This is a genomic window from Massilia agri, from assembly GCF_024753255.1.
Lineage (GTDB): Bacteria > Pseudomonadota > Gammaproteobacteria > Burkholderiales > Burkholderiaceae_D > Telluria > Telluria agri.
The window spans coordinates 56413-113811 of the sequence record NZ_JANUHA010000008.1 but is presented as its reverse complement, the minus strand read 5'-3'; the positions used below and the strand labels follow the sequence as shown (position 1 = coordinate 113811).

Annotated in this window: 49 protein-coding genes (2 of these 49 cut by a window edge); 20 read left to right on the top strand and 29 right to left on the bottom strand. The window is 64.6% G+C overall.

Features of this window, described 5'->3' with window-relative positions; translation table 11 throughout:
• The 4 genes in view from NX780_RS13175 to NX780_RS13160 are tightly spaced (at most 33 nt apart) and all read right to left on the bottom strand, a layout consistent with a single transcriptional unit that may run on beyond the window.
• A protein-coding gene (locus NX780_RS13175) for a Crp/Fnr family transcriptional regulator (RefSeq protein ID WP_258828327.1) crosses the window boundary here: on the bottom strand, positions 1–116 show its 5' end (the start). The gene continues 679 nt to the left of window position 1, outside the view; only the first 116 of its 795 coding nucleotides appear in the window; the start codon lies at positions 114–116; its stop codon lies beyond the left edge, outside the window.
• 5 nt (positions 117–121) lie between these two features.
• Positions 122–448, bottom strand: a complete 327-nt coding sequence (locus NX780_RS13170) for a VanZ family protein (RefSeq protein WP_258828326.1) — start codon at positions 446–448, stop codon at positions 122–124.
• A 33-nt stretch (positions 449–481) separates the two neighbouring features.
• Positions 482–1735, bottom strand: a complete 1254-nt coding sequence (locus NX780_RS13165) for a tetratricopeptide repeat protein (RefSeq protein WP_258828325.1) — start codon at positions 1733–1735, stop codon at positions 482–484.
• A complete protein-coding gene (locus tag NX780_RS13160; protein ID WP_258828324.1) occupies positions 1732–3486 on the bottom strand; it encodes a CHASE2 domain-containing protein in 1755 nt (584 codons plus the stop codon). Before NX780_RS13160 ends, NX780_RS13165 begins: the two co-directional genes overlap by 4 nt.
• 244 nt (positions 3487–3730) lie before the next feature.
• Here NX780_RS13160 and NX780_RS13155 point away from each other — a divergent pair, with 244 nt between their 5' ends.
• From NX780_RS13155 to NX780_RS13125, 7 genes are all read left to right on the top strand, one after another.
• Positions 3731–5038: a FecR family protein gene (locus tag NX780_RS13155; protein ID WP_258828323.1), complete on the top strand. Its 1308-nt coding sequence runs from the start codon at positions 3731–3733 to the stop codon at positions 5036–5038.
• A 240-nt stretch (positions 5039–5278) separates the two neighbouring features.
• Positions 5279–8074 carry a DUF4214 domain-containing protein gene (locus NX780_RS13150; protein ID WP_258828322.1) on the top strand — a complete coding sequence of 932 codons (2796 nt, stop codon included), beginning with the start codon at positions 5279–5281 and terminating at the stop codon, positions 8072–8074.
• Between the two features lie 192 nt (positions 8075–8266).
• A complete protein-coding gene (locus NX780_RS13145) occupies positions 8267–10069 on the top strand; it encodes a type I secretion system permease/ATPase (protein ID WP_258828321.1) in 1803 nt (600 codons plus the stop codon).
• A complete protein-coding gene (locus NX780_RS13140; RefSeq protein WP_258828320.1) occupies positions 10069–11433 on the top strand; it encodes an HlyD family type I secretion periplasmic adaptor subunit in 1365 nt (454 codons plus the stop codon). The genes NX780_RS13145 and NX780_RS13140 overlap by 1 nt, the downstream gene beginning before the upstream one ends.
• A 2-nt stretch (positions 11434–11435) precedes the next feature.
• On the top strand, positions 11436–12764 hold the full coding sequence (locus NX780_RS13135; protein WP_258828319.1) for a TolC family outer membrane protein: 1329 nt from the start codon (positions 11436–11438) through the stop codon (positions 12762–12764).
• 185 nt (positions 12765–12949) lie between these two features.
• Positions 12950–14461 (top strand): methyltransferase regulatory domain-containing protein, encoded by a 1512-nt coding sequence (locus tag NX780_RS13130; protein WP_258828318.1) that lies wholly within the window; start codon positions 12950–12952, stop codon positions 14459–14461.
• Between the two features lie 321 nt (positions 14462–14782).
• A complete protein-coding gene (locus NX780_RS13125; protein ID WP_258828317.1) occupies positions 14783–15355 on the top strand; it encodes a DUF4214 domain-containing protein in 573 nt (190 codons plus the stop codon).
• Between the two features lie 133 nt (positions 15356–15488).
• Here NX780_RS13125 and NX780_RS13120 read toward each other — a convergent pair whose 3' ends face one another.
• Positions 15489–16385, bottom strand: a complete 897-nt coding sequence (locus NX780_RS13120; RefSeq protein ID WP_370663610.1) for a sulfurtransferase — start codon at positions 16383–16385, stop codon at positions 15489–15491.
• A gap of 229 nt (positions 16386–16614) precedes the next feature.
• Here NX780_RS13120 and NX780_RS13115 point away from each other — a divergent pair, with 229 nt between their 5' ends.
• Together NX780_RS13115 and dnaE are read left to right on the top strand one after the other, a co-directional pair.
• On the top strand, positions 16615–17292 hold the full coding sequence (locus NX780_RS13115) for a PEP-CTERM sorting domain-containing protein (protein WP_258828315.1): 678 nt from the start codon (positions 16615–16617) through the stop codon (positions 17290–17292).
• A 266-nt stretch (positions 17293–17558) separates the two neighbouring features.
• Positions 17559–21056: a DNA polymerase III subunit alpha gene (dnaE, locus tag NX780_RS13110; protein ID WP_258828314.1), complete on the top strand. Its 3498-nt coding sequence runs from the start codon at positions 17559–17561 to the stop codon at positions 21054–21056.
• Positions 21057–21224: 168 nt separating this feature from the next.
• On the opposite strand, the gene NX780_RS13105 is transcribed toward dnaE, so the two are convergent.
• Together NX780_RS13105 and NX780_RS13100 are read right to left on the bottom strand one after the other, a co-directional pair.
• Positions 21225–22289, bottom strand: a complete 1065-nt coding sequence (locus NX780_RS13105) for a DUF5694 domain-containing protein (RefSeq protein WP_258828313.1) — start codon at positions 22287–22289, stop codon at positions 21225–21227.
• 106 nt (positions 22290–22395) lie between these two features.
• On the bottom strand, positions 22396–23244 hold the full coding sequence (locus NX780_RS13100) for a glycosyltransferase family 2 protein (protein WP_258828312.1): 849 nt from the start codon (positions 23242–23244) through the stop codon (positions 22396–22398).
• A 56-nt stretch (positions 23245–23300) separates the two neighbouring features.
• On the opposite strand from NX780_RS13100, the gene NX780_RS13095 reads away from it, so the two are divergent.
• Together NX780_RS13095 and msbA are read left to right on the top strand one after the other, a co-directional pair.
• Complete coding sequence (locus NX780_RS13095; RefSeq protein WP_258828311.1) at positions 23301–24599, top strand: O-antigen ligase family protein; 1299 nt, start codon at positions 23301–23303, stop codon at positions 24597–24599.
• Positions 24589–26328: a lipid A export permease/ATP-binding protein MsbA gene (msbA, locus tag NX780_RS13090; RefSeq protein ID WP_258828310.1), complete on the top strand. Its 1740-nt coding sequence runs from the start codon at positions 24589–24591 to the stop codon at positions 26326–26328. The genes NX780_RS13095 and msbA overlap by 11 nt, the downstream gene beginning before the upstream one ends.
• Before the next feature lie 114 nt (positions 26329–26442).
• On the opposite strand, the gene NX780_RS13085 is transcribed toward msbA, so the two are convergent.
• Together NX780_RS13085 and rfbD are read right to left on the bottom strand one after the other, a co-directional pair.
• Positions 26443–27300 (bottom strand): D-glucuronyl C5-epimerase family protein, encoded by an 858-nt coding sequence (locus NX780_RS13085; protein WP_258828309.1) that lies wholly within the window; start codon positions 27298–27300, stop codon positions 26443–26445.
• 131 nt (positions 27301–27431) lie between these two features.
• On the bottom strand, positions 27432–29708 hold the full coding sequence (rfbD, locus tag NX780_RS13080) for a dTDP-4-dehydrorhamnose reductase (RefSeq protein ID WP_258828308.1): 2277 nt from the start codon (positions 29706–29708) through the stop codon (positions 27432–27434).
• A 232-nt stretch (positions 29709–29940) separates the two neighbouring features.
• On the opposite strand from rfbD, the gene NX780_RS13075 reads away from it, so the two are divergent.
• Positions 29941–30177: a hypothetical protein gene (locus tag NX780_RS13075; RefSeq protein WP_258828307.1), complete on the top strand. Its 237-nt coding sequence runs from the start codon at positions 29941–29943 to the stop codon at positions 30175–30177.
• Between the two features lie 86 nt (positions 30178–30263).
• Here NX780_RS13075 and NX780_RS13070 read toward each other — a convergent pair whose 3' ends face one another.
• Both NX780_RS13070 and NX780_RS13065 read right to left on the bottom strand, forming a co-directional pair.
• Positions 30264–31664: a class I adenylate-forming enzyme family protein gene (locus NX780_RS13070; RefSeq protein ID WP_258828306.1), complete on the bottom strand. Its 1401-nt coding sequence runs from the start codon at positions 31662–31664 to the stop codon at positions 30264–30266.
• Positions 31665–31706: 42 nt separating this feature from the next.
• A complete protein-coding gene (locus tag NX780_RS13065) occupies positions 31707–32777 on the bottom strand; it encodes a substrate-binding domain-containing protein (RefSeq protein ID WP_258828305.1) in 1071 nt (356 codons plus the stop codon).
• A 128-nt stretch (positions 32778–32905) separates the two neighbouring features.
• Between NX780_RS13065 and NX780_RS13060 the strand changes: the two genes are divergently transcribed.
• The 6 genes from NX780_RS13060 to NX780_RS13035 are packed head-to-tail and all read left to right on the top strand — an operon-like array spanning position 32906 to position 40465.
• Positions 32906–34609, top strand: coding sequence for an NAD(P)H-dependent oxidoreductase subunit E (locus tag NX780_RS13060; RefSeq protein WP_258828304.1), 1704 nt, complete (start codon positions 32906–32908; stop codon positions 34607–34609).
• On the top strand, positions 34606–37407 hold the full coding sequence (gene fdhF / locus NX780_RS13055; RefSeq protein ID WP_258828303.1) for a formate dehydrogenase subunit alpha: 2802 nt from the start codon (positions 34606–34608) through the stop codon (positions 37405–37407). The genes NX780_RS13060 and fdhF overlap by 4 nt, the downstream gene beginning before the upstream one ends.
• On the top strand, positions 37404–38282 hold the full coding sequence (locus NX780_RS13050; protein WP_258828302.1) for a formate dehydrogenase accessory sulfurtransferase FdhD: 879 nt from the start codon (positions 37404–37406) through the stop codon (positions 38280–38282). Before fdhF ends, NX780_RS13050 begins: the two co-directional genes overlap by 4 nt.
• Entirely contained in the window at positions 38282–38989 is a 708-nt protein-coding gene (locus NX780_RS13045) for an ABC transporter permease (RefSeq protein ID WP_258828301.1), read from the top strand. Before NX780_RS13050 ends, NX780_RS13045 begins: the two co-directional genes overlap by 1 nt.
• A 20-nt stretch (positions 38990–39009) precedes the next feature.
• A complete protein-coding gene (locus tag NX780_RS13040) occupies positions 39010–39636 on the top strand; it encodes an energy-coupling factor ABC transporter ATP-binding protein (RefSeq protein ID WP_258828429.1) in 627 nt (208 codons plus the stop codon).
• A gap of 22 nt (positions 39637–39658) precedes the next feature.
• A complete protein-coding gene (locus NX780_RS13035; RefSeq protein ID WP_258828300.1) occupies positions 39659–40465 on the top strand; it encodes an ABC transporter substrate-binding protein in 807 nt (268 codons plus the stop codon).
• Here the strand turns inward: NX780_RS13035 and NX780_RS13030 are convergent.
• Entirely contained in the window at positions 40419–41576 is a 1158-nt protein-coding gene (locus NX780_RS13030; protein ID WP_258828299.1) for an MFS transporter, read from the bottom strand. The two genes, NX780_RS13035 and NX780_RS13030, sit on opposite strands and share 47 nt — an antisense overlap.
• 90 nt (positions 41577–41666) lie before the next feature.
• Between NX780_RS13030 and NX780_RS13025 the strand changes: the two genes are divergently transcribed.
• A complete protein-coding gene (locus NX780_RS13025; protein ID WP_258828298.1) occupies positions 41667–42554 on the top strand; it encodes a LysR family transcriptional regulator in 888 nt (295 codons plus the stop codon).
• Between the two features lie 140 nt (positions 42555–42694).
• Here the strand turns inward: NX780_RS13025 and NX780_RS13020 are convergent, their stop codons facing one another.
• The 16 genes from NX780_RS13020 to ccmA form a co-directional block, all read right to left on the bottom strand.
• A complete protein-coding gene (locus NX780_RS13020) occupies positions 42695–43321 on the bottom strand; it encodes an HD domain-containing protein (RefSeq protein WP_258828297.1) in 627 nt (208 codons plus the stop codon).
• Positions 43318–44829 (bottom strand): CYTH and CHAD domain-containing protein, encoded by a 1512-nt coding sequence (locus NX780_RS13015; protein ID WP_258828296.1) that lies wholly within the window; start codon positions 44827–44829, stop codon positions 43318–43320. The genes NX780_RS13020 and NX780_RS13015 overlap by 4 nt, the downstream gene beginning before the upstream one ends.
• A gap of 209 nt (positions 44830–45038) precedes the next feature.
• The gene (locus NX780_RS13010) at positions 45039–45620 is read right to left on the bottom strand and encodes a NapC/NirT family cytochrome c (RefSeq protein ID WP_258828295.1); all 582 of its coding nucleotides are present in this window, start codon (positions 45618–45620) and stop codon (positions 45039–45041) included.
• Between the two features lie 9 nt (positions 45621–45629).
• Positions 45630–46106, bottom strand: coding sequence for a nitrate reductase cytochrome c-type subunit (locus tag NX780_RS13005; protein WP_258828294.1), 477 nt, complete (start codon positions 46104–46106; stop codon positions 45630–45632).
• Between the two features lie 10 nt (positions 46107–46116).
• Complete coding sequence (gene napA, locus NX780_RS13000; protein ID WP_258828293.1) at positions 46117–48612, bottom strand: nitrate reductase catalytic subunit NapA; 2496 nt, start codon at positions 48610–48612, stop codon at positions 46117–46119.
• Complete coding sequence (locus NX780_RS12995; protein WP_258828292.1) at positions 48609–48878, bottom strand: chaperone NapD; 270 nt, start codon at positions 48876–48878, stop codon at positions 48609–48611. Before NX780_RS12995 ends, napA begins: the two co-directional genes overlap by 4 nt.
• Before the next feature lie 22 nt (positions 48879–48900).
• On the bottom strand, positions 48901–49077 hold the full coding sequence (locus NX780_RS12990) for a periplasmic nitrate reductase, NapE protein (RefSeq protein WP_258828291.1): 177 nt from the start codon (positions 49075–49077) through the stop codon (positions 48901–48903).
• Between the two features lie 89 nt (positions 49078–49166).
• Positions 49167–50393 carry a c-type cytochrome biogenesis protein CcmI gene (gene ccmI, locus NX780_RS12985; RefSeq protein WP_258828290.1) on the bottom strand — a complete coding sequence of 409 codons (1227 nt, stop codon included), beginning with the start codon at positions 50391–50393 and terminating at the stop codon, positions 49167–49169.
• On the bottom strand, positions 50390–50839 hold the full coding sequence (locus NX780_RS12980) for a cytochrome c-type biogenesis protein (RefSeq protein ID WP_258828289.1): 450 nt from the start codon (positions 50837–50839) through the stop codon (positions 50390–50392). The genes ccmI and NX780_RS12980 overlap by 4 nt, the downstream gene beginning before the upstream one ends.
• Positions 50829–51362, bottom strand: a complete 534-nt coding sequence (locus tag NX780_RS12975; RefSeq protein WP_258828288.1) for a DsbE family thiol:disulfide interchange protein — start codon at positions 51360–51362, stop codon at positions 50829–50831. The genes NX780_RS12980 and NX780_RS12975 overlap by 11 nt, the downstream gene beginning before the upstream one ends.
• Positions 51359–53341 carry a heme lyase CcmF/NrfE family subunit gene (locus NX780_RS12970; RefSeq protein ID WP_258828287.1) on the bottom strand — a complete coding sequence of 661 codons (1983 nt, stop codon included), beginning with the start codon at positions 53339–53341 and terminating at the stop codon, positions 51359–51361. Before NX780_RS12970 ends, NX780_RS12975 begins: the two co-directional genes overlap by 4 nt.
• Positions 53322–53777: a cytochrome c maturation protein CcmE gene (ccmE, locus tag NX780_RS12965; RefSeq protein ID WP_258828286.1), complete on the bottom strand. Its 456-nt coding sequence runs from the start codon at positions 53775–53777 to the stop codon at positions 53322–53324. The genes NX780_RS12970 and ccmE overlap by 20 nt, the downstream gene beginning before the upstream one ends.
• Complete coding sequence (ccmD, locus tag NX780_RS12960; protein ID WP_258828285.1) at positions 53774–53941, bottom strand: heme exporter protein CcmD; 168 nt, start codon at positions 53939–53941, stop codon at positions 53774–53776. The genes ccmE and ccmD overlap by 4 nt, the downstream gene beginning before the upstream one ends.
• The gene (gene ccmC, locus NX780_RS12955) at positions 53938–54711 is read right to left on the bottom strand and encodes a heme ABC transporter permease CcmC (protein WP_258828284.1); all 774 of its coding nucleotides are present in this window, start codon (positions 54709–54711) and stop codon (positions 53938–53940) included. Before ccmC ends, ccmD begins: the two co-directional genes overlap by 4 nt.
• A gap of 21 nt (positions 54712–54732) precedes the next feature.
• Positions 54733–55401, bottom strand: a complete 669-nt coding sequence (ccmB, locus tag NX780_RS12950; RefSeq protein ID WP_258828283.1) for a heme exporter protein CcmB — start codon at positions 55399–55401, stop codon at positions 54733–54735.
• Positions 55401–56069 (bottom strand): cytochrome c biogenesis heme-transporting ATPase CcmA, encoded by a 669-nt coding sequence (gene ccmA, locus NX780_RS12945; protein WP_258828282.1) that lies wholly within the window; start codon positions 56067–56069, stop codon positions 55401–55403. The genes ccmB and ccmA overlap by 1 nt, the downstream gene beginning before the upstream one ends.
• Positions 56070–56128: 59 nt before the next feature.
• Here ccmA and NX780_RS12940 point away from each other — a divergent pair, with 59 nt between their 5' ends.
• Entirely contained in the window at positions 56129–56695 is a 567-nt protein-coding gene (locus NX780_RS12940) for a nitroreductase family protein (protein WP_258828281.1), read from the top strand.
• Between the two features lie 19 nt (positions 56696–56714).
• Here the strand turns inward: NX780_RS12940 and rng are convergent, their stop codons facing one another.
• Positions 56715–57399, bottom strand: the 3' end of a protein-coding gene (gene rng, locus NX780_RS12935) for a ribonuclease G (RefSeq protein ID WP_258828280.1). It continues 779 nt past the right edge of the window; only the last 685 of its 1464 coding nucleotides appear in the window; the start codon falls outside the window, past its right edge; the stop codon is at positions 56715–56717.

The window sequence follows — 57399 nt, the reverse complement described above, 5'->3', positions numbered from 1 at the left end:
TGCGGTGCGGCTTCGTTCGCCGCCTGGTCCGCCGCCACAGTCGCCGGATTGGGCGTCACCTCGCTCGGAGCGAGGTCGGTGCCAGTGTCGGATTTGCGTTTGTTCGTGGATGTCATGCGTATCAGATCACTTGTAACAGTCCGAAGACCAAGGTGGCGCAGCCGATGCCCGCCGTGTTGGCAGCCATATCCTTCCAGCAAAAATTACGGCCTGGGACGAGTTTTTGCAAGATTTCGATCGCCAGTCCGGCCAGCAGCAGGCCGCCCAGCCAGCACAGCCGCAACAGCCAGTCCGGTTCGATGCGCAGCGCAAGCACACTCAATCCGGCAAATGCGATGAAATGCAGGAACTTGTCGTGTGGAAGCAACGGAAGCCAGCGCGCCGGCAAGAGGCAGCCAAGGGCGACCGCGCCGGAAGCGGCTAGAAAAACAATGAATTCCCAGGACATACCTAGCGAATGACCTTTACACCCGATCCTGGGTTAGAAGTTATCCCAGCGCAAGCTCAGCTGCAGGGCACGGCTATTATATTGGAACAAGGAGATATTTTCGCGGTTGATGGTGCCGCGCCACTCTAGTACCACGCTGGTATGCGGGCGCAGCGCCCACTGCGCTGCGCCGCGCAACGTCGTCGTATTCTGCAGCCGGCGGATTTCGATCAGACCGGGAGAGTAGATGCGGTCGCTGCGCCAGTGCTGGTGCGACAGGCCGGCCTCGAGAGTGAGCCGTTCGGCTGTCTCCCCGTACCACTGCAGGCTGCCGAACCATCCGCCACGATCGCCACCCGGGCGCAGTTCGCGGCTGTTGTCGTGCAGCCGCGTCAGCACGGCCTGGGTCAGGCTGCGCTTGCCGCGGTAGTTGGCGATGCCGCCGAGTTCGATGGTCGTGCCGTTGTAATTGGGCCGCGTCGGATAGTCGGCCCGGCTCAGGTTGGCCGACAGCGCCAGGTCGAGTTCCGGCAACGGCTTCTGGCGTGGCGAGAGGCGCGCTTGCAGTTGTTGCTGGCGCTGGTACAAGGCCCCGTCCAGCGTCACGTAGCCGAGTGCTGCCGTGCCGCGCAGTCGCCAGCTGCGTACATCCCAGGTATGTTCCAGCGCCCCCAGGACCGAGCCGGTGTCTTGCTGGTGTTCGCGGTCGTGCCGGCGCCCATAGGCCTGGGCAATGAACTGGGTGCCCTTGCCGTTGAGCTGGCGCAGGTAGGAGGCGGATAGCTGGTTGAAGCCGTCGGACCTGGGCAGGTAGGACGGGTCGAGTTCGTAGTCGACACGTTCGCTGCCGGTGCCGACCGCGAAGCGCGGGTCGCGCGCCCCCTGGTTGACGTTGTCGTCATGGCCACGCGTGGCGGACAGCAGCCATGCCGCCTGGCGGGGAGCCTGCTTGCCGCAGCCCGTTGCGCGATAGCGTGCGATCGCTTCGAGGATGCCGGCAGGCGGCGCGAAACGCAGTTCGACTTCACGGAACAGGCGTTCGGCCTCGGCGGCGTTCCCCAGTTCGCACTGGCTGATCGCCAGGTCGAGCCAGGCGCCGGCATGGCGCGGTTCCTTGTCGATGAAGCGTTGCAGCATGGCCACCGCGTCGGTCGACCTGCCTTCGGACATGGCCTGCAGCGCCTCCCGGTACAGCAGGTCCTGTTCCGTGGGCGTGCCGGCCGGGGTCTGGCTGCCGGCGTCTTGCGCCAGCAGCGGCAATGGGTTGAGTGCCAGCAGGGCGGTTGCCAGGATGAAGGGCAGCTTCATGCGCCGGCCTCCAGCGTGTACACCTGGATCGAGCGTTCCTTGCCGCGCAATTGACGTTCCCCCAGCGGAAGCAGGCGGTGACGGCGCGCCAGCGCGGCCGTGCCTTCCCCGATGATCACATCATGCGGATAATCGCGCGCAGCCTGCTCCAGCCGGGCCGCCGTGTTCACGCTGTCGCCCACCGCGGTGTAGATGCTGCGTGCTTCGGTGCCGTAGTCCCCGGCCATGGCGGCGCCGCTTTCAATGCCGATGCGCACCCGTAGCGGCGGCTTGCCGTCGGCGCTGCGTGCGGCCGAGAACCGGGCGACTTCGCGCAGGATGTCGGCGGCGGCGTCCAGCGCCAGGTCGGCGTGCGCCGCGTTGGGCAGAGGCGCCCCCCAAAAGGCGACGAGGCCATCGCCGGTGTACTTGTCCAGCGTGCCGCGACTGGCCAGCACCGGACGCGTCAGACACTCCAGGAAATCGGTGGTGAGCCGCGCAGCCTCTTCCAGCGACAGCGACTCCACCTGGCTGGTGTATCCCTGCATGTCCGCCACCAGCGTGGTGACCTCGAGCAGGCGCGGAGCGAGCGGATCTTCCAGGTCGCTGCGCAGCAACTCGTCGACGACGTCACCGGCGACATACTGGCGCAGCGTACCGAGCAGCTTGCGTGAGCGGCGTTGGGTCAGCTCCCAATGGAAGGGGACGGCGATGGCAAGAAGGTAGAGGCAGCAGAACAGGGGAGCCGCCGCTGCGAAGCCAGGATCGCGCGGCGCCAGCAGCCAGGCGAGCGCCAGCCAGAGGAGGGCGCTGGCGCCCAGCAGGAGGCCGTTTGCGGCTGCCGATAGGCGCGGCAGGGTGAAAGCGGTCGCCAGCACCACCGCGAACACAAAAGCAAGGCCGATTGCCTTTCCGGGCAGGGGCGCGGGGGCCAAGCCCTGCTGCCGGTCCAGGAGAGTGCTCAGCATTGCCGCATGCACCAGCAGGCCGGCGCTCGATGCCCCCAGGGGGGTGGCCAGGCGATCGCCGATACTCAGGGACGAAGAGCCGATCAGGACCAGCCTGTCGCGCGCCATGCCGGCCGGCATGCGGCCGGCCAGCAGGTCGCCGGCCTTGACGACCTCGTAGGCGGACCAGTCACGCGAGTAGGGGATGCGTTCGATGGCGGCGACGTGCGGCAACGGCCCCTGGGTGCTGGCGCAGCATTGCAACAGCGCCAGCGACAGGGTGGGATAGGTACGGCCCTGGAACTCGGTCAGCATCGGCAGGCGCCGCAGGGTGCCGTCGGGATCCGGCAGCACGCCGATGTTGCCGGCATGGCGCGCCGAGGCGAAGCTGACATGATTGGCAAGGTAGCCGTACGTCGGCAGGCCGGCGCCGGCGCCGCCCGGCATTCCGCCGATCAGCTTGCCGCCAGCCAGCGGCGACATCGAGTGTACGTAGTCGAACATCTGAGCCAGCACGACCGGGCCGTGGCTGGCGAGCATGGCAAGGCGCGCATCGCCGGCGGCGTCCGCCGGCTTTTCGAACAGGATGTCGAGGCCCACCCCGCGCGCTCCATCAGCCAGCACCAGTTCCACCAGGTCAGCCACGCGCGCGCGCGGCCAGGGCCATGGCAACTCCGCCACGCTGCTTTCATCGATATCGACGACCAGCACGCGACGTTCCGGCGCCACACTCGCCTGCAACTGGATGAAGCTGTCGCGCAGCCGCTCATCCGCGGCGCGCGAGAGTGCGAAGCCGTCGCCCCACTGCAGCCACGTTCCAAGCACGAGCGCGCCAAGCGCGATCATGCCGCGCAAGGCTCGGGTCGCTGTCGGAGCGGTGCGCAAAAAGCCGGAGAGTCTCATCAATAAGGGAATGGGAGGGCGGGCCAGGTTGAGGGCGAGAGTATATCGTTTTGTAGCTCGAGAGAAAAACTACCTGGGGTTGGATAGCTGTAACAATTGTAATTTGTGACGACAATCACAGACTTTACCAGCTGGTTACGGACAATGCTAGGTTACGGAGGAATTTATGCTGCATAAATATGCGCTTGTCGCTTTACTGTTGTGTGCCACCAGCGGCACGGCCATGGCTGCCGAAGCCGGTCGTGTCGTGTTTGTTGCCGGGAAGGCCGACATCGGGCGTCACGCCGCATCGCAGGATGCAGTCGTGGAAGAGGGCGACGAGCTGAGCACCGGCGCCGACGGGTATATCTACGTGAAGACTGTCGACAACGGTTTTCTTATCCTGCGTCCGAACAGCACTGCTCGCATCGTCGCGTATGCAATCGACAAGCAAGACCCTTCCAAAACCCAGGTCAAGCTGGAACTGACGCAGGGCGTCGCGCGGACGATCTCGGGGCAGGGCGTGAAGCAGGCGCGACAGAATTTCCGCTTCAATACCCCCGTTGCTGCCATTGGGGTGCGGGGCACTGATTTCACCGTATATACCGACCAGCAGACCACGCGCGTCACGGTGCTCTCGGGCGGCGTGGTCATGAGCGGCTTCGGCACTGGCTGTTCGGCAGCAGGCACGGGGCCGTGCGAAGGGCGAGATGCAAGGGAGCTGTTTGCGGGCCAGTCGGGCTTGCTCTTGCAGGTTGAGCGGGGTGGGCAAGTGCCGCAGCTGATACAGAATCCGGCCCTGTCGCCTGACCAGGCCCAGAAGCCGCGCAGCGACGAGCCGGCTGTCACGCCAGGCGCCCCGTCGGCGCCGATTGCGCAGGTTAACCTCGATCCCAGGCGCTCCGACTCGCTGAACAATGCTCGTCCTGCGCCAGCTCCAGTTCCTCCTCCGGTCGACACGCGTCCGCCCGTGGTAATTGTCGAACCCGAGCCCCCGGTGGAACAGTCGGAACCCGAGATTTTCTGGGGCCGGTGGCAAGCAGTCGCCAGCAAACCCGCAAAACCTGGACGTATTGAAGACCCGGAAATGGATATTCCTTTCTATAATTCTCAATACGCCATTGCGCGCATAAAGAATTCCTCCTTGGTCATGCCGAAGGAAGGGACTGCGGCCTTTAGGCTGGAGGGCGGCGAGGCAGTCATGACCACGGGTAGCTATGAGCGGGTTGCCAGTGTTGAGTCGGGGCAGCTGAACATGGATTTTTCGAAGCGGACTTTTGTTACGAGCCTGGTCGTTGCCGCGGGCAGTCAACGCGCGAATGTGGTTGGTAGCGGCGTCGTCTCCGACAATGGCATGCTGTATGAGGACAGCCGCTCTGACACGATGATCCGCGGTTTCCTCGGCGGCCCTAAGGCCGAGCAGGCCGGGTATATCTTCAAGAATTCCGCCAATCCTGGTGTAACCGTCAGCGGCGCGACACTGTGGGGGCGGTGATTATTTGTGAATATTCAAGCTTTTATGTGATTCATATGCATTTTTACTGAAGTTTTTTAAGGAAATTTGTAAGAAAAGTGTCGCCAGACAGTAAAAAACCGTCGATATGTGACCGCTGTCACAACGCCGCTTCGTGAATCTGGCAATATACTTCGCAGTTCTGCAAATAGGCGCAAGGAAACTTTCACCTGGCCGCAGACTTGGTTATAACCACATCATCAATTAAGAGGATTTCAAATCATGGCAGCACAAGACTACTTTGGCGTAGTGCAGCAACTGTACATCTCGTACTTCGGCCGCCCGGCTGATCCGAACGGTCTGCAGAACTTCGCATCCCAGCTGGATGAGATCGGCGCACCGAAGGACTTCAACGCCCTGCAGGCTGCTGTGCAAGCTGACAAGGCTGGCACCACCCCGCTGGGTCGCCTGGTCAACACCTTCAACAGCTCGGCCGAGTCGGCTACCCTGTACGGCACCGACAACAGCCTGATCGGCATCCAGAAATTCGTCGCTGCCATCTACCAGAACGTACTGGGCCGTGAAGCGGACATCTCGGGCTTTAACTTCTGGGTTGGCGAAATCACCTCGGGCCGTCTGACCAAAGCCTACGCCGCTGCTTCGATCACCCAGGCCGCACTGGTCAACACCACCGAGCAGGGCAAGCTGGATGCGCAAACCGTGCAGAACAAGCTGGCCGTCGCTACTGCGTTCACCGACGCACTGGATACCCCGACCGAACTGATCGCTTACTCGGGCGACGCTGCCGCTGCTGCTGCACGTTCGCTGCTGTCGGGCGTGAAGAGCTCCACCAGCGTCACTGCTTACCAAGCTAACATCAACGCCACCATCGACCAGATCGTGAACGTTGCTGTTCCTGGCCAGACCTTCACCCTGACCGCTGGCGTCGACACCCCGGTCGCAACCGCCGGCAACGACACCTTCAACGCCCTGAGCGTGAAGGCTGACGGTAGCCCAGGTTCGACCCTGAACAACTTCGACTCGATCGACGGCGGCGCAGGCAAGGACACCCTGAACATCTACACCGATGTGACCAACAGCTACAACACTACGCTGGGTGCCAACACCACCATCACCAATGTTGAAACCATCAACATCTACAACGCCAACGGCGCTGCGACCAACCTGACCGACGCATCGAAGTACGTCGGCGCGACCGCCCTGTGGCAAATCGGCACGGCTGGCAACGTCACCAACCTGTCGTCGACCACCGCTGCCGGCTTCCGTTCGTCGGTTGCTGCTACCAGCGTGACCGTCGGTGTCGTGGATGCAGCAACCAGCGCGACCATCGCCCTGGACAAAGTGCAGGAAGGCGCGACCTTCGCCGTCAATGCCACCGCCACCGGCAAGCTGGCTACCGTGACCGTCGCTGGCAACGCCGTTGACGCTGACGCTGACGGCTCGGTAGCGCCGATCGGCCTGGATGTGACCGGCGGCCTGGACGTCCAGACCCTGGTGATCAACTCGGCTGTCGCTATCGACCTGGGCATCACCGACAACGGCGATGCAGTCACCACCATCAACGCATCGGGCAGCACCGGCGCGATCACCTACGCCGACAGCGAAACCACCGTGGCTAACATCACCACCGGTAGCGGCGACGACAACGTGACCATCGTTGCAGCAACCCTCAAGGATGACACCGCGACCACCGCCAATGAGACCCTGAACGCGACCGTCAACACCGGCGCTGGCGACGACACGATCGACATCCAGGTGACCGGCACCGGCCTGACCACCATCATCGCTGGCGAAGGCGACGACACCGTGACCCTGACCAGCCGTGGCGCCGGCGGCACCCTGGACATCCAGCTGGGCGCAGGCGATGACACCTTCACCGCAGCTGTTGCCATCGGCGCAAACGACAAGGTCGATGCCGGCGCCGGCACCGACACCCTGCTGCTGAACCTGGTGGGTTCGGCCAACGTGGGCGCGTTCAGCAACTTCGACGTGTTCGACGCAGCTGGCCTGAACAAGGCCCTGGATCTGGACATCCTGACCCAGAAGAACACCGTCACCGAAATCGTTGCCAGCGGGGACGTCTTGGGCACCGCTTCGCTGACCAACGTCGGCGCAGGCGTGGGCGTCCGTGTCACCGCTGACATCGGCACGACCAACACCCTGACCCTGACCCAGAAGACCGCCGGCGCGATGACCGTGACCGTCGATGCCGACGAAACCGGCACCGGCGACACCGCCATCGACACCGTTGGCGCGAAAGTGGCTGTCACCAATGCCACCTCGCTGAAAGCAGTGTTCGACACCTCGTACCTGGATGATGTCACCGGCGAAACCACCACCGGCGACAACGTCACGACCCTGCAACTGTCGGGCGGCGCAGCTACCTCGGTTACCGTTGAATCGGGCGGCGAGAACGCGAACAACGTGCTGGCCTACGCCGACGCCTCGACCGGCACCACCGGCAAACTGGCGACCATCACCGTCACCGGTTCGCAAGCGCTGACGCTGTCGAACACCTTCGCTGCTACCAACTCGGGTCTGACCACCGTGGATTCGAGCGCCCTGACCGGCGGCCTGGACTTCTCGCTGGCAAACCTGGCAAATGGCGGCAAGGTCATCCTGGGTTCGGGCGCTGACACCATCACCGTCACCACCGCGTCGACCGTGGCTGGCGCTGAAGTGATCCAGGGCTTCGAGAAGGCAGCCGCTGCTGCAGTGGCCGCTGATGCAAGCGCAACCGCGAAAGCAGCCGCAATCGCTGACGCAGACGTTCTGTCCTTCGCAGGTGCTGTGGCTAACGCCGCTACCTTCGCAGGCGGCACTCTGGAAAACGGCGTCGTGACCTTCACCGGTTCGGGTCCGGGCAACCTGACCGCAGCCGCGGACATCGCTGCCCTGGCCGCTGAATCCGATGGCGAAGCAGTCGTGTTCGAATACCTGGGCAACTCCTACGTGTTCGTCCAGGGCGCGACCGACATCCTGGTCCAGCTGGCTGGCGTTACCGGTGTGAAGAACCTGGTCGAGAACGGCACCACCGACGAGTTCTTCATCGTGTAATACCCCTCTGTCTCCACCTGCTTCGGCAGGTCGAGCTAGACAAAGGCCAGGCGCAAGCCTGGCCTTTTTTATTCCCGCAACACAATCTGGATTTCTCTGGCAAAGCACTATTGGCTGTGCTAATCTTGCGATGTTTTGTGATCCACATCACACATTTGCTGTCCTTAACGTTGGAACCCAAGCCAGCTTTTCATGAAGAATATCCTCAAACAAAATAACGAAATCGCGCTGGTTCTTGCGTCGTTCAAGAGCGCATTCACGACAGTCGGTGCGTTCTCGGCAGTGAGCAACCTGCTGATGCTGGCGCCATCCTTGTACATGCTGCAGGTGTACGACCGCGTGCTCCAGAGCCGTAACGAGCTGACGCTCCTGATGCTAACCATCATGATGCTGTTGGCTTACCTGATGGTTGCCGGGCTCGAAGTGGCGCGCAGCTTCGTACTGGTGCGCGTCAGCGCGCACTTCGATCTCAAGCTCAATCGCCGTATCTATACGGCCGCCTTCGAGCAGAACCTCAAGCGCTCGGGCAGCAATGCGGGTCAAGCCTTGTCGGACCTTACGACCGTGCGCCAGTTTTTGACCGGTAATGCGCTGTTTGCCTTTTTCGATGCGCCATGGTTCCCGATCTACCTTGCGGTGATTTTCCTGTTCGACGTCAAGCTCGGTGTCTTTGCCCTGGTCGGTACCGTCATTCTGGTCGCCCTTGCTTACCTGAACGAGCGCGTGACCCACAAGCCGCTGGCCGAGGCGAACACCACGATGATCACGGCGAACACGATCGCTACGAATAATCTGCGCAACGCAGAGGTCATCGAGTCGATGGGCATGCTGCCCAGCCTGATGGCGCGCTGGTACAAGCTGCATGCGCGTTTTCTGAACCTGCAGGCCGAAGCCAGCGAAAAGGCAGGGAAGGTCAATGCCGCGACCAAATTCGTGCAGACCTCGCTCCAGTCGCTGGTTCTGGGCCTTGGCGCATTGTTGGTCATCGAAGGCGAGATTTCACCGGGTATGATGATTGCCGCCTCGATCCTGCTCGGCAAGGCGCTGACCCCGGTCCAGCAGGTGATCGGCGTCTGGAAAAGCTTCGCATCGACCCGCAGCGCCTACGAGCGGCTGGTCAAGCTGCTGGAAGCGACGCCCGAACGCGCGGCCGGCATGGAACTGCCGAAACCGACCGGTCTCCTGACCGTGGAGTCGGTGACCGCGGCGCCGCCCGGCACCAATGCCGCGATACTGCGTGGCGTCAGCTTCGGCATCCAGCCGGGCGACGTACTCGGCATCATCGGACCCAGCGGATCGGGCAAGTCCACGCTGGCGCGTCTGCTGGTCGGCATCTGGCCGGCGGCGGTGGGCAAGGTGCGCCTCGACGGCGCCGACATCTACCAGTGGAACAAGGGCGAGCTGGGGCCGCACGTTGGCTACCTGCCGCAGGATATCGAACTGTTCGGCGGCACCGTCAGCGAGAACATCGCCCGTTTCGGCGATGTCGATCCCGAGAAGGTGGTCCTGGCTGCCAAGCGCGCCGGTGTGCACGACATGATCCTGCACCTGCCGAAGGGGTACGACACGGTCCTGGGCGACGGTGGCGGAGGACTGTCGGGCGGCCAGAAGCAGCGCCTCGGCCTAGCGCGCGCCATGTATGGCGATCCGGCGCTCCTGGTGCTGGACGAACCGAACTCGAATCTCGATGATGTCGGCGAGAAGGCGCTCGTGGATGCGGTCGCCGACCTGCGCCAGCGTGGCAAGACGATTGTCATGATCACGCATCGCACCGCAGCGATCGGCGCAACCACAAAGCTTCTGCTGCTGCGTGATGGCGCGGTCGCCATGTTTGGCCCGACCCGCGATGTGATGCAGGCCCTGCAGGAGCAGGCGCAGAAGCAAATCCAGGCTCAAGCTCAAGCCCAGGCCCAGGCCCAGGCGGCTCAGCAAGCACAGGCCGCTCGCGCAGCAGAGGCAGCGCAGCAGGCAGGCACGCGTACGGAACAGGAATAATGAACATCACCCAACTGAAGAAGAAAAACGAAGTCGCCGAGGTAATTTCGCACGAAGTATCTCCGGTCGAGGTCAAGACCGATCCGGCTGGCTATAGCCGTTTCGGCTGGCTGGTCGTGGCGGTCGGATTCGGTGGCTTCCTGCTTTGGGCAACCACTGCGCCGCTCGACCGCGGCGTTCCAATGCCTGCGACCGTGGTCAAGGAAGGCAACCGCAAGACGGTCCAGCATCTGACGGGCGGCATGGTGCAGGACATCCTAGTCAAGGATGGCGACGTGGTGCGCAAGGACCAAGTGCTGGTTCGCATGAACAATGTGCAGGCTTCCGCCCAAGTGGAAGCAACGCGCGCGCAGTTCATCGCGGCGCGCGCTACCGAGGCCCGCCTGCAGGCCGAACGTGATGGTGCGAAGAGCATCACTTTTCCAGCGGCGCTGGCGCCCTACAAGAACGATGCGGACGTCGTCGCGGCGATGGCGCTGCAGAATCAGCTGTTCAGCTCGCGCCGGATGTCGCTCGAGAGCGAGCTGACTGCCATCGACGAGAACATTGCTGGTCTGCAAATGCAGATCAAGGGTCTGCAAGAGTCGCGCGAGAGCAAGCGCCAGCAGACCGAACTCCTGAAGGAGCAGCTGGTCGGCATGCGCGACCTGGCCAAGGATGGCTACGTGGCGCGCAACCGCCTTCTCGACCTGGAGCGCACTTACGCGCAGCTGTCGGGCGAGGTGTCGGAAGATATCGGCAACATCGGCCGTGCCCAGCGCCAGGTAATGGAGCTCAGGTTGCGTAAGGTGCAGCGGATCCAGGACTTCCAGAAGGAAGTGCGTGGCCAGCTGGCCGAGATCCAGCGCGAAGCGGAAGCGCAGGGCGCGCGGCTGCAGGCCCAGAATTATGATCTGGCCAACACTGAGGTCAGGGCCCCGGCTGACGGCGTCGTGGTTGGCAGCACGGTGTTTACCCGCGGTGGCATTGTCGGCCCAGGTGCGCGCATGATGGACATCGTGCCGACCGACGACGCGCTGGTCGCGGAGGGACACCTGGAGGTGAATTTGATCGACAAAGTGCACGTAGGTTTGCCAGTCGAGATGATCTTCTCGGCGTTCAACACGAACCGTACGCCGCACATCCCGGGCGAAGTGGTGCAGGTCTCCGCTGACCGTGCGGTGGACGAGCGCACCGGGCAGCCGTACTACAAGGTGCGCGCACGGGTGACCGCGGAAGGCGCACGTATCATCGCGGCCAAGAAACTGGACATCCAGCCTGGCATGCCGGTCGAGATCTTCGTGAAGACTGGCGAGCGCTCGATGATGAGCTATCTGCTCAAGCCGATCGTCGACCGCGCTAAGACGTCGATGTCGGAGGACTAATCATGCGAACCCCTTCGATGAAGCTGCTTCCTGCGGTGCTCGGCATGGCGCTCGCTGCAGTCTGCAGCCAGGCTTCGGCTATCGGGCTGCTGGAAGCATATGACCTCGCGCTCAAGAACGACCCCGCGTTCCGTTCGGCCGTGTATGCGAACGAGGCGGGCAAGGAAAACCGCATCCTCGGCCGCAGCAACCTGTTACCGAGCGCCAGCGCGAGCTATGGCGTCAACAAAGCCAAAACGGTAAGGGAAATCAACGAGCGCCGGGCTCCGGACGAGGACTACATCTCGCGATCGACCGTTGTCCAGGTGCGCCAGCCCCTGGTGAACTTTGATGCCCTGGCGCGCTATCGTCAGGGGGTGGCGCAAAGTAACTATGCTGCGGCGCAGTTCGAAAGCCAGGAGCAGAACATCATCCTGCGGGTGGCCGAGGCCTATTTCGACGCCTTGTTCCAGGCTGACCAGGTAGCCCTGGCGCGCGCCGAGCGCGATGTCTATTCCGAGCAGCGCAACGTCAACAACAGGCTGTTCAAGAATGGTGAAGGCACCCGCACCGACATGCTCGAGACGCAATCGCGCCTGGACGTTGCCGAAGCCGCGCTGATCGAAGCACAGAACAATCGCGATAGCGCCCTGGACGTCCTGGCGGGCATCATTGGCGGGCACGTCGACGGCCTGGACCAGCTGCGCCCCGGGCTCCGTGCCGAAAGCCGGGATGTGCCTGACTTCGAGGAGTGGAAGAAAACCGCGATGCGCAATAATCCGGACATCCAGACACTGCAGTATGGTGTCCAGGTGGCGACGGAAGAAATCAGGAAGCAGCGGGCGGGGCACCTGCCTCGACTGGACGTCGTAGCCTCTTACAACAACGGCGTGTCCGATACGACCAGCACTATCAACCAGGACCTGAAGACGCGCAGCATCGGCCTGCAACTCAACGTGCCGATCTATTCGGGCGGCGGCATCAGCGCGGCGACGCGCCAGGCTGCGGCCAACAAAGGCAGGGCAGTGGCTGATCTCGAAACACAGATTAACCAAGTGCTGGTCGAACTGCGGCGTCAGTACAAGCTGACAGAAAGCAGCGTACCTCGCATCGATGCGTTGATCAAGGCGGTGGATTCTGCCGAATTGCTGGTCAAGGCAACCGAGCAGAGCATCAAGGGCGGTGTACGCATCAATCTCGACGTGCTGAACGCGCAGCGCCAGCTGTCGCTTGCCCGGCGCGATCTGGCCCAAGCCAGGTATGGTTATTTACTGGCCCAGCTTCGTCTGAAGGCTGCAGCCGGCACCTTGGGGCGCGAAGATGTCAGGATGATTGCAGGGTATTTCGAGTAGTTACTCGTCCGGCCCCGTCACTCGCAACGCCGTTCGGTGAAAAACGGGCGGCGTTGTCGCTTGAGGCAGGAGATGAGCTGTTCAGTGGCGCTCAAACGATGATAAAGTCTTAAGCCGCTTTGTCGTTTGTTTGTCAATCTACTTACTGGACAGGAATCGCTATGCAAGCTTGGTCTGATGGTTACATGACGGAGGTTGAATATACCTACGGGTATTACACGGAACTCAATCCGCTTCGGACACGGCTGGCGCTGCTCAACGCCGGCTACGCCTATCCGGAAGTACACACCGCATGCGAACTTGGATTCGGACAAGGATTAAGCGTAAATATCCATGGGGCGGCGTCGAATGCCGAATGGTTTGGCACGGACTTCAATCCTACCCAGGCGAATTTTGCAAAGGATTTGTCAGGGTCGCCCGAGCGGGCCGCACGGCTTTTCGATGAATCATTCGATGCTTTCTGCAGCCGCGTCGATCTGCCGGACTTCGACTTCATCGGCCTGCATGGCATCTGGAGCTGGGTGTCGGATGCCAACCGCGCAGTCATTGCCGATTTCATCAAGCGCAAGTTGAAAGTCGGCGGTGTGCTCTACATCAGCTACAACACGCAGCCGGGGTGGGCAGCGCTGGCACCGATGCGCGACCTGTTGACGGGGTTTTGCGACGCGCTTGCCGCGTCAGGGCTGCATACTGCCCAGAGAATCGGCGCGTCACTAGACTTTGCCGAGAAAGTGCTTGACAGCGGCGCCCTGTACGGCAAGGCCAACCCAACCGTCGCAGTCCAGTTGAAGCGCCTCCGTTCGCAACCAACTAATTACCTGGCCCACGAATATTTTAATCGCGACTGGGTGCCGATGGCGTTCTCGCGCATGGGCGACTGGATGGAGTCGCTCAAATTGCAGTTCGCCGGTTCAGCGCATTACCTCGACCAGATCAACGGCATCAATCTGAGTGCCGACCAGGCACGCCTGCTTGAAGAAATTCCGGACTGGCGTTTCCGCGAGTCCGTGAAGGATTTCATGGTCAACCAGCGTTTCCGCCGCGATTATTGGATCAAAGGCGGGCGCCGTCTTTCGCCTTTCGAGCGAACCGATCGTTTGCGCGTCCAGCGGGTGATTCTCGTAACTCCGCCGGACCAGGTCAAACTGCAGGCCAATGGCCCGCTCGGCTCCGCTACCTTGAAGGAAGAAATCTATTGCCCGATTCTGGATGTTCTGACCGATCATCAGCCGCACAGTCTGTCAGATATCGAGAAAGCGGTTGCCGGCAAAGGTCTCCAACTTGCACACGTCGTCGAAGCAATCATGGTGTTGGCCGGGAATGGCAATATTTACTCGGTACAAGATGACGAAGTGATCCGTAAAGCGAAACCGGCTACGGATGCTTTCAATGCGCGTTTGTACGAGAAGGCCAGGTATTCGGCGGATATCGCTTACCTGGCCTCGCCGGTCACCGGCGGGGCATTGTCTGCCAACCGATTTGAACAATTGGCTCTGCTGGCACGGCGCTCGGGAATGAAGCAGCCATCCGAATGGACACGGTATATTGCGGACCTCATGGTTGCGCAGAACCAGCGAATCGTCAAGGACGGCAAACCGATCGAATCGGCGGCAGAGCAGTTCGAGGAAATCGGCAACCGTGCAGCCGAATTTGCACGTGTTCGCGAGCCGATATTCAGAGCGCTTGGAATCGAGTGATGAAACAGGGTGCAGTCAGCATAGCGTTCTAGCGTCCACTTTCTGGCGCTGTGTTTCTTGTTACCTGCACCCGAGTGAAATTCCTAGAAGAATCAAAATAAGGTAATTCTTGAATACCTGGAACCTATTTCCATAGGCGCTGAACGAAAGGCATGCTTAAAATTAATTTCTATAATTCAAAATTCGGAATGGAGACGTAAGTGGTTACTGTTGTAAAGAAATAGTATCCTAGAGGAATCCAATATCATATTGCCGCGTTTCGCGCGCCGTACCCTTATCGAATTGTGTAATATTTTTTATACATTCATATAGGAGGCTGCGATGGCAGATAATGTGTACAACGTTCAACAAATGTATGTTCAGTTCTTTGGCCGCCCTGCAGATCCGGAAGGCCTGAAGTTCTGGGTAGACGCGTTGAACGCCGATCCGAACGTATTGCAACAAATCTCGCGCGACTTCTCGGGGTCGCCTGAATACCGCGCGAACTACGCCAACATGAACAACGAAGGCATCGTCCGCGAAGTCTACGAAAACATGTTTGGCCGCCAGGGGGAAGCCGATGGCGTCAAGTTCTGGACCGATGCCATGAACAACGGCACCCTGAACATCAATACCCTCGTCACGGCAATGGTTAGAGACGCATCCCTGCCTGACAAGCAGATTTTCAATGCCAAAGTTGCCGTGGCCACCGAATTCACCAATCACCTCGACCTTCCGGCTGAAGTCTCCGCTTACCTGCGTCCGGTGGGCTTCGACCTGGCGGAAGATTATGTGGGCAAGGTGACGGATGCGCTGTCGGCTTCCATGGCCATGCAGCCTGACCAGATCGATGCCAAGATCGCGGAGATCGTCGGTACCCCAAGCGGCATGGCGCCGGTCGAATTCCTGGCGTAAGCATGCCGTTCGGGACGCATGACGCGTCGTCGGCTCTCAAGCACGTAATAAAAAGCCTCTGCCACATGTATGTGGAAGAGGCTGTTTAATTTGGCAGTCACGGCCGGGACATCGCGGCCATCAAGCGTTACGGTCAGGATGCCGCCGCATGTCCGGCCTGCTGGCCGTGTTCATCGCCGGATGAGCCTTCCTTGCCCATGCAATGCGGGCACGACTGGCCGACCACATAATCCGGCGACAGTTGCTGGCGCGGCGTCACCACCGCGCGGCAGGCGAAGCATTGCACGGTCTCGGTCGGTTCCAGTTTCGGGTTCAGCGCGGTGCGGTAGTCGAACACGAAGCAGTCGCCCTTGTAATGATCGCCGCCGACTTCCTCGAAGTATTTCAGGATGCCGCCGTCGAGCTGGTAGACGCGCTCGTAGCCGATGTTCTTCATGTGGATCGCCGCCTTCTCGCAGCGGATGCCGCCGGTGCAGAAGGTGACGACCGTCTTCCCTTGCAGCTCGTCCTTGTGCTGCGCCGCCACTTCGGGAAACTCGGTGAACTTCTCGATGCGGTAGTCAAGGGTGTTCTCGAAGGTGCCGACGTCGACCTCGAAGGCATTGCGGGTTTCCATCATCACCACCGGCACGCCGTCGTTGTCGTGGCCCTGGTCGAGCCAGCGCTTGAGCGTCTTCGCGTCGACCGACGGCGCGCGGCCCAGTTCCGGCTTGATCAGCGGCATGCGCATGGTGATGATCTCCTTCTTGATCTTCACCAGCATGCGCTTGTGCGACTGTTCGGCGGACAGGCTTTCCTTCCATTCCAGGTCAGCCAGGCGTGCGTCGCTGCGCACCCACGCCAGGTAGTCGTCGATCTGCGCGCGCAGGCCGGACACGAACATATTGATGCCTTCCGGCGTCAGTAGCACGGTCCCCTTCAAGCCCAGCTCGTTGCACTTGTCCTGGTACTGCGGGCGCAGTTCTTCGAGATTGTCGAGGGTGACGAATTTGTAGGCGGCGATATTGACGTACATGGCTGCGGAAGGCATTGAAGAAGGAGCAGGGACGGGACAGCCGGCTATTATAAGTCAGCTGGCGGCGCCTGCGTCGATCCACGCGGTGGCGATGCTGTCAGAAAATTCCTAACGATGTCGGAGTTCTTTACAGGTTCATGCAGTAAGCATGGACAAAAATCCTTGGTTTCATTCTGTGACTCTTGGTATGGCATGGTGTTTGCTTACTCTCGGTAGCCGTGCCGCCATAACCAAGGGGATTTCCATGAAAAAACTTCATTCCGCACTCGCAGTTGTCGCGTTCAGCCTGCTCACCCACTCGGCGCAAGCCGGCGTCATGACCTTGCCGAACCAATCCTTCACCGGCAACGCCAATCCGGCTGCCACCTTCAACATGGGCTATGCGGCCCAGAACGATATCCTGATCGAATTCACGGTCAGTTATGATGGAACGCTCGGCAACAACGATTTTGCGGTCTTCTATTTTGGTAACAACAGCTCCGGACCGAACATCGGGCTCAAGGCCAACTGCGACACTTCCTGCACCAACGACCTGTTCGTGCGCATGAGCGGGACGGGCTGGGCTCCGCAAAACTATGTCAATCCTTCCGACATCGCGCCGTTGCCGGCTACCTATACCCTGTTCGGGCGCCTGTCAAAAGCCGGCTCGAGCGCCAACTACAACAGTTTCCAGCTGTGGCTGAACCCGACGGCACAGGAAAAGGCCAGCCTGACCGGTTGGGATGCTTCCGCAAGCGGCAACAGCGGTTTCGGCTCCTTCTCGAATATCGGCATCCGCACCGCCAACCTCAACGATATCACCGTCAATTTCACCGATATCACGATCACCGATGTCCCGGAGCCGGGAACCGTTTCGCTGCTCGGTCTCGCCGCTGTCGGCTTCGTCGCCATGCGCCGTCGCGGCATACGTAAGGCAGCTTGAGTAAGTTTTGTAGGGTGGGCGGTCCTCCGCCCACGCGTTCAATTCACGCATGCATCCAGGCGGCGCCCCTGCCATTTGAACGCGTGGGCAAAGGATTGTCCACCCTACGACTGCGCAACGCAAAGCCTGGCAGCGCCAGGCTTTTTTCATCCTGCCCGGCACCTGTTGAATATCGCTCTCACCCATATTGGCGAAATCGCCACGCAAGCATGTTGGCAGGCAATTCCAAGATGCCTGACCGGCACCGGTCGCGGTAAAATGCAAGGATGACTTCCCCGATCTTCACCCACCTCCGCGTCCATTCCGAATACTCCATCGTCGACGGCCTCGTGCGCATCGACGACCTCGTGGCGGCCGCCGCGAAGGACGGGCAGCCCGCGCTCGCGGTGACCGACCTGGCGAACATGTTCTGCCTGGTGCGCTTCTACAAGGCGGCGCGCGGCAAGGGGATCAAGCCGATCGTGGGCGTCGACGCCTGGATCACCAACGACGACAACCGTGACAAGCCTTCGCGCCTGCTGATCCTGGCGAAGAACCGCACCGGCTACCTGCAGCTGTGCGAGCTGCTGTCGAAAGCCTGGCTCACCAACCAGTACAAGGGCCGCGCCGAGATCCGCGTCGAGTGGCTGGAGGCGCTCGCCACCTCGACCTCGACCCTGGAACCAGGCGTCGACCAGGCCAATGCCCTGATCGTGCTCTCGGGCGCGTCTTTTGGCGACGTCGGCCAGGCCCTCGAGCAGGGCGACATCGAACGCGCCGAGCGCGCGGCGGAACGCTGGTCGCGCATCTTCCCGGGCCACTTCTACATCGAGATCCAGCGCGCCGGCCAGGCCAACCAGGAACAGGTCGTGCGCCAGTCGGTGGCCCTCGCTGCGCGCCAGGGGCTGCCGGTGGTGGCCACCCATCCGGTGCAGTTCATCAGCAAGGACGAATTCATCGCCCACGAGGCGCGCACCTGTATCGCCGAAGGCGAAATGCTGGCCAACGCCAAGCGCGTGCGCCGCTTCAACGAAGAGATGTGCTTCAAGTCGCAGCAGGAGATGGCCGAGCTGTTCGCCGACCTGCCGGGCGCGCTCGCCAACTCGGTGGAAATCGCCAAGCGCTGCAACGTCACCCTCACGCTGGGCAAGCCCCAGCTGCCGGACTTCCCGACCCCGGATGGCATGACCATCGACGACTTCCTCGTCTCGGAGACGAAGAAAGGACTGGAAGAGCGCCTGGTGCAGCTGTACCCGAACGAAGAGCAGCGCGAGAAGGAGCGGCCGCGCTACGAGGCGCGCCTGGAGTTCGAGAACCAGACCATCATCAAGATGAAGTTCCCGGGCTACTTCCTGATCGTGGCGGAGTTCATCCAGTGGGGCAAGAACAACGGCGTGCCGATCGGCCCGGGCCGCGGCTCGGGTGCGGGTTCCCTTGTCGCTTATGCGTTAAAAATCACCGACCTCGACCCGCTGAAATACAACCTGCTGTTCGAGCGCTTCCTGAACCCGGAACGCGTCTCGATGCCCGACTTCGACATCGACTTCTGCCAGGAGAAGCGCGAACTCGTGATCCAGCACGTAAAAGATTTGTATGGACGTGATGCAGTATCGCAGATCGCCACCTTCGGCACCATGGCGGCCAAGGGCGCGATCCGCGACGTCGGCCGCGTGCTCGACTTCGGCTACAACTTCTGCGACGGCATCTCCAAGCTGATTCCCTTCAAGCCGGGCAAGCAGGTCTCGATCGCGGAAGCCATCGAAGAGGAACCGCTGCTCAAGGAGCGCCTCGAGAACGAGGAAGAGGTCAAGCAGTTGCTCGACCTCGCCCAGCAGGTCGAGGGCATCACCCGCGGCATCGGCATGCACGCCGGGGGCGTCTTGATCGCGCCGGGCAAGCTCACCGACTTCTGCCCGCTGTACACCCAGGGCGGCGACGCCGGCGTGGTCTCGCAGTACGACAAGGACGACGTGGAGGCCGTCGGCCTGGTGAAGTTCGACTTCCTGGGCCTGACCACGCTCACCATCCTCGACCGCGCGGTGAACTACATCCGTGCGCTCGATCCGGCCGACGCCGACTTCAACCTCGAGTCGCTGCCGCTGACCGACCGGCCTTCGTACAAGCTGCTGTCCGACGCCAAGACCGTCGCGATCTTCCAGCTTGAATCGCGCGGCATGCAGGGCATGCTGAAGGATGCGCGTCCCGACCGCTTCGAGGACATCATCGCGCTGGTGGCGCTCTACCGCCCGGGTCCGATGGACCTGATCCCCGACTTCTGCAAACGCAAGCACGGCGAGAAGTTCGACTACCCGGACCCGCGTACCGAGTCCATCCTGTCCGAGACCTACGGCATCATGGTCTACCAGGAGCAGGTCATGCAGATGGCGCAGATCGTCGGCGGCTACTCGCTGGGCGGCGCGGACATGCTGCGCCGCGCGATGGGTAAAAAGAAGGCCGAGGAAATGGCCGAGCACCGCGAGATCTTCCGCGCGGGCGCCGCGAAAGACGGCCTGTCGACCGAAAAGGCCGACGAGATCTTCGACCTGATGGAGAAGTTCGCGGGCTACGGCTTCAACAAGTCGCACGCGGCCGCCTATGCGCTGCTGTCCTACCACACGGCGTACCTGAAGGTGCACCACACCGCCGCGTTCATGGCAGCCAACATGTCGCTGGCGATGGAAGACACCGAGAAGATCAAGATCCTGGTCGAGGATGCGATCGACGTCTGTAAACTCACCATCCTGCCGCCCGACGTCAACGAATCGCAGTTCCGCTTCACCCCGGAAGGCCCGCCGCGTTCCGTCACCGGCAAGCAGGTGGCGAACATCCGCTACGGCCTGGGCGGCGTGAAGGGCGCCGGCCAGGGCGCGATCGAGGCCATCATCGCCGCGCGCACGGAAGGCGGCAAGTTCAAGGACCTGTTCGACTTCTGCATGCGCGTCGACCGCAAGCAGATCAACCGCCGCACCATCGAGTCGCTCATCCGCGCCGGCGCCATGGACTGCTTCGGCGTCGACCGCGCCGTGCTGCTGGCTTCCGTCGGCTTCGCGATGGAAGCGGCCGGCCAGGCCGCCGCCAGCGCGAACCAGGTGAGCCTGTTCGGCGGTGACGATTCCGACCTGGTGGCCCCGCCGGAATACGTGAAGGCGACCCCCTGGACCGACCGCCAGAAGCTGGCCGAAGAGAAGATCGCGCTCGGCTACTACCTGTCGGGCCATATGTTCGACTCGTATGCGGCCGAGGTGCGGCGCTTCGCCAAGACCAAGCTGAAGGACCTGGAGCCCTCGCGCGACCCGCGCATGCTGTGCGGCGTGATCACCGGCGTGCGCACCCAGATGACCCAGCGCGGCAAGATCCTGATCGTCTCGCTGGACGACAAGACCGGCGTGGTCGAGGTGACGATCTACAGCGAGCTGATGGAGCAGAACAAGAACATCTTCAAGGAAGACGAGTTCCTGCTGGTGGTCGGCAAGGTGTCGGAAGACCGCTTCAACGGCGGCCTGCGCATCACGGCCGAAAAGGCCTTCGACATCGCCGCGGCGCGCATCCAGTACGGCTTCAAGCTGGAGATGGACGTGTCCTGCGACCTCAACCCGGCCAAGCTGGCCGAGGTCTTGCAGCCGCACCGCCTGGAGAACGGCATGCCGGTCAGCCTGCGCATCAAGCCGCAGGGTGTCGAGGCCACGCTGCAGCTGGGCGACGAGTGGCGCGTGGCGCCGTCGGATACGCTCAAGCAGCAGCTTGAGTTGGTGATCGGGGCGAAGGATGTGGCGGTGGAGTACTGATTCGGATTGTCGTAGGGTGGGCGGCTATACCCCGGATACCAATTTTCCTGCGCGCTGGAGCCGCCCACGCGTTCAATTCACGGATGCGCCGTGGCGACGTTTCCGCCGGCTGAACGCGTGGGCAAGGAACTTGCCCACCCTACGAAAACTTCGCACGCCGCTAACGCATCACTTCAGCATCGGCGCCGTGTCTACCACCCGTACATCATGCATCTGGTGCAGATACGCCTCCAGATAACCCTTGTGCGACGCCCCCACCACCACCAGCATCCTGCTGCCCGGCCGCGGCGTCATCGCATCGCGAATATTCCCCGCCATGCGCAGGTTGCGCGTCTCCCAGTAGCCCACGTACTGGCGGCCAAAGCGCTGCGGTGACAGCTCTTCCAGCGCGGCGCCCCAGTCGCCCTGGTGGGCAAGCCGCATCTCTTCCGGCGAGTTGTAGACGCGGTACGCCGCCAGTACATCTTCCGGCGTTCCCAGTTTCTCCTGCACTGCCTTGCCGGCCGCGCGGCGCTTGTTGGCCGCCGGATTGTCCCAGGCCTTCTTGATCGCGGCGCCCCAGCCCGCTTCATCCGCGACCATGCGGTCGGCCGTGTGGTCGTCCATCGCGTAAACCTGCTCGTGGCCCAGGCGCGCGGCCAGGCGGGCGGCGATGAGAATGCTTTCGTCGCGCCGGTCCTTCAGCTTGTTCAGCATCTCTACCAGTTTGTCGTCGAGACCGTCGCCGGCGCGCCGCTCGGCCTCCGGCAGGCGCAGCCACTGCACCGTGGCCGAGGCGCGTTCGCCGCCGGCCAGGAAGAGGGCGGCCAGGCGGCGGCGCTGGCTGGCGGACGGGTTCGCGGGCCAGGATGCCAGCATCTCCTCGGCCTGCGCGGTGGCGGCCGGGACGTCCAGCCCGGTTGCGGCGCGGGCCGGCGCCGGGTCCCAGCAGTAGGTCTCGATGGTGTCCTTGTAGCGGCCCGGATAGCGGCGCACGTGGTCGCACTGCGCCCCCGACAGCGCCTCGATGCTGATCATGTCCGGCTTCCAAGCGGCCAGCCGGTCCTCGAGGCCGCGCAGGGTGGCGGGGTCGAAGGTCTTCGGGAAGTAGGACAGGTGGGGCGAGCCGAGCACCATCACTTCGTTGGCGGGACCCCTGGCCGGGCCTTTCAGTTTGCCGGGGTCGAAATCGGGCTGGTAGGCCTGTGCGGCGGCAGTGCCGGAAACCGCTGTTGCAAGGAGAAATGCATACATTTGACGCACGTTGACCTACCTTTCGGGACAGTTGGCTGATCAATCGATGATTGCATGCCCCTGTCCGAATGGTCAATCTATGCATGCCAGGAACATGCGCGCTGCATCAGCCGGGGAAGGTGAAGGGCCCTTCGTTCGCATGTTCGCGCAGTCCGCGCACGGCCTGGATGGTCTTGTTCGCGGCACGTTCGAGGACCACCTTGCGGTTGCTGGATTCCTCGTCGCGCCTGGCCTCGCGGTGCCACAGGTGCAGCACCTCGGTGGCCAGGGCGCCGTCCTTGCGCTGCACGCCGGCGTGGAACAGGCGCAGGACCAGGTCGGAATCCTCGTGGCCCCAGCCGACGAAGCTCTCGTCGAAGCCGTTGACCTTGTCCAGGTCCGCGCGCCAGACAGCCAGGTTGCAGCTCTTGATGCGGCGCCAGCTGAAGCTGCGGCGCACGCGGCCGAGGTCGGGCCAGCGCAGCATCGTCTGCAGCACCTTGTTCATGTCGCCGCGCAGACGGTGGCGCACGCGGGCGAATACGCTCATGCCGGCGACGTCGATGTGCTCGCGCAGCACGCGTTCGGTCAGGGCCTGGCTCAGGAGGATGCGGCTGCCGGAAACGAGGAAGCCCGGGCGGGCAAGTCGCCGGTGGCGGGCGATGAAGTCGCGCTGCGGCACGCAGTCGCCGTCCAGGAAAATGATATAGTCGCCGGTTGCCGCGAGCGTGCCGCGGTTGCGCGCCATCGCGGCGCGGAAGCCCTCGTCCGGCTGCCAGACGTGTTTCACGGGCACCGGCGCGCCTGCGGCCAGCCGTGCGACGGTATCCCGCGTGTTGGCAGTCGAGCCGTCATCAGCGATAATGATTTCAAAATTCTTGTCGTCCTGCATGAAACAGGCTTCCACCACCGCCGCAAGGGCGTCGGGGCGGTTGTACGTGGTGATCACGACAGAAATGGTCGGGGATTGCTGCATGGGGGTCCAATAAACACGCGCTACAAGGCAGGCAAGAATATCCTACAAGAACATGAATGAACAATAATCCGATGGCAATCGGGACGCCGATGCAGCGTTTGATCGGCGTGCTGGTTTTCCTGTTCCCTTTCCTCAGCCTCATCACCCCGTCCGGCATCGGCTTCAGCAGCATCGTTTTCGTGCTTGCCGCACTGATCGTGCCGCGCAAGGCGTGGCAGGCGCTTCGCCCGCACTGGCCGGACATCCGCTGGGTGGTGGCCGCATTCGCCTTCAACCTCCTGCTCGCCCTGGCCTGCGTGCTGCTGCGCCCGGAAACCGACCTGCGCTACCTCGACAAGCCCGCGCGCATGCTGATGGGCCTGAGCGCGGCCGCCCTGGTGCTGCTGGCGCAGCCGCAGCGTGCCACCTTGTGGTGGGGCGTGACTGCCGGCGCGGTGGCCGCGCTGCCTTTCGTGGCCTGGCAACGCATTGTGCAGGAGATTCCGCGTCCCGGCGGCTGGCTCAATCCGATCACCTTCGGCGACCTCGCGCTGTGCCTGTGCCTGGTGGCGCTGGCCGCCGCCATCGACTACCGTCACAGCACCCGCAAGGCGATCCTGCCCGCCATCGGCGCCGTCGCCGGGCTGGCGGCCATGATCGCCACCGGCACCCGCGGCGGCTGGGTCGCGCTGGCGCTGGCCGCCATCCTGTTCCTGACCTATGCGCGCCTGCTCAAGAGCCGTCGCGTGCGCCTGCTTGTGGTGGGCAGCTTCGCGCTGTTCGCCTCGACCTTCTTCATTCCGGCCACCGGCATGGCGCAGCGGGTCGAGCAGGGCATCTACGACGTGCAGACCTGGATGGATGGCGGCAGCGCCTTCAGCAACGTCGGCATCCGCCTCGAATTGTGGACGGGCGCGCGCTACCTGATCGAGGAACAGCCGCTGTTCGGGCGCGACCCCTCGACCGTGCGGCAGGAACTGCGCCGCCTGGTCGACGAGGGCAAGCTGCAGGACGTGGTGCTGGCGCCCGACCACCTGCACAACGACGCGCTGCAGGCCATGGCCACCGGGGGCGTCTTCGGCCTGGCGGCCTGGATCGGCATCCTGGCCGCACCCTTCGCCTTCTTCGCGCGCGCCCTGGGGCGCGGCGCCTACCGCGGAGAATCACCCCTGAGCCCCCAGGCCGCGCAGATGTTCGCGCCGGCGCTGGCCGGCATGCTGGTGGTGCTCAGCTATTTCAGCTTCGGCCTGACCGAGGTCATTTTCTGGTCCCTGAAGGGCAGCATGTTCTACGCGCTCATGGTGTTCCTGCTCATGGGCTTCTGCCTGAATGCGAAGGCTGCGAAGTTAAACCTAGACAACAAGCATGGACAATAAGTTAGACAACAAGACGATCGTCAAGCGCCTGCTGGCGGTCGTCAAGCCCTACCAGACCCGGGCCTGGCTCGCGCTGCTGTCGATGGCGCTCACCGCCGCCACCCAGCCGCTGCTGGGCAAGGCGCTGCAACTGCTGATCGACCTCGGCTTCAAGGAAAAGGTGCCCTTCAGCCTGTGGTGGATCCCCGGCGTGCTGGTCTCGATCTTCATCCTGCGCGGCATCGGCACCTTCTCGACCGCCTACCTGAACAACTGGGTCACCAGCCGCGTGCTCAACGACCTGCGCGCGCAGGTCTTCGACCGCATCCTGCGGCTGCCGGTGGCGCGCTTCCACGAAGAGTCGACCGGCAAGATCATCAACGTCGTGGTGAACGAGGTGCGCCAGGTAGTCGACATGCTGCAGTCGGTGTTCGTCGCCTGCGTGCGCGACACCCTGGTCGTGATCGGCCTGCTCGGCACCTTGCTCTACCTGAACTGGAAGCTGACCCTGGTCGCCATCGTCGTGGTCCCGCTCACCGCCGTGATCGTGCGCACCACCACCGGCCGCCTGCGCCGCCTGAACCGCGAGAACCTGCGCGTGACGGCCGAGATGACGCAAGTGGTCGAGGAAGCCACGCGCGGCCACCAGGTGATCCGCGTGTTCTCGGGCGAGCGCTACGAGCGTGCCCGTTTCCACAAGCGCAGCCAGGCCCTGCTCGGCTTCTCCCAGCGCATGACGGTGGCGTTTGCGGCCACCACGCCGATCACCCAGATCGCCACCGCGATGGCGCTGTCGCTGGTGGTCGTGCTGGCGATCCAGGCGAACATGACGCAAGGCGAATTCGTGCAGTTCGTGACGATGATGCTGATGCTGCTCACGCCACTCAAATCCCTGGCCGAGGTGAACGGCCCGATGCAGCGCGGGATCGCCGCGGCCGAGACGGTGTTCAACCTGATCGACTCGCCGCCGGAAGTCGACACCGGCACCCGCGAGCTTGGCCGCGCCCAGGGCCACCTGCGCCTGGAGAACGTCACCTTCCGCTATCCGAACGCGATGAACCCTGCCTTGAGCGAAGTGACGCTCGACGTGCAGCCCGGCCAGACCGTGGCGCTGGTAGGCGTGTCGGGCGGCGGCAAGTCCACGTTCGTCAACCTCGTCACCCGCTTCTACGATCCGGAAGGCGGCCGCCTGCTGCTCGACGGCGTGCCCTACCAGGACATCAAGCTGGCCAGCCTGCGTTCGCAGCTGGCGATGGTGAGCCAGAACGTGGTGCTGTTCGACGACACCCTGGCCGCCAACATCGCCTACGGCTTCGAGTCCATCGACTACGAGCGCCTGGCGGCGGCGGTCAAGGCCGCGCACCTGCTTGATGTCGTGGCCAAGCTGGAAGAGGGCGTCGAGACCCGCATCGGCGAGAACGGCATGCGCCTGTCGGGCGGCCAGCGCCAGCGCGTGGCGATCGCGCGCGCGATCTACAAGGACGCGCCGATCCTGATCCTCGACGAAGCCACTTCGGCGCTCGACAACGAGTCCGAACGCGCGGTGCAGGCGGCGCTCGAGACCCTCATGGCCGGCCGCACCACCATCGTGATCGCGCATCGCCTGTCGACCATCGAGCGTGCCGACCGCATCGTGGTGATGGAGCATGGCCGCATCGTCGAGCAGGGCACGCATGCCGAGCTGCTCGACGCGAACGGCATGTACGCGAACCTGTACCGCCTGCAGTTCGTCGCCGCCGACGAACGGTAGGGTGGTCGGCTCTGCCGACCGCGCGTTCAGCTCACGGACGCGCAGTAGCAGCGCAAGAGAAATTTGAACGCGCGGTCGGCGAAGCGTGATCTGGTCCACCGGACCAGATCACCCCTACGCCAGCTGCTGGTTGAGCCAGGTGCGCCCGCGCGACACCAGGTAAGTCGCGTGGAAGCGCGGGCCCTTGCGGTAGCCCTGCCACTTCAGGGTGGTGCGCTTGAAGGCCTCGCGGCCCGTCATCTCGTACAGGGCCCAGAGCTGCATGATGTGGTAGAGGTGGTAGTTGGAACTCGCCACATAGCCCGTCAGGTCGTAGGCGCTCCAGTAAGCCAGGTCGTAGCGGTGCAGGTTGGCCTCCAGGCTCAGGACACCCTGGCGGAACAGTTCGCAGGCACGCGGCGCCTTCCCCGTTTCGCCCAGGTCGTAGAGGCCGGCCAGCGCCGTGATCAGGCCGTTGAGGACCAGGTTCGGCTCCACGCCGGGATACTCCTCGAAGCCGATTCCGCCGTCGGGAAAGCGCGCCTGCACGCCGCACTGGCTGGACGGCAGCTCGAAGGGCCGCATCGCCTTGCGCGCCACGCGCAGGAATTCCTCCTTCCCCGTGATCGCATGGGCCCTCGATAGCACCGACAGCATGCGGCCCTGTCCCAGCGCCGAGATCCACGGCGGCGACAGGTGCGCATGCGGGCAGCTATAGGGGAAGGTGTAGGGAAAGATGAAGCTGTCCGCGCTTTCCTCGCCGTGCAGGACGATCCATTCGCTGACCCGCAGGAACAGCAGCAGGTCTTCGAGCCGCCCGAACTTGAGCCAGCGCGAATGGTGGTAGAGCGCGAAGTGGCAGATGAAAGTGATGTTGTAGTAGAGCCCCGTCGGGTAGCGGTAGCGCGGGATGCCGTCCTGGTCGAAATCCAGGCGGTCGTACATGCCGATGCGGACGTCCTTGTACCCGAGATCGATGTAATACGCGTTCATGGTTCACCTCGCTCTGTGCATTGGTCAATTAAGTACCTGCAAGGCAAAGTTGACATTGTGATATCTCACAAGAGCAAAAAAAACGCGCACCGACAGGTGCGCGTTATCCAGCAGGGGTAAGTCCCCGGGGCTCAGCTCGCGTAGTGCGCCGCCTCTCCGGGCTGCTCCGCATCGCGGCCGTGGGCCCGGTCCTGGACCGCTTCCACGTAGCGGCGCAGCGCGTCGTCCAGCGAGGGCAGCATCAGTGCGCGTTCGCTCGAGAGCGCGCTGAATTCCGGCCGGCGCGCCGCATGGCCACAGCTTTCGCTCGACACCACCTCCAGCCTGGACGAATCCACGCCCGCCGCATCGCAGGCGCGCCGCGCCAGCTCGGCCCAGGTCACGGCTTCGGCGTTGGTGAGGTGCCAGACGCCCCGCTCGCGGTCGATCAGGAGGTCGAGCGAGACGTTGACCAGGTCCGGCACATAGGTGGGCGAGACCACCATGTCGCCCGCCGCCTGGAAGGGCTGGCCAGCTTCGAGGCTATTGAGGGCCTGGGTCACGAAGTTGTGGCGGTCCCAGGGGCCGAAGAAGGCGCTGGTGCGGATCACCAGGGCCTGCGGATCGGCATCCAGCACGCGCTGCTCGGCTTCCATCTTGCTGCGGCCGTAGACGCCCAGCGGGTTCAGGGCGTCCGACTCGACGTAGGGCGCGCCCTTGGTGCCGTCGAACACCAGGTCGGTCGAATAGGTCATGAAGCGCAGCTGGTGGCGGATGCAGGCCAGGGCCAGCACCGTGGGCCCGAGGGTGTTCTCGCGCATGCAGCGCTCGGCATCGCTTTCCGCCTCGTCCACGCGGACGTAGCCGCCGGCATTGATGATGGCCCAGGGCTTGTAGCGCTGGATGGCGCTCTCCACCGAAGCGGGGTCGGTGATGTCCATCTCCTGGCGGTTCAGGACCTGGTAGGCCAGGTTGCGCTTCTCGCAGATGTGCGCGAACGCCGACCCGAGCGTCCCGGTGGCGCCGGTGATCAGGATCGGCTGCACCACATTCGACTTGAACTGGCTGCGGATCGCGATGTCCGCCACCGCGGTGCGGGTCGCCACCGGCTTGCACAGGAAGCGTCCCGGACGGCGCCACCAGCCTTCGCCCTGCAGCACGGGGCTGGACAGCGGGCGTCCGGTGGCGAGCTCGCGCATCAGGGTGGCCACCGCGGTCGGGCGCGGTTCGCCGCCGCGCACGTCGAAGGGGCCCGGCTCGTAGTAGCCGCGGCATTCGGTGACCAGGCAATTCCAGTCGTAGGAGCCCAGCAGGGCCCAGACCGTCACGGCGCGCACGTCGGCGCCCTGCTGGCGCGCCTTGCGGGCGGCGTTCCAGATCTCCACCAGCCAGCGCAGCTGGTCTTCGCGGTTGGCGTCGATGTGGGCCTCGGTGATGGCGATCGGCAGGCGGTAGCGCTCCCAGGTCTCCATCAGCAGGGGCGCGATGCCGGGCGTCGGCGTGGCCAGCGCGCGCGGGGTCTCGATGTCGGCATGGGGGACGCCGCGGTAGACGTGGCGGCGCGATTCCGGATAGCGCTCCGGACGGTGATCCAGCCAGCGCTCGCTGGTCGCGTAGTAGTTGACGCCGATGACGTCCGGCGGGCAGGGATTGTCGCGGAACCAGCGCAGTTCTTCCGGCGTCGCCTTCGACTCCATCAGGTAGTTCCACAAGGGGTGCTGTTCGTCGATCGTCCCGCACAGCAGGTCCCAGCTCAGCCAGCGGCGGTCGTTGAAGAAGGTGGTGATCTCTTCCATTTCCGGCGTGCCGTAGGTCTTCGACAGGTCGTCGGTCTGGACCAGCTTGGCGTCCGGGTTGACGGCGCGGATCGCGCGCATCGACAGCACCACCGCGCGGCACTGGTTGATGAGGGCGCGGACAAAGGTTGCCTCGTCGCTGCCGTGCGGGTACCACACGCCTGCCAGGCCGGAGAAGCGCGCCGTGGTCAACGGTTCGTTGACCGGGGTGTAGTACTCGACCCAGGGGTAGCGTGCGGCTACCGCGCCGGCGTACTCGGCGAGCTTTTCGGGGAAGGCGGGATCGACCAGGCTGGTATGGCGCGGGCCGCTGCCATGGTGGATCAGGCCGACGATCGGGTTGACGCCCAGGTCGCGCAGCGCGGGCAGTCGCTCGTCGGACCAGGTCCAGTCGGCCGATTCGATGCCATCGGGCGCGGTGCGCTCCCACAGCACCGGATAGCGGACCGCCTTGATGCCGAGCGAAGCGAAACGTTCGATGTCCTGCAGGCGCTCGGCATGGCCGTTGCGGTCCATCTGGCTGAAGTAATTGTCGCGTACACGGTTGACCGTGCATTCTAGTCCGCCCCACAGCGCCAGTTCAGGGGCGTCATTCGAGAGGAAAGTGGTCTGGGAATCCATCGGAGTGTTCATGTTCTGACCCGCTTTTATGAAGACAGGCTCCAGCCTAATTGCCACGTGCGACGGGTTGTGTGAAGTAGCCCACATAAAAAGGCTTTTTCGGACAAGTCCTACGTTTTGTAATCATGTTCTTCATTTCTGCGCTTAACTTCTGCTAACTGGAAATTCTTGAGGATCGACAGGAAACAATCGGTGCGCCGGGCGGACTCCGTTCGGGCGACAATGCGGCAAACAGGAGAGTGTGATGTACATGGTGTATTGGACGATCGTCGACGAAGACAGGTGCACGCCGCACGAGAAGCTGTTCGAGACGACGGAGATGGTGGGGGCGATGCAGTTCATGGAAGAGCTGCGCAAGCGCCAGCGCGAAGGCGAGGGGGTGCGCTTCGTGACGATGTGTTCGGAGCATCCCGACCTCGTCGGGAACCCGGGTGTCGACGTGACGGGGCCCGATTACAACTGGAAGAAGCGCCGCCGGTAGGGTGGTCGGGTCTCCCGACCACCCTACCGGCCATCGAGTCACAACGCACGGGTGATTTGAACGCGCGTTCGGCGAAGCCGAACACCCTACAACAGCCGGTGCTTCAGCACCTTGCCGCTGGGCGCAGCCGGCAACGCATCCATGAAGACGATCCGCGAGGGCCGCTTGTAGGGCGCCAGGCGCGGCACGAGCCAGTCCTGCAGCGCCTGCGCATCGACCGCTTCGCGGGTCTCGACAAAAGCGAGCACTTCCTCGTCCCCGTCCGCGGCAGGCCGTCCCACCACCGCCGACTGCAGCACACCCGGGTGGCTACCCAGCGCCGCCTCGACCTCCGGCGGGTAGACATTGAAGCCGGAGCGGATGATGAGCTCCTTCAGCCGTCCCTGTATGAACAGGGCGCCGTCCTCGCCCATGCTGGCCAGGTCGCCGGTCGCGAGCCATCCGTCGGGCTTGAGTGCCGCCTTTGTTGCCGTCGCGTCCCGGTAGTAGCCGGCCATGACGTTCGGCCCGCGCACCCACAGCTCTCCCGACTGCTCGATGCGCACCTCGACCCCGGGGATCGGATGGCCGACCGAGGTGTCCGCGCGTGGCGCGTCGAGGCGGGTCTGGCACACGGTGGGTGCGCTCTCGGTGAGACCGTAGCCGTTGTGCAGCGGCAGCCCGAACAGGTCTTCGACCGAGCGCTTGAGCCGTGGGTCGAGCGGCGAGCCACCGGCGTAGCAGAAGCGCAATGTCGATGCGACCGGGCCCGGCCCGGCCAGCGCCAGCAGGCGCGCATACATGGCCGGCACGCCCTGCACGATGGTGAGTCCGTTTGCGCGGATCTGCGCCAGCAGCGCCGCGGCGTCGAAGCGCGCAAGCAGGTGCAGGCAGGCGCCGGCGTACAGGGTGCCCAGCATCACCGAGGTGAGGCCGTAGACGTGCGAGATCGGCAGCACGCCCGCCGCCCGGTCGCTCCGAACCAGGCCGCGCAGGCCGCTGGATGTGGCGGCGACAAACAGCAGGTTCGCGTGGCTCAGCATCACGCCCTTGGGGTTGCCGGTGGTGCCGGTGGTGTAGACCAGGGCGGCGATCTGTGCGCCATCCGCGCGCCTTGGCTCCGGTGCCGTGTCCGCATCGAGCGGGCCAGCCGCCACGCCATCGCTGGTGGCATGGATCACGCGGCGCGGCGTGCAATGTGCGCGGATCGCGGCCAGCTCGCCTTCGCTGAGGCGGACGTTGACGTTGACGCTCCAGGCGTCGATGCGCGCGATGGCGAACAGCAGTGCGACCTGTGCGGCGCAGTTTTCGGAGACCAGCATGACGCGGTCGCCCGCCCGCACGCCGAGCTGGCGCAGCCAGTCCGCCTGGCGTTCTACCTCGTGCTGTAGTTCGCCGTACGACCAGGTGCGCGCGCCATCGACGAGCGCGGGCGCGAGCGGCGCGCGCTGCGCATTGATGCGCACGATGTCGTCGATGCGCGCGGGAAGAGTAGCCAGGTCGATCATGAGGGCCTGCTTTATACCCGCATGCTCGCCAGCCTGCAAGGCCTACAGCGAAAACGCTTCCCGTATCGACAGCACCGCACCGGTCCCCGTGGGGTCGTAGCCCGGCAGCGCCGCCACCAGCTTGTGGTACGCGGGCTGGCGCATCAGCTCCAGCAGCTGGCTCATGGCCGCTCCCTCGAGGGCGTCGCGGCGCAGTGCGAAATAATAGGTTTCGCGCAGCAGGGGAATGAAGTCGAGCTTGAACTGCGCGCTCGCCGCGCGCATGCCCATGCCGGCATCGGCCATGCCGCTGGCGATGTAGGCGGCCACTGCGGAGTGGGTGAACTCGGCGCTGTTGAAGCCATTGATGGACTCGAACGCCAGGCCTTCCGCCGCCAGCATCATCTCGAGCAGCATGCGGGTGCCCGAGCCGGCCTGGCGGTTCACGAAGCGCACGTCCGCGCGGGCGAGGTCGTGCAGGCCGCGCAGGCCGAGCGGGTTGCCGCGCGCCGTGATCAGGCCCTGCTCGCGGCCCGCGACCCGCACCAGGCAGTGCTGCTCCGGATCGAGCCAGCGCAGGTACCAGGCCACGGTCGGCGCCTGGAAGCGCCCGATCGGGACGTGAAAGCCCGCCAGGTCGCAGTCGCGCCGCGCCAACGCCATCACGGCGTCGGTGCTGGTCCGGTAGCGCGAATCGATGGGTAGCGTGTCGCGGTCGACGCAGCCCATCAGCGCGGCCACCGCGAAACCGTGGCTGGCGTCCAGGCGCAGCGGCCGCGTGCGGCCGGCCGTGATGCGTCCCAGTTCCACTTCGAGTTCGGAGGCCAGGCTTTGCAGGGTGGGCGAAAGGCGCGCGGCGATGCGGCGGTCGGCCCAGACGAGCTTCTGCGCCAGCGGCGTGAGCTGGGTGCCGCGTCCGCGCCCGGTGTGCAGCAGCTGTTCGCCGAACAGTTCCTCGGCCGCGCGCAGCAGGCCCCAGGCGTAGCGGTAGGACAGCTTCACCGATTTCGCGGCCTGGGCGATCGAGCCGGTGTCCTGGATGGACAGCAGCAGGCCGAGCAGGTCGGCGGTATCGAGGGGCGCTTCGCCCCTGACGCTGATCTCCCAGTGTGGACGGATGTGGATGGTAAACATATGCTAAAAATAGCCTATTTTTATCAGAAAAACAGCGTGTTACGCTGCCGGGACATGGAAACATTCGGCGACATAATAGGCTTTTTAAAGCATATTTCGGATTAATTTAACACCAGCAGGGACGGACCATGAACCACCCCATCATTCCGATCGCACCCGCCGGCCCCAGCCGCCAGCGCAAGCGCGAAGCCCCGAAAGGCCGCCACGTTGAGCCGCAAGCCCTCCTCGAAGTTCAGGGGCTGCTCGGCACCGCATCGCGCCAGCGCGACCTCCTGATCGAGCACCTGCACAAGATCCAGGACCATTTCGGCTGCCTGAGCAGCCAGCACCTGGCCGCGCTCGCACAAGAGATGCGCCTGGCCCAGGCCGAGGTCTACGAGGTCGCCACCTTCTACCACCATTTCGACGTGGTGAAGGAGGGCGAAGCCGCCACCGCCGCGCTCACGGTGCGCGTATGCGCCGGCCTGTCCTGCGAGATGGCGGGCGCGCGCACGCTGCTGGAGAAGCTGCCTGCGCTGCTGGGCCGCGAGGTGCGCGTGCTCGAGGCTCCCTGTGTCGGCCGCTGCGAACAGGCGCCCGCGGCGGTGGTGGGGCAGCATGCCGTGCCGCAGGCGACGCTCGAGACCGTGCTCGCCAAGGTCGCCACCAGGCAGGTGAGCGACGCCGTCACCACCCACATCGACTACGCCGCCTACCGTGCCGCCGGCGGCTACGCGCTGCTGCGCGACTGCATCGAGGGCCGCCGCGACGTCGAAAGCGTGATCGCCACGATGGACAGCTCCGGCCTGCGCGGCCTGGGCGGCGCAGGCTTCCCGCTCGGTCGCAAATGGCGCATCGTGCGGGCGGAAGCAGGCCCGCGCCTCATGGCCGTCAACATCGACGAAGGCGAACCGGGCACCTTCAAGGACCGCTTCTACCTCGAGCGCGACCCGCACCGCTTCCTGGAGGGCATGCTGATCGCCGCCTGGGCGGTCGGCATCGAGGCCATCTACATCTACCTGCGCGACGAATACCATGGCTGCCGCGCGATGCTGGAAGCGGAACTGGACAAGCTGCGCCTTGACCCTCCGGTGCCCGGCATGCCGCCGATCTACCTTCGCCGCGGCGCCGGCGCCTATCTCTGCGGCGAAGAGTCGGCCATGATCGAGTCGATCGAGGGCAAGCGCGGCATGCCGCGCCTGCGTCCGCCCTATGTGGCCCAGGTCGGCCTGTTCGGCCGCCCCACGCTGGAACACAACTTCGAATCGCTGTACTGGGTGCGCGAGATCCTGGAGCGGGGAGGCGAGTGGTTCGCCAGCCACGGGCGCAACGGCCGGCGCGGCCTGCGCTCCTTCTCGGTCTCGGGCCGGGTGCGCGAGCCGGGCGTGAAGCTGGCGCCCGCCGGTATCACGATCCGCGAACTGATCGACGAATACTGCGGCGGCATGCTGGACGGCCACGACTTCTATGCCTACCTGCCGGGCGGCGCCTCGGGCGGCATCCTGCCTGCCTCCATGGGCGACATCCCGCTCGACTTCGACACCCTGCAGCCCCATGGCTGCTTCATCGGCTCGGCCGCCGTGGTGGTGCTGTCGAACCACGACAGCGCGGTGGACGCCGCGCGCAACACGATGGCCTTCTTCAAGGATGAGTCCTGCGGCCAGTGCACGCCCTGCCGCAACGGCACCGCCAAGGCGCTCGACCTGATCCGCCGGCCGCAATGGGACACGCTGCTCCTGGGCGAGCTGTCGCAGGTGATGCGCGACGCGTCGATCTGCGGCCTTGGACAGGCTGCGCCGAACCCGGTCGATTGCGTGATCAAATACTTTCCACATGAGTTAGTGCAGCCATGAACGCTCCTACCCCAGTCGTCACTTTCGAACTGAACGGCCGCGAAGTCCAGGCCCTGGCGCATGAAACCCTGATCGAAGTCGCCGCGCGCGAAGGCATCGAGGTGCCGCGCCTGTGCTACAAGGAGGGTTTCGAGGCGGTCGGCAACTGCCGCTCCTGCATGGTGGAGATCGATGGCGAGCGCGTGCTGGCGCCTTCGTGCTGCCGCCACCCGAGTGCAGGAATGAAGGTCAAGACCGACAGCCCGCGCGCAGTCGCGGCCCAGAAGATGGTGCTGGAACTGCTGCTGGCTGACATGCCCGAAGCGGAATACACCCGCAAGAACGAGGTCGACCTGTGGGCGGATAAACTTGGCGTCGGCAAGCCGCGCTTCGCCGCCACCCGCGCCCAGCCGCAGTTGGACGCGACCCACGCCGCCATCACCGTCAACCTGGACGCCTGCATCCAGTGCACCCGCTGCGTGCGCGCCTGCCGCGACGAGCAGGTCAATGACGTCATCGGCCTGGCCTTCCGTGGCGAAGGCGCGAAGATCGTTTTCGACCAGGACGACCCGATGGGCGCCTCCACCTGCGTGGCCTGCGGCGAATGCGTGCAGGCCTGCCCGACCGGCGCCCTGATGCCGGCGCGTGGGGTGGCGCTGAACATCCCGGACAAGCAGGTCGATTCGGTCTGTCCCTATTGCGGCGTCGGCTGCCAGCTGACCTACAACGTCAAGGACAACAAGATCCTCTACGTGGAGGGCCGCCAGGGCCCGGCCAACCTGGGCCGCCTGTGCGTGAAAGGGCGTTACGGCTTCGACTACGCCCACCACCCGCATCGCCTGACGAAGCCGCTGATCCGCCGCGAAGGCGCAGCAAAAAGCGGCGACTTCACCATGGACCCCGACCGCGTGCTGGAAGTGTTCCGCGAAGCGAGCTGGGAAGAGGCCCTCGAACTGGCCGGCGGCAAGCTGGCGCAGATCCGCGACCAGCACGGCGGCGCGGCCCTGGCCGGCTTCGGCTCGGCCAAGGGCAGCAACGAGGAAGCCTACCTGTTCCAGAAACTGGTGCGCACGGGCTTCCGCACGAATAACGTCGACCATTGCACGCGCCTGTGCCACGCCTCCTCGGTGTCGGCCCTGCTGGAAGGGATCGGCTCGGGCGCGGTGTCGAACCCGGTCATGGACGTGACGCGCGCCGAGGTGATCGTGATCATCGGCGCCAACCCGACCGTCAACCATCCGGTGGCGGCGACCTGGATCAAGAACGCCGTCAAGACCGGCGCGAAGCTGATCGTGATGGACCCGCGCCGCTCCGAGCTGGCGCGCCACGCCCACCGCTTCCTCCAGTTCAAGCCGGACACCGACGTCGCCCTGCTCAACGCGATGATGCACGTGATCGTCACCGAAAAACTGGTGGACGAAGCCTTCATCGCCAGCCGCACCATCGGCTACGCCGAGCTGCAAGCCAATGTGGCCGACTACAGCCCCGAAGCGATGGCGCCGATCTGCGGCATCGATGCGGAGACCATCCGCTACGTCGCGCGCCTGTATGCGACGTCGCAAGGATCGATGATCCTGTGGGGCATGGGGGTGTCGCAGCACGTGCACGGCACCGATAACGCGCGCTGCCTGATCGCACTCAGCCTGATGACGGGGCAGATCGGCCGCCCCGGCACCGGCCTGCATCCGCTGCGCGGACAGAACAATGTGCAGGGCGCCTCGGACGCCGGCCTGATCCCGATGATGCTGCCGGACTACCAGCGCGTCGACAATCCGGCCGCGCGGGCACGCTTCGAGCAGGCCTGGGGCGCCACCCTCGATCCGAAGCCGGGCCTGACCGTGGTCGAGATCATGGACGCGATCGATGCCGGCCAGGTGCGCGGCATGTACATCATGGGCGAGAACCCGGCCATGTCCGACCCCGACGCCAACCATGCGCGCGCCGCGCTGGCCGTACTGGAGCACCTGGTGGTGCAGGACATCTTCCTCACCGAGACGGCCTACCTGGCCGATGTGATCCTGCCCGCATCCGCCTTCCCGGAGAAGACCGGCACCTTCACCAACACCGACCGCCTGGTGCAACTGGGCCGCCAGGCCATCGATCCGCCGGGCGAGGCGAAGCAGGACCTGTGGATCATCCAGCAAATGGCGAACCGCCTCGGCCTGCCCTGGAACTACGGCCACGTATCGGAAGTGTTCGACGAGATGCGCCGCACCATGGCCAGCATCGGCGGCATCACCTGGGAGCGCCTGGAAAGAAACGGTGCGGTCGTTTACCCCTGCATGAACGAGGGCGACGTCGGCCAGCCGGTCGTGTTCACCGAGCTGTTCCCGCGCGAAGGCGGCAGGGCGCGCTTCGTCCCGGCCGACATCATCCCCGCCGACGAGCGGCCCGACGGCGAGTATCCGATGGTCCTGATCACGGGGCGCCAGCTGGAGCACTGGCATACGGGCAGCATGACGCGCCGCGCCACGGTGCTGGATGCGATCGAACCCGATCCGGTGGCGCTGGTCCATCCGCTCGACATGGAGCGCATGGGCATCAGGCCGGGCGAAGCCATCACCATCGCCTCGCGCCGTGGTGAGGTGGTGCTGTATGCACGCGCGGACGACAGCTCGCCCGTGGGCGCGATCTTCGTGCCCTTCTGCTATTACGAAGCGGCCATCAACCGCCTCACCAATGCGGCGCTCGACCCCTTCGGCAAGATCCCGGAATTCAAGTATTGCGCGATCAAGGTGACGCCGGGCGGGGAGGTCGCACCGCAGGGCAGCTACGGTGGCGGCCAAATCCTGGCCGGCATGGCACAATTGGCAACATGAACCACCAGGAACCGCCACGCTACCGCCCTGAACTGTCCCAGGCCAGCGCCCGCCTTACGCACGAGGTGAGCGCGCTGGACGAGCGTGGCCGTCCGTCCCGCATTGCCATTCCCGCCGAGCGCCCGCTCACGGTCTACGTGGACAAGCGCGAGATCGTCACCCTGATGACCCTGGGCGGAGCGCCGGAAGCCCTGGTGCTGGGCTACCTGCGCAACCAGCGCCTGGTGCGCACCTTGGAAGACATCGTGTCGATCCAGGTCGACTGGTCGGTCGACGCGGTGGCGGTAGTGACCCGCAACGGCATCCTCGACGTCGAGGAACGCACCGCCAGGAAGGTAGTCACCACGGGCTGCGGCCAGGGCTCGGTGTTCGGCGGGCTGATGGACGAGGTCGACCAGATCGCGCTGCCCAAGGAAGCTCGCCTGCAGCAATCGGTGGTCTACCGCATCGTCGAGACCATCCGCACCCAGCAGTCGATCTACAAGCAGGCCGGCTCGGTGCACGGCTGCGCGCTGTTCTCGCATGATGGCGAGCTGCTGTATTTCGTCGAGGACGTCGGCCGCCACAATGCGGTGGACGCCATCGCCGGCCTGATGTGGCTGGACGCCGTGGAAGGCGCCGACAAGGTCTTCTATACCACCGGACGGCTGACCTCGGAAATGGTGATCAAGGGCGCGCAGATGGGGATTCCCTTCCTGCTCTCGCGTTCCGGCACCACGCAGATGGGCCATATGGTGGCCGAAAAGGTCGGCATGTCGCTGCTGGCGCGCTGCTCGGGCAAGCATTTCCTGCTGCTGGCCGGGCATGAGCGCCTGGTGTTCGACCCCGATCTGCTGGAACCCCTGAACGCGCCCCGGGCAGCACGGCTGGCCTGATGTCCCTGTTCGACGCCATCACGCACGCTTTCTGGCTGCTGTTCTCGGGCGACGCCGCGCTGTGGCACATCGTCTGGGTCTCGCTCAAGACCAGCATCCTGGGCCTGGTGCTGGCCGCGCCGCCGGCGGTCTTCCTCGGCTACGTGATCGCCATGCATCGCTTCCCGGGCCGGCGCATCGCCGTCTGGATCGCCCAGGCCGCGCTGTCCTTGCCGACGGTGCTCATCGGCCTCCTGCTCTACCTGCTGCTGTCGCGCCGCGGTCCCATGGGTGGCCTCGAATGGCTGTTCTCGCAGCAGGGCGTGATCCTCGGCCAGATGGTGATCGGCCTGCCGGTCCTGCTGGCGTTTACCCTGGCCGCCGTGCAGGCGCTCGATCCGCGTTACGCGGAGACGGCGGTCGCGCACGGGGCCTCGCGCTGGCGCGTGATGACCACCGTGCTGCACGAGGCGCGCTATGGCGTGATGGCCGCCGTGATCAGCGGCTTCGGGCGCGTGATCTCGGAAGTCGGCTGTGCGCTGATGGTGGGCGGGAATATCGAAGGACAGACCCGCACCATCACCACGGCGATCGCGCTGGAAACCAGCAAGGGCGAGTTCGCGCAAGGCATTGCGCTCGGCATCGTGCTGGTGACGCTGGCGCTCGTGATGAACGGCGTGCTGGTGCTGCTGCAGGGCGAGGCGAATACGGCGGGGGGACGGATGTGAGCCTCCTGAGCATCCACGGCATGCGCAAGCGCCACGGAGAGCGCCTGCTGTTCGATATCGACCTGTTGTCCATTGAGGCCGCCACCGGCTACGTCCTGACCGGCGTCAACGGCGCCGGCAAGTCCACCTTGCTGCGCATGCTCGCGGGCCTGGAACGTTGCGAGGCCTGCACGGTCGAATTCGATGGGCAAAGCATGCCGCTGCACCCGTATCCGGCCGCCCTGCGGCGCGCCATCGTCTTCGTGCACCAGCATCCGATCATGTTCTCGACCAGCGTGTTTCACAACATCGCCTATGGCCTGCTGGCACGTGGAGAAAGCCGTAGCACGGTGGCGCCCGTGGTCGAGGAGGCGATGCGCTGGGCCGGCGTCGAGCACCTGCGCGACACCGATCCATCTCGCCTGTCGGGCGGCGAGAAGCAGCGCGTGGCGCTGGCCCGGGCGCGCGTGCTGCAACCGCGCCTGCTCCTGCTCGACGAGCCGACCGCCAACCTGGACGGCCCTGCGCGCGAGCAGGTGATGTCCCTGATTCCGACCCTGCTCGATGCAGGCGGCAGCGTGGTGATGGCCTGCCACGACCGCGACCTGATCGGGCTTCCCGGCATCCACCGCCTGAAGCTGCGCGATGGGCGCCTCGAGTACCGTTGACTGCCAAACCAGGAGAACAACCATGCAACGCCGACCCTTCATCACCCTGCTGCTCAGCCTTGCCCTGGCGGCCCCGCTGGCGCAGGCGCAAGAGACGCTGCGCCTGTCCACCACCACCAGCACCGAGAACTCGGGCCTGCTCAAGTACCTGCTGCCGACTTTCGAAGCCAGGACCGGCATGAAGGTCAGCGTGATCTCGGTCGGCACCGGCAAGGCGCTCGAGCTGGGCAAGAACGGCGACGTCGATGTCACCCTGGTGCATGCGCGCCAGTTGGAGGACAAGTTCGTGGCCGAGGGATGGGGTGTGGACCGTCGCGACGTGATGTACAACGACTTCATCGTCGTCGGCCCGGCGAACGACCCGGCCGGCATCAAGGGCAGCAAGGATGTGATCGCGGCCTTCCGGAAGATCGCTTCGAGCGGCAACAGGTTCATCTCGCGCGGCGACAATTCCGGCACGGACGTGATGGAGAAGGGCTACTGGCAGCAGGCCGGCACCAAGCCGGCGGGCGCGAGCTACGTGTCGGCGGGCCTGGGCATGGGCGAGGTGCTGAACATGGCGGCCGAGATGCGCGCCTACACCCTGACCGACCGCGCCACCTACGGCGCCTACAAGGCCAGGACGGGCCTGGCCATCCTGGTCGAAGGCGACAAGCGCATGTACAACCCCTACGGCATCATCGCGGTCAACCCGGCCAAACACAAGGGCGTGAACTACAAGGGCGCCAGGCAGCTCATCGACTGGATGACCTCAAAAGAAGGACAGGATAGAATCGCCGCCTTCAAGCCGGACGGCGAGCAGCTGTTCTTCCCGTCCGCCGCCAGGTAAGACCCGCCGCGCCGACGAGCAGCAGGGAGGCCATGAAGGCCGTGCGCATGCCGGTCGCCGCGAACAGCATGCCCATGGCGGAGGCTCCCCCCAGCAGGCCGAGGTTGCGCGACAGGGTGAGCAGGCCGGAGACCGCGCCGCGCTGGCTGGCATCGCAGGCCGCCATGACGGCGCTGTTGTTCGCCGCCTGGAACAGGGCGTAGCCGCTGGTCAGCACCGCCAGTGGAATCACATAGCCCGCGACGCCGGTGGCGGCCGGCAGCAACGCCAGCAGCGCGCAGCCCGCCGCCGCGCAAGCCAGGCCGATGCGGCCGACACAAGAGGCGCCATGGCGGTCCACCGCGCGTCCCGCGGGCACGCCGGCCAGTGCCGCGGCCAGCGGTCCGCAAGCCATGGCCAGGCCGAGCGCCGCACCGTTCAGCCCCAGGGTCCGCGCGAGGTGGAAGGGCCCGATCACCAGGGTCGCCATCACCACCGCCGTCATCAATCCAATCCCGACCAGGGCGCCATAGGGCGCCTGCACGCCCGCATCCTTGCGCACCGCCTGGCTGCGCCCGGGCGGCAGGCCGCGCCATGCGCAGGCATAGGTGAGTAGGCCGAGCGGGGCCAGGAAGAGGAAGAGGCTCGGCCAGCCGAAGCCGGCGAGCAGGGCGCCGCCGAGGGCGGGGCCGAGGGTGGTGCCGGCGGCGGAGACGCTGCCCAGCAGGCCGATCGTGCGGCCGCTGCGCCCGCCGGCATCGGCCGCGAAGGGCAGGCTCAGGACCAGCATGGCGGCCGCCCCGGCGCCTTGCAGCGCCCGCGCCGCCACCAGCATGGGCAGCGACGCGGCGAATGCGCAGCCCAGCGACGCGATGCTGAACATGGCGATCCCGCCGAGCAGCACGCGGCGCCTGCCGTAGCGGTCGCCGAGCCTTCCAGCCACGACCGCCATCGCCGTGCTGGCCAGCAGATAGGCCAGCACGATCCACTGGATGCGGGCGTAAGGCGCGGCAAAGTGCGCGGACAGTGCGGGCAGGCCGACGTTGGCGATGCTGGTGCCGAGCGCGCCCAGCAGGGTCGACATCGACAGGGCGGCAAGCGCGAAGCGCTGGGAAGAAGAGGTGGTGTCCATGCCTCCACCTTATGCCGCCCGAAGGCATGGCGCAAGACGCATGGATTGCACTGAATACCTGCACGAAACGCCATGGTTTAGAATCGGCGCATGGACCACCCCGACCTGAACCTGCTCATCACCCTGGATGCCGTGCTCACCGAGGGCAGCGTCGCGGGCGCCGCGCGCCGCCTGGGCCTGAGCGCTTCAGCCATGAGCCGCGCGCTGGCGCGCCTGCGCGAGACCACGGGCGACCCGCTGCTGGTGCGCGCCGGACGGGGACTGGTACCGACGCCGCATGCGCTCGCGCTGCGCGAGCCCGTGCACCGGCTTGTGGAAGAAGCGCATGCGGCCCTGCGTCCCGCAGCGGCGCTGGACCTGTCGACACTCACCCGTACCTTCACGCTGCGCACGCGCGAGGGCTTCGTCGAGAACGTCGGGGCAGCCCTGGTCGCACGCGTGAGCAAGGAAGCGCCCGGTGTCCGCCTGCGCTTCCTGCCGAAGACGGATCGCGAAACGACGCTGCTGCGCGAAGGCACGGTGGACCTCGAGACGGGCATCGTCGGCAAGGAAGCCGGCCCGGAAGTACGCACCCGCGCGCTGTTTCGCGACCGCTTCGTCGGCGTGGTGCGGCCGGGCCACCCCCTGGCGCGCGGCCGGATGACGCTGGCGCGCTACCTGGCGGCCGCCCACGTGCTGGTGGCGCGCGAGGGCGGCAGGCAGGCGCCGGTGGACGTGGCCCTGGAGGCACTTGGTGCCGCGCGCAACACCGCCGCCACGACCGGCAGCTTCGCAGCCGCACTGGCCCTGGCACGTGCGAGCGACCTGGTCGCCACGGTGCCCGAACGCCAGACCGGCATCCTGCGCGACGGCATGTACAGTTTCGACCTGCCGGTCGACGTGCCGCAGCTGACGGTATCGATGCTGTGGCATCCGCGCATGGACGCCGACCCGGCTCACCGCTGGCTGCGCGGTGTGGTGCTGGAAACCTGTGCCTGATCCACAACCCGGGTGTCAGGTCTGACATTCGGACACAAGCTCGGCTGTTACCGCGAAATATAGCTGAGCTCGTGTCTGAATGTCAGACCTGACACCGAGGTTGTTGGCTGCGCGGCGTGCTGCTGGAGATCTGTGCCTGACTAGGCGATCCCGACGGCGCGGGAAAGGTTGCGCCGTGCCTGCGCCTCGTAACGCGTGTGCATCGTGCCGGTGGCATAGATGCGCTCGCGTGAGAGGAAGCCGCGCAGGACCTCGCGCCGCTTGACGGCAAATATTTCCGGCGGCACCCAGGCATACTCCGCGCGGACCTGCGTCTCGTATTCCGCAAAGCGGGGTTCGGAGCTGCCCAGGATGGCGAGGTCGATGTCGATCAGGATCGCACTGTCCTGCGAAGCTGGCGCATCGGCGGCGCCATGGCAGGTCGCCATGATGAGATCCATGATCCGCTTGCGCGCATTCGCGGCGACACCGGCCTCGCGCAGCGCACGTTCGGCCCACTGCGCCGACTGCGCCTCGTTGTCGTGCGCGCGGACATCGTAGACGGCGTCGTGGAACCAGAGCGCGAGGACGACTTCCGACGGATGATCCATCTCGTCACCCAGCTCCTCGGCGAGAGTCAGGCATTCCCCAAGGTGCTGCAGCGTGTGGTAGTGCCGCTGCGGTTCCGACCACGCCGCGAGCAGCTGGGCGTGCAGGCCATCAGGCGCGGCGGCGCCAAGTGCGCGCCACGCCGCCTTCCAGCCTGCCTCCGTCCGGGGATCCATCATATGAGCTTGAGGCGCGCGATCTTGTCGAGCGCCTTGCGCAGCCCGCAGCTGGAGGCATCCGACGCACCGCTCACATAACCACGTGCAAAGGAAGCATCGTGCGCATGTCCGCTGTTCTCCAGCACCGGCAGCAGCTTGCTTGCGACCGCCAGGTCGTTCAGGTGCCCCAGGCGATCCTGCAGCGCGGACAGCGACTTGACGTAAGCCTTCACTTCCCTGGCCGGCAGCAGGTCGCCGAAGAACTCGGCCGCGTAGCGCGCCTTCTTGGCCGCGATGCGTACGCGATGGCGGGCCGGCGCGTCCTGCTCGTCGAGCGCCGCGATACGCTTGCGTAGGCGCGCCGAGGCCTTGCGCACCAAGGGCACCAGACCATCCAGCGCCGGCTGGGCCAATGGGTCAATCTTCGCCAGGCCAGAGGCCGGACGCCACTGGCGGCCCCGCAGCCAGCCGTTCATCTGCAGCATGAGCTGGGTATAGCGCGGCGAGTGCAGCGTCGGCAGCATGGCCTTGTGCAGGGTGCGCGCGCGTTCCTTCGCCGCCGCCTGCAAGGCCTCCGTGTGGATGCCGTGGATCGCCGGCAGCGTGGTCTCGGCCAGCACGTCCCAGTCGCGCGTCGCGCCGAGTTCGCCGGACAGCCAGTCCAGGCCTTCCTTCAGTTCGGCCGGCAGCGGCGCGATGTCTCCAACCATGTCGAGCAAGGCGCGCAGGCGGCGCAGGCCGACCCGCATCTGGTGCAGGCTCTCGACGCTTTGCACCAGCACGCCCGGCACATTGGCCTCGATCTGCGCCATGCAGTTCAGGCCGATCTCCTGCAGCGCGTCTTCCATGCGCATCTTGCGCGTCAAGCGCACCTTGGCGGCCTTGACCGGCTTCGGCGCCTCGTCCTGCAGCAGCGCGTAGCCGCGCGCCGCCTTGTTTTCAACGGCCACTTCCAGCGGTATGTCCTGGTGCAGCGCCAGCGCCAGCTCGAACAGGCGGGTCGGATTGCCGCGCTTGAGTTCCAGTTCGAGTTCACCGACGTCGACGCTGCGACCGTTGGCGTCGATGCTGCCCTTGTTGAGCGCGCATTCGACCAGCTGGCCACCGGGCAGGCCGCTCAGCTTGATCTTCCAGGTCATGCGGTGGGTGGTGCTGGTGAAGACCGGCTGCAGCTGCCCGGTGATCGCCGGGGCGCGCAGGACGTCGCGCAGGCGCTGCGGCTTGATCTGGCGCGCCAGGTCGTCGGGGTTGGGCTGTGGTCCGTCGAGGCGCGATTCCCATTCGCCGCGCTCGTGCAGCGTGGGCGAGCCGGCGCTTGCCGTCTTGATGGTCTGGATCCACGCATCGCCGTCGCGCCGCAGGCGCAGGGTCAGGCCGGCGCGCCACAGGTCGAGCGCCGGTGTGTCGTAATAGGTATCGGTGAGTTCGTGCTCGCGGCGGTCAGCCTCGGGCAGCTTGGCGAGCAGGGGATGCTCGCGCATGCGCGCCACGTCGGACGCGGCGATCTTGAGCTTCAGTTCGGTTTCCATCGTCTATCCTTGGGCCATACGTCGAGAATGTGAATTCATCTTACCCAGACCCGGCCGGAAACCGCCGCGATTGTTACATCAGGATGACATCGTATGGTCCTTGGTGATAGCCCTTTCCACCTGCAGGGAAATCCGCTTCTGATGACCCAGCACCGCGCGGTGCTGCGATTCTTGTGCCAGCAACAGGTCGATTACCTCGCCAGGCGAGATCAGTGTCCGGCCATGTCCGGAAGCGTATGCGCAATCCCTTTATGGCAGTCGATACATGTCTTCTCACCGCTGGCAAGCAGGGTAGAGTGCGCTTGCACAGCCCTTGGGCTCTGGCGGGTAAAGTCCATCGACTCGAACTGGTGGCAGTTCCTGCACTCAAGAGAATTATTCGCTTTCAGGCGATCCCACTCGTGTTGCGCCAGAGTCAATCGCATGGCTTCGAATTTCTCGCGCGTGTTGATCGTGCCGAAAATCTTGCCCCATACTTCCTTCGAGGCCTGCATCTTGCGTGCCATCTTGTCTGTCCAGTTGTGAGGTACATGACAGTCCGAGCATTTTGCGCGTACGCCGCTACGGTTCGTAAAGTGGATGGTGCGCTGCAACTCGACGTATACGTTGTCCTTCATTTCGTGGCAACCGGTGCAGAACTTTTCGGTGTTCGTCGCTTCCATGGCTGTATTGAATCCACCCCAGAACAAGATGCCGGCGATAAAGGAGGCAATGATCAGGAACCCAAGGCTCAGGTGCACGCTTGGGCGTGTCAGAAAGCGCCAGTAGCGCAAGAAGGTTTTCTTGATCATTGTTGTCCCCTATTTCTTCTTCGATTGGGTGGGTGTCGCCGCCTGGTTCAGCATGGTGTCGACGTCCTTGAAGTTATTGGGGACCAGCGGAGGAAGTTCTGCCTGCGGAACGTGACACTGGAGACAAAAATAGCGCCGTGGCGAGAGTTCGGCCAGGAAGTTCCCATCACGGTTCTGGAAGTGCGTCACACTGATCATCGGCGCCTGGCTTTCCTGCGTTCGCGTCCGTGCGTGACACATCATGCAGCGGTTCGCATTCTTGTCCACCTGATATGATTCGATCTTGTGGGGAATCACGGGGGGCTGCATGGCGTAGTTGCGAACCCGCCGTACGTCACTGTTGTCCGGATTGACCATTGGCGCAGGCTTGACTGTTTCAGCCAGGGGCGTCGGGCCCCGCATTCTGTCGAGGGCCTGCTGGGCTGTGACATAGGGAGCAGCGGCAAACAAGATCAGGGCAATCAGGCCCGAACGTAAGTTTTTCATGTCCTCCTCCCTAGACTTTTCGAATGGCAACCGCACACTTTTTGTAGTCGGTCTGGAACGAGATAGGATCGGTGGCGTCGAGCGTGACCTTGTTGATCAGCTGGCTCGCATCGAAGAAGGGGATGAATACCAGTCCGCGCGGCGGGCGGTTGCGTCCACGGGTCTCGACACGCGAATGGATGAGACCACGCCGCGACTTGACTTCGATCAGGTCGCCGCGCCGGGCGCCCAGCGCCTTGGCATCGTCGGGATGCATGAAGCAGACCGCATTCGGCACGGCGCGATACAGTTCAGGCACCCTTCTGGTCATCGTGCCGGTATGCCAGTGTTCCAGCACACGGCCGGTGGACAACCAGAAGGGATACTGCTTGTCCGGCTCCTCTGCCGCTTTCTCGTAGGGAAGGGCGAAAATTACTGCTTTGCCGTCGGGCATGCCATAGAAGCGGACGCCTTCGCCTTTCTTGACGTAAGGATCGAAACCTTCGCGATAGCGCCAGCGCGTTTCCTTGCCGTTCACCACCGGCCAGCGCAAGCCACGAACCTTGTGGTACGTATCGAAGGGTGCCAGGTCGTGGCCATGGCCGCGGCCAAACTGCGCATATTCCTCGAACAGTCCCTTCTGCACGTAGAAGCCGAAGGCCGCCGCTTCGTCGTTCATGTAGCCCGCTTCCATCTGCGTGGTCGGGAACTGGTTGACCTGTCCATTGCGGAACAGGACATCGTAGAGCGTCTTGCCGCGGTACTGGGGCGCAGCGGCCAGTAGCGGCGCCGGCCAGACTTCTTCCATCTTGAAACGCTTGGAAAACTCCATCAATTGCCACAGGTCGGAGCGGGCCTGGCCAGGCGCTTTTACCAGCTGGTGCCAGAACTGGGTGCGGCGCTCCGCGTTGCCATAGGCTCCTTCTTTCTCGACCCACATCGCGGTCGGCAGGATGAGGTCCGCGGCTGTCGTGCTGGCGGTAGGGTAGACATCGGAGACAACGACGAAGGCATTGGGGTTGCGGAAACCCGGCAGGATTTCGCCCATGATGTTCGGGCCGGCTTGCATATTGTTATTGCACATCGACCAGTACACGTTCAGCTTGCCGTCCTTCAATGCGCGGCTTTGCTCGACGGCGTGAAATCCCGGCTTGTCCGGTACTGTGCCAGGAGGCAGTTTCCAGATTTTTTCCGCGATTTCGCGGTGCTTCGGATTGGTTACCATCATGTCCGCGGGAAGCCGGTGCGAGAAGGTGCCGACTTCGCGCGCGGTGCCACAGGCCGAGGGCTGGCCGGTAAGCGAGAAAGGCCCGTTGCCTGGTGTCGATATCTTCCCGGTCAAGAGGTGGAGGTTGTACAGCAAATTGCTGCACCAGGTCCCGCGCGTATGCTGGTTGAAACCCATCGTGAAGAAGGACATGACCTTGATCTTCGGATCGGCGTACAGCTCGGCGAGACGTTCCAGTCGCTCACGCGGCACATTCGTCAGCTTGGAGACGGTATCGATGTCGTAGGCACTGACGAACTTGGCGTACTCCTCGAAGGTCATGGGCTTGCTGCCGCCGGCATTTGCAGCGTTGGCGGCAGCCAACTGGAGCGCATGTTCCTTGCGCAAGCCATAGCCGATATTGGCGTTGCCCAGCACGAAGCGGGTGTGCCTGTTGACGAAATTGCGGTTGACCCGGTTCGTCTTGATGATGTGATGCGCGATATAGTTGAGAATTGCCAGGTCGGTCTGCGGCCGGAAAATGATGGACAGGTCCGATAGCTCGAAACTGCGATGTTCATATACCGAGAGCACCGCCACCCTGGTGTTCGGCTTCGACAGGCGCCGGTCGGTCACGCGGGTCCAGAGAATGGGGTGCATCTCCGCCATGTTCGAGCCCCACAGGACGAAGGCGTCGGCATTCTCGATGTCGTCATAGCAGCCCATCGGCTCGTCCATGCCGAAGGTGCGCATGAAGCCCGCCACCGCCGAGGCCATGCAGTGGCGCGCGTTGGGATCCAGGTTATTGCTGCGGAAGCCTGCCTTCATCAATTTGGCCGCCGCATAGCCTTCCCAGATGGTCCACTGGCCCGAGCCGAACATGCCGACCGCTGTCGGCCCTTTCTGCTGGATCGCCTTCTTGAACTGCGCCGCCATCAGGTCGAAGGCGGCATCCCAGGAAACGGGCGCGAATTCGCCATTCTTGTCGTAGCGTCCGTTCTTCATGCGGAGCAGGGGCTGCGTCAGGCGGTCCGCCCCGTACATGATCTTGGAGAGGAAGTAGCCCTTGACGCAGTTGACGCCGCGGTTGACTTCCGCGTTGATGTCCCCGTGGGTGGCGACCACGCGCCCATCCTTCACGCCGACGTTCACGCCGCAGCCCACGCCGCAGAACCGGCAGGGCGCCTTGTTCCAGGTGAGCTGAGTCCTGGCCGCATCGGTCACGACGTTCGTGGCGGAAGCGTCGAAGGGAATGCCGGCGGTGGCAGCCGCGGTCATTGCAGCGGTCTGCGTAATGAATTCTCGTCGCGTATGGGTCATGAGATCGTTTCCTCCATTGCTGCCGCCGATTCGGCGTGTTGATACACGAGCGCCACATTGAGGACGCCGGGAAGGGCGCGTATCGCGTCCATGCAGTCGAGCGTGGCCTGGGTCGACGTTGTCTCGAGTGTCACGACCATGCGGCCGTCTTCCGCTGCCGCATGAATGATTGTCTTGGGAAGAAGCGCGAGGTTTGCCCTTACCGTGACGGCGTGGGTGCGCGTTGCGGCAACGATGATGCCGGCGATATGGATTTCTTCGGACATGAGCGCTCCGGATATGTGGCGCTCAGGCGCCAGGAAGGCGGCCGGTCACCAGCTGGTACATCCAGACCAGGAAACCGTAGCCGATGATGCCCGTAAAAGTCAGAAAGGGCGCGAGCACGCAGGTGATGAAGAAAAAAGCCTTCAATTCCTGAGCCCTTGTCGGTGGGGCGCGGCGATCAGTTGGCGGTTTTGCTTCCATGCTCAACTCCTCTTAGGCTAACCGTGAGAGCATTATCGGCAACTTTCACAATGAGCCGCGCACGCTTGCCTCGCCTTTGACCCGCATGTTCAGATGCGGCTGTCGATGCGGATCGTGACCGCCTGCGCATCGGACCGGACGACGCCGCTACGGCCTTCGAGGTCGCCTTTGACAGGCGTCGCGCTGTTGGAACGGGAGATCCGCGCCGTGACTACCACCTCGCTCGCCCCGGAGAGCTTCAGCGCGGGCGCCATGGCCTGCGAATCGTCCAGGGCGAACGCATACGGCAGTTGCGCGACGGTAATGCGTTTGACTGCCAGAGGCGCGCGCGGGCCCTGTGCTGCGCGCGCAAAGATAAACACGGTGTCGCCTGGCGAGGCTTCCGATGCCAGTTCGGGAGCGAGCGTCACGGTTCCCGTCAGCGCGCGTGCGGCATCGCGGGATGCGGGCGTGTCGTTCGTCTCTGCCTTGCCAGCCGGGGATGTTCTCCCTTTCAGGCTCGCTAGGCTGGCAAGCGTCCCCTGGTGGATGGCCGAGTCGCCCGGGGTCAGGGGCAGTAGCTGCTCCCAATACCTGCGGGCCTTGTCGGCATCACCCCGTTGGTAGGCCGCGTTTCCCGCCAGCGCCAGCGCCTTGACGTCCTTGGGGTTGAGCGCCAATGCCTGTAGCACCAGCTGTTCCGGCTTGCCTTCGAGGCTGCCCCCCTTGACGGTGGCCAGGACGTCGGCATAGTCGGCCAGCACCGCGGAATCGTCCGGCACCAGCACCAGCAGGCGCTCATAGGCCAGCACCGCGTCCTGATAGCGGCCGATCGCGGTGTACGAACGCGCCAGCATGTACCAGCCATCGGCATTCGCAGGATCGCGCCGCATGCGATCAGAAAGTCCCTGGACGAGGGTGCTGACGTCGGCTGCCGAGATCTCGTGCCGGGGCCCCCCGATGTTCCTTTCCGGGCTTGCCACTGCAAGCGCGGCAGGATTGCCAAGGTGGTAATAGAGTCCTGCGGCCACGACGGGAACGAACAGCGCGAGAAACCCGGCCAGCAGCCGCTGCTGCCTGTCCGGATGCGATGCCGGCAGCGCGGCGGGCTCTTCGCCGACACGGCGCCGCAATTCGTCGCTTGCTTCCGCATGGGCTGCTGCCGTCAGGCTCCCCTCCTTCAGTGCCAGGTCCAGTTCGCGGGCCTGCTCGCGCAGCACCTGCAAGCCATCGATTGCCGCCGGTCCGGACGCCAGGGAAGAGCGGAGCAGCGGATACAGAAGGCATCCTAGCGCCAGCGCGGTCATCACGACCGCAACGAAGAGAAACGCCGTCATTGGCTTTCTTCCTTTCCCGGCCTTAGCAACTGTTCGGCGCGCTCGTATTCGGCTTGCTGCAGCGGCGGGGCCGGACGCATGCGCCGGATTCGCCACGCCAGGCCGGTCGCGCCTGCCAGCAGCAGCACGGCCGGGCCGAACCAGAGCAGCAGGGTGCTGCTCCTGAGCGGCGGCCGGTAAACCACGAAGTCGCCATAGCGCTCCGTCATGTAGGCAAGGACCTGTTCCTCGCTCTTGCCTTCGGCGAGCAGTTCACGTACCTGCCGGCGCAGGTCGACGGCCAGGTCGGCGTTCGATTCCGCGATCGTCTGGTTCTGGCACACGAGGCAGCGCAGCTGATGCGACACGGCTTCGACGCGTTCGTCGACCTCCTGTGCAGGCGTGGCCGCAGCGTGGGCCGCTGTGGCCAGCAGGAAGCACAGGGCGAACAGGAGTTCACGTGGCATTCAGCCTCCTTATCAACGGAATGAGACGGGTCTCCAGGAGTTCCTGGGTGAGGGGACCGGTATGGCGGTAGCGGACGATGCCGCGAGCATCGATGACAAAGGTCTCCGGCACGCCATAGACCCCATAGTCGATGCCGATCCTGCCTTCCGGATCCGCGATGGACAGGACGTAGGGATCGCCGTGCAATTGCAGCCAGCGCAAGCCGGCATCCTCCTGGTCCTTGTGGTTCAGGCCGACCACGGGCGCCAGGCCCTGCTTCGCAAAGCGGGTCAGGACGGGGTGTTCATGGCGGCAGGACACACACCAGGACGCCCAGACGTTCAGCAGCCACACCTTGCCCGCCATGGCTTGCGGCGAAAAGGTCTCGCCGGATGTCCCCAGCCTGCGGGCCTCGAATGCCGGCGCCGGCTTGCCAACCAGGGGCGAGGGCAGCGCGCGTGGATCGCGCTTCAATCCGGCGGCCAGGAAGGCTGCGATCGCCAGGAATACCCCCAGCGGCAGCAGGAAGCGGATCTTCTTCATGTGCGCACCGCCGCCTTGGCCTTGCCCTGTGCGGCAGCCGTAGGCGCCGGGGCGGCGCGGTAGCGCTTGTCGGCCGCGGCGGCAAGTCCGCCTGCCGCCATCAGGAGGGCGCCCGCCCAGATCCATGCGATGAAGGGCTTGTGCTGCACCCGCACGAGCCAGCGCCCGGGTGCGGTCTCCTCGCCGAGCGAGACGTAGAGGTCGCGTAGCGCGCTGCGGTCGATGGCGGCTTCCGTCATGGCCATGCCCTGCACCGTGTACATGCGCTTTTCGGGCCTGAGCGTGGCAAGAAGGCGGCCGCCGCGGCTCACGGCAAACACGCCTTGTACGCCATGATAGTTGGCCCCCTCTACGCGCCGCAGGTCTGTCAGCCTGAACGTATGCTCTCCCAGCCTGGCGGTATCGCCGGCGCGCATGCTCGCATCGCGGGCACTGTCGAATCCATTGGCGACCGTGACCCCGGCGACAAAGACGCCAAGACCGGCGTGCGCGACGAGCATGCCCCACCAGCTGAGCGGCTCGCGCGCCAGGCGCACTGCCATGGGCATGGCCGGCGGCGCGCGGCGCACCCGATAGACCAGCTGCCATGCGGTGCCGAGAAGGATCCACAGGGCCGTTACCAGCCCCAGGGCGACCATCGGCGTCGCGCCGGCTGCCAGCGCCGCGGCGCCGGCAAGTACTAGCGAGACTGCGGCGATGCCACCGAGCTGGCGCAGCACGGCCCGTGGCTCGGACGACTTCCACGCCACGAAAGGTCCTACCGCCACCAGCAGCAGGGCGGGCACCATCAGGGGCACGAACACGGTCTCGAAATAGGGCGGCCCGACTGAAATCTTGCCGAGCTCAAGTGCGTCCAGGAACAGGGGGTAGAGTGTGCCCAGCAGGACCGCCGCCGTAGCCGCCAGCAGGACTACATTGTTTGCAAGCAGGAACGCCTCGCGCGAGAACAGGGCGAAACGGCCGCCATGGCCTACGCGGCCCATGCGCCAGCCATACAGGAGCAGCGATCCGCCCACTACCAGCGTCAGGAACACCAGGATGAAGGTGCCGCGGGCCGGATCGGTCGCGAAGGCGTGGACCGAGGTCAGCACGCCGGAACGCACCAGGAAAGTGCCGAGCAGGGACAACGAGAATGCAAGGATGGCCAGCAGTACGGTCCAGCTGCGGAAGCTGCCGCGCTTTTCGCTGACGATGAGCGAGTGGATCAGGGCGGTTCCGACCAGCCAGGGCATGAAGGAGGCATTCTCCACCGGGTCCCAGAACCACCAGCCACCCCAGCCGAGTTCATAGTACGCCCAGAAACTCCCCATGAAGATGCCGAGCGTGAGGAATCCCCACGCGAGCAATGTCCAGGGACGCGACCAGCGGGCCCAGGCCGCATCGAGCCGGCCTGCGAGCAGGGCCGCGATGGCAAACGCGAATGCCACCGAAAAGCCGACATAGCCCATGTAGAGCAGCGGTGGGTGGATGATCATCCCGGCGTCCTGAAGCAGCGGGTTCAGGTCCTGTCCGTCGAGGGCGGACGGCACCAGGCGCGCGAACGGATTGGAGGTCGACAGCATGAACAGCAGGAAGCCGGTGCTGATCATGCCAAGCACGCCCAGCACCCGCGCAACCATGTCTTGCGGCAGCCGCTTGCTGAAGACCGCGACCGCGAGGGTCCAGCAGCCCAGCAGCCAGGTCCAGAGCAGGAGCGAGCCTTCGTGGCTTCCCCAGGTCGCCGTTACGCGGTAGTACCAGGGGAGCAGGGAATTCGAGTTCTGAGCCACGTACAGGACGGAGAAGTCGTTGCGCAGGAACGAAGCGACCAGGCAGGCAAGCGCGATCGTGGTCAGGGCGACCTGGCCGGAGGTTGCGGGCCGCGCCACCGCCATCCAGCGCCGGCTGGCGCGATGGGCGCCGGCAAGGGGGACCAGGGACTGGACCACGGTCAGGGCCAGGGCCAGCATCAGGGCATAATTACCGATCTCCGGCAGCATTGGCTTCCTTTGCTTTGGCTTCCTGTTGCGCCAGTGCATATGCGGCTTCCGGCGGCATGTAGTTTTCGTCGTGTTTGGCCAGGACTTCGTGGGCGGTGAAGCGCCCGTCCTGCAGGCGGCCCTGCGCGACCACGCCCTTGCCCTCCTTGAACAGGTCGGGGAGGGCCCCCTGGTACACCACGGGTACCGTCCGGTGCATGTCGGTGACGGCAAAGGAGACGGTCAGGCCGTCGGGATGGCGCTTCACGCTGCCCTGTTCGACCATGCCGCCCATGCGGAACAGTCCGGCAGAGGGCGCCTCGCCCTTTGCTATCTGGGTGGGCGTGTAGAAGAAAACGAGGTTCTCCCTGAAGGCCGAGAGGACGAGCCATGCGGCCAGTCCCAGCAGCAGAATGGCCGCCAGGACGAGGGCCAGCCGGTGTTGGCGCGCTTTCATCGATCCTCCCCGTTCCGGTCGAGCGCCAGGATGGCCCGGCGCACGCGCCGGTGGACCAGCCAGGTCTCGCAGGCTAGCGCGGCGAAGCTCACCAGGCATGCCCCCCAGACGTAAACGCCATAGCCTCCCATCGAGGCGAATTCCTGCAAGCTGTTCCAGTTCATGAAGCGTGTTCCTTCCCGCTGCGCGTCCAGTCGGCGGCGTACTCGCGTTCGAGCACGATGCACCTGGCACGTTTCAAGGTGATCGCGGCCGCATAGGCCCAGAATGACACTGTCATCAACATCAGGCCGACGAGCATCGGCGTTGCCATCGAAGGCGCTTCGGTCAGCCGGATCGAGGCGCCCTGGTGCAGCGTGTTCCACCATTTCACGGAAAAGTAAATGATGGGAACGTTGACGATGCCGACGATGGCGAGGATAGCCGCAGCGCGGTCGGCCCGGCGCACATCATCGAAGGACGCGTGCAGCGCCATGAAACCGACATACAGGAACAGGAGAATGAGCTCTGAAGTGAGACGGGCGTCCCATACCCACCACGTCCCCCAGGTCGGCTTGCCCCACAGCGCACCGGTCCACAAGGCGAGGAAGGTGAACAGGGCGCCGGTGGGCGCCAATGCGCATGCCATGACCGAGGATACGCGGGTGTTGTAGATGAAACCGACTGCCGCCCAAAAAGCCATGGCGAGATAGATCAGCATCGAGAGCCATGCAGCAGGCACGTGCACGTAGATGATGCGGTAGGCCTCACCCTGCTGCGCATCGGTCGGGGCGACGAGAAAACCCACCGCCAGGCCCGCCACGCCGGCCACTGCCGCAAGAGCGGCAAGCCACGGCGCGAGCCGCGACGCGAGCATGACGAAATTCGGTGGCGCCGCAAACCGAAACAACCGGGGGCGCGGCGTGGTAGGGACAGGGGGCTGGGCGATGGACATGGATTCTCCTGGTCTGTTCGACTACTCCTGTGACAGGCGCAATGCCGCGGCCGTTGCCCAGGGGGCGAGCGCGAGCGCGGCACAGGCCAGTGCTCCCAACAGCATCAGATAAGGGGCCGGCTGCACGCCCGTCAGGCTTGCCGTCAGGGCTCCCGAGCCAAGAATCACGACCGGTATCTGAAGCGGCATCACGAGCAGCGCGGTGAGCAGGCTGCCGCCGCGGCTCCCGAGTCCGAGCGCGGCGCCGATCGAGCCGATGGTACTGAAGACCAGCGTCCCGAGCAGCGCGCCGAACAGGAGGGCGCCGAGCGCCGGGCCATCCAGCCCATACTGGAGCGCGACCACCGGCGCCACGATGGCCAGGGGAACACCGGATGTCATCCAGTGCGCACTGATCTTCCCGGCGACCAGTACGACGAAAGGTTCGGGCGACAACAGCATCTGTTCGAGCGTGCCATCCGCCAGTTCCGGTTCGAACAGGCGGTGCAAGGCCAGCAGGGAGGCCAGCAGGGCGCCAGCCCAGACGATGCCTGGCGCGATGCGCAGCAGGAGTGCTTTTTCGGGCCCTATGCCCAGTGGGAAGAGGCTGGTTACCATGACGAAAAATATCAGAGGCGACGCCAGGTCGACAGGCCGGCGCAGCGAAGACAGCAGGCCATAGCGGAGCGAATGCAGGTACGCCCGCAGCATCAGCCGGCGCCGACCAGCCGGAGCGACCGGATGTCCGGCGGCCCCGCATCCTGGTGCGAGGTGTACACGATGGTGCCGCCGTTCCTGCGATGGGCGTGCATGGAAGCGCACAGCGCATCGACCGCGCCGCTATCGAGACCGATGAAAGGCTCGTCGAGAATCCAAAGCGTGCGGTTGCGCGGCACGTGGAGACGGGCCAGCGCGACACGCCTGCGCTGGCCCTGCGACAATGCCTTGCCAAAGGTGTAGGCATGCGAGCTGAGTCCGGCCTTGGCGAGCGCGTCGAGCGCGAGCGTCTTTCCGGCTTGCCCGGTGAGGAGTTCTGTACATGCCAGGTTTTCCCACGCCATCAAGCTATCCTTTACAGCGGCCGCATGGCCGATATACAGAAGATCCTGGCGCAAATGGCCGTCCGGATTGCGCACGTCTGTTCCTTGCCACGACACATGGCCGGTATCGGCCTGGCGCAGACCTGCGAGAATCCGCAGCAGGCTTGTCTTGCCGCTGCCATTGTCTCCGTCGATCCGCAAGACCTCGCCGGCCTCAAGCGAGAATTCGATGCAAGTAAAGAGGGTACGGTTGCCTCGCCGGCACCCAAGCTTATGGCAGACTAATGACAAATAGCGCCTTTCATGCTCGTGAATTGTTCGAATATTACCTCGTTGCATGAATGAGGAGTGTACGATTGGGAACGGTATGGCTGCATACCTAAAGGAGGAGTGCCCCGATGATCAATGAAGCTTCGGCGATCCTGGCTGCGCGCCGACATGTCTCATTGCGGCGCCTGGCAGCTCCGGGACCGGATGCTGCTGCGCTGCAGGAGATTTTTCAGGCGGCTGCGCAGGCGCCGGATCATGGACTCCTGCTGCCTTGGCGCTTCATTCTGGTTCCTGACGAGCGCCGCCAGGATTTGTCCGATGTGTTCGTCGAGGCCTTGCTGGAGCGCGACCCGCTCGCCGGGAAAGAAGCTTGCGAGGCGGCGGCGGGGAAGGCGTTTCATGCGCCTTGCCTGGTAACTGCGGTCCTTGTCGACGAGACCAGCGCCGGGATCCCGGTAAGCGAGAAACTGGTGTCGCTTGGTTGCGCTATCCAGAACATGCTCATCGTCGCACAAGCGCTGGGTTTCGGCAGTGGACTGGCCAGCGGAGCCGCAATGAATGTGGCCGGCATGCGAGGACTGCTGCGCCTCGCGCCGCATGAGCAGGCAGTTTGCTTCATCGGTTTTGGCACCGGGAGTGCAGCTCGTGCGCCACGTGAACGGCCGGCCCCTCACCGTTTTGTTTCGCACCTTTGAAAACGGTTTCGGTTGTTTTCTACATCAGGATCACATCGTATTGTTCCTGGTGGTAACCCTTCTCCACCTGCAAGGAAATCCGCTTGCCGATGAAGTCCCCCAGCATCGCCAGGTGCTGCGATTCCTCTTCCAGGAACAGGTCGATCACCTCTTGCGAAGCGACGATGCGGAATTCGCGCGGATTGAACTGCTTGGCTTCGCGCAGCAGTTCGCGCAGGATCTCGTAGCAGATCGTGCGCGAGGTTTTTACTTGCCCCTTGCCGCTGCAGGCCGGGCAGGGTTCGCACAGGATGTGGGCCAGCGATTCGCGGGTGCGCTTGCGGGTCATCTCGACCAGGCCGAGGGCCGAGAAGCCGCTCACCGACACCTTGGTGCGGTCGCGCGCCAGGGTCTTCTTGAGTTCCGCGAGCACGGCGTTGCGGTGCTCGTTATTCTCCATGTCGATGAAGTCGAGGATGATGATGCCGCCCAGGTTGCGCAGGCGCAGCTGGCGCGCGATGGCGTGCGCGGCTTCCAGGTTGGTCTTGAAGATCGTGTCGGCGAAGTTGCGTCCGCCGACGTAGCCGCCGGTGTTGACGTCGATGGTCGTCATCGCCTCGGTCTGGTCGACGATCAGGTAGCCGCCGCTTTTCAGGTCCACGCGGCGGCCCAGGGCGCGCAGGATTTCTTCCTCGACGCCGTAGAGGTCGAACAGCGGGCGCTCG

Excerpts from the sequence above, each read along its gene's own strand:
- ccmI (WP_258828290.1), bottom strand. The coding sequence starts at position 50,393 with ATGACGGCGTTTCTCTTCGTTGCGGTCGTGATGACCGCGCTGGCGCTA.
- NX780_RS13115 (WP_258828315.1), top strand. The coding sequence starts at position 16,615 with ATGAAAAAACTTCATTCCGCACTCGCAGTTGTCGCGTTCAGCCTGCTC.
- NX780_RS12940 (WP_258828281.1), top strand. The coding sequence starts at position 56,129 with ATGATCAATGAAGCTTCGGCGATCCTGGCTGCGCGCCGACATGTCTCA.
- NX780_RS13105 (WP_258828313.1), bottom strand. The coding sequence starts at position 22,289 with ATGTATGCATTTCTCCTTGCAACAGCGGTTTCCGGCACTGCCGCCGCA.
- NX780_RS13010 (WP_258828295.1), bottom strand. The coding sequence starts at position 45,620 with ATGATCAAGAAAACCTTCTTGCGCTACTGGCGCTTTCTGACACGCCCA.
- fdhF (WP_258828303.1), top strand. The coding sequence starts at position 34,606 with ATGAACGCTCCTACCCCAGTCGTCACTTTCGAACTGAACGGCCGCGAA.
- NX780_RS13060 (WP_258828304.1), top strand. The coding sequence starts at position 32,906 with ATGAACCACCCCATCATTCCGATCGCACCCGCCGGCCCCAGCCGCCAG.
- NX780_RS12975 (WP_258828288.1), bottom strand. The coding sequence starts at position 51,362 with ATGAAGAAGATCCGCTTCCTGCTGCCGCTGGGGGTATTCCTGGCGATC.
- NX780_RS13100 (WP_258828312.1), bottom strand. The coding sequence starts at position 23,244 with ATGCAGCAATCCCCGACCATTTCTGTCGTGATCACCACGTACAACCGC.
- NX780_RS13050 (WP_258828302.1), top strand. The coding sequence starts at position 37,404 with ATGAACCACCAGGAACCGCCACGCTACCGCCCTGAACTGTCCCAGGCC.
- ccmB (WP_258828283.1), bottom strand. The coding sequence starts at position 55,401 with ATGCTGCGGGCGTACCTGCATTCGCTCCGCTATGGCCTGCTGTCTTCG.
- NX780_RS13120 (WP_370663610.1), bottom strand. The coding sequence starts at position 16,385 with ATGCCTTCCGCAGCCATGTACGTCAATATCGCCGCCTACAAATTCGTC.
- NX780_RS13065 (WP_258828305.1), bottom strand. The coding sequence starts at position 32,777 with ATGTTTACCATCCACATCCGTCCACACTGGGAGATCAGCGTCAGGGGC.
- ccmA (WP_258828282.1), bottom strand. The coding sequence starts at position 56,069 with ATGCAACGAGGTAATATTCGAACAATTCACGAGCATGAAAGGCGCTAT.
- NX780_RS13135 (WP_258828319.1), top strand. The coding sequence starts at position 11,436 with ATGCGAACCCCTTCGATGAAGCTGCTTCCTGCGGTGCTCGGCATGGCG.
- napA (WP_258828293.1), bottom strand. The coding sequence starts at position 48,612 with ATGACCCATACGCGACGAGAATTCATTACGCAGACCGCTGCAATGACC.
- rfbD (WP_258828308.1), bottom strand. The coding sequence starts at position 29,708 with ATGAACACTCCGATGGATTCCCAGACCACTTTCCTCTCGAATGACGCC.
- NX780_RS13020 (WP_258828297.1), bottom strand. The coding sequence starts at position 43,321 with ATGATGGATCCCCGGACGGAGGCAGGCTGGAAGGCGGCGTGGCGCGCA.
- ccmC (WP_258828284.1), bottom strand. The coding sequence starts at position 54,711 with ATGTCCATCGCCCAGCCCCCTGTCCCTACCACGCCGCGCCCCCGGTTG.
- NX780_RS13145 (WP_258828321.1), top strand. The coding sequence starts at position 8,267 with ATGAAGAATATCCTCAAACAAAATAACGAAATCGCGCTGGTTCTTGCG.
- NX780_RS13165 (WP_258828325.1), bottom strand. The coding sequence starts at position 1,735 with ATGAAGCTGCCCTTCATCCTGGCAACCGCCCTGCTGGCACTCAACCCA.
- NX780_RS13075 (WP_258828307.1), top strand. The coding sequence starts at position 29,941 with ATGTACATGGTGTATTGGACGATCGTCGACGAAGACAGGTGCACGCCG.
- NX780_RS13155 (WP_258828323.1), top strand. The coding sequence starts at position 3,731 with ATGCTGCATAAATATGCGCTTGTCGCTTTACTGTTGTGTGCCACCAGC.
- NX780_RS13125 (WP_258828317.1), top strand. The coding sequence starts at position 14,783 with ATGGCAGATAATGTGTACAACGTTCAACAAATGTATGTTCAGTTCTTT.
- NX780_RS12980 (WP_258828289.1), bottom strand. The coding sequence starts at position 50,839 with ATGCCACGTGAACTCCTGTTCGCCCTGTGCTTCCTGCTGGCCACAGCG.
- NX780_RS13040 (WP_258828429.1), top strand. The coding sequence starts at position 39,010 with ATGCGCAAGCGCCACGGAGAGCGCCTGCTGTTCGATATCGACCTGTTG.
- NX780_RS12970 (WP_258828287.1), bottom strand. The coding sequence starts at position 53,341 with ATGCTGCCGGAGATCGGTAATTATGCCCTGATGCTGGCCCTGGCCCTG.
- NX780_RS13085 (WP_258828309.1), bottom strand. The coding sequence starts at position 27,300 with ATGAACGCGTATTACATCGATCTCGGGTACAAGGACGTCCGCATCGGC.
- NX780_RS13035 (WP_258828300.1), top strand. The coding sequence starts at position 39,659 with ATGCAACGCCGACCCTTCATCACCCTGCTGCTCAGCCTTGCCCTGGCG.
- NX780_RS12990 (WP_258828291.1), bottom strand. The coding sequence starts at position 49,077 with ATGGAAGCAAAACCGCCAACTGATCGCCGCGCCCCACCGACAAGGGCT.
- NX780_RS13025 (WP_258828298.1), top strand. The coding sequence starts at position 41,667 with ATGGACCACCCCGACCTGAACCTGCTCATCACCCTGGATGCCGTGCTC.
- NX780_RS13045 (WP_258828301.1), top strand. The coding sequence starts at position 38,282 with ATGTCCCTGTTCGACGCCATCACGCACGCTTTCTGGCTGCTGTTCTCG.
- NX780_RS12995 (WP_258828292.1), bottom strand. The coding sequence starts at position 48,878 with ATGTCCGAAGAAATCCATATCGCCGGCATCATCGTTGCCGCAACGCGC.
- ccmE (WP_258828286.1), bottom strand. The coding sequence starts at position 53,777 with ATGAAAGCGCGCCAACACCGGCTGGCCCTCGTCCTGGCGGCCATTCTG.
- NX780_RS13140 (WP_258828320.1), top strand. The coding sequence starts at position 10,069 with ATGAACATCACCCAACTGAAGAAGAAAAACGAAGTCGCCGAGGTAATT.
- NX780_RS13170 (WP_258828326.1), bottom strand. The coding sequence starts at position 448 with ATGTCCTGGGAATTCATTGTTTTTCTAGCCGCTTCCGGCGCGGTCGCC.
- ccmD (WP_258828285.1), bottom strand. The coding sequence starts at position 53,941 with ATGAACTGGAACAGCTTGCAGGAATTCGCCTCGATGGGAGGCTATGGC.
- NX780_RS13130 (WP_258828318.1), top strand. The coding sequence starts at position 12,950 with ATGACGGAGGTTGAATATACCTACGGGTATTACACGGAACTCAATCCG.
- NX780_RS13150 (WP_258828322.1), top strand. The coding sequence starts at position 5,279 with ATGGCAGCACAAGACTACTTTGGCGTAGTGCAGCAACTGTACATCTCG.
- NX780_RS13030 (WP_258828299.1), bottom strand. The coding sequence starts at position 41,576 with ATGGACACCACCTCTTCTTCCCAGCGCTTCGCGCTTGCCGCCCTGTCG.
- dnaE (WP_258828314.1), top strand. The coding sequence starts at position 17,559 with ATGACTTCCCCGATCTTCACCCACCTCCGCGTCCATTCCGAATACTCC.
- NX780_RS13015 (WP_258828296.1), bottom strand. The coding sequence starts at position 44,829 with ATGGAAACCGAACTGAAGCTCAAGATCGCCGCGTCCGACGTGGCGCGC.
- NX780_RS13070 (WP_258828306.1), bottom strand. The coding sequence starts at position 31,664 with ATGATCGACCTGGCTACTCTTCCCGCGCGCATCGACGACATCGTGCGC.
- msbA (WP_258828310.1), top strand. The coding sequence starts at position 24,589 with ATGGACAATAAGTTAGACAACAAGACGATCGTCAAGCGCCTGCTGGCG.
- NX780_RS13005 (WP_258828294.1), bottom strand. The coding sequence starts at position 46,106 with ATGAAAAACTTACGTTCGGGCCTGATTGCCCTGATCTTGTTTGCCGCT.
- NX780_RS13095 (WP_258828311.1), top strand. The coding sequence starts at position 23,301 with ATGAACAATAATCCGATGGCAATCGGGACGCCGATGCAGCGTTTGATC.